Origin of the sequence: Paenalicyclobacillus cellulosilyticus (genome assembly GCF_014647315.1) — a bacterium.
Lineage (GTDB): Bacteria > Bacillota > Bacilli > Alicyclobacillales > Alicyclobacillaceae > Alicyclobacillus_J > Alicyclobacillus_J cellulosilyticus.
Genome location: NZ_BMOY01000014.1, coordinates 1 through 57,671, shown reverse-complemented (window position 1 = coordinate 57,671; position 57,671 = coordinate 1). Strand labels below are relative to the sequence as shown.

53 protein-coding genes and 3 CRISPR repeat arrays (1 of these 56 running past the window's edge) are annotated in these 57,671 nt (G+C 65.6%); of the genes, 14 read left to right on the top strand and 39 right to left on the bottom strand.

What is annotated here, in order from left to right; genetic code table 11:
- Positions 1-24 carry the beginning of a twin-arginine translocase TatA/TatE family subunit gene (locus tag IEX97_RS13955; protein ID WP_188881750.1) on the bottom strand. 303 nt of this gene lie to the left of the window's left edge, so 24 of the gene's 327 nt are visible here — the first part of the coding sequence; it begins with the start codon at positions 22-24; the stop codon falls past the left edge of the window.
- A 209-nt stretch (positions 25-233) separates the two neighbouring features.
- Positions 234-902 carry a 5-formyltetrahydrofolate cyclo-ligase gene (locus IEX97_RS06070; RefSeq protein ID WP_188881749.1) on the bottom strand — a complete coding sequence of 223 codons (669 nt, stop codon included), beginning with the start codon at positions 900-902 and terminating at the stop codon, positions 234-236.
- A 151-nt stretch (positions 903-1,053) separates the two neighbouring features.
- Between IEX97_RS06070 and IEX97_RS06065 the strand changes: the two genes are divergently transcribed.
- Complete coding sequence (locus tag IEX97_RS06065; protein WP_188881747.1) at positions 1,054-3,057, top strand: ABC-F family ATP-binding cassette domain-containing protein; 2,004 nt, start codon at positions 1,054-1,056, stop codon at positions 3,055-3,057.
- A gap of 79 nt (positions 3,058-3,136) precedes the next feature.
- Here the strand turns inward: IEX97_RS06065 and IEX97_RS06060 are convergent, their stop codons facing one another.
- Genes IEX97_RS06060 through IEX97_RS06050 form a run of 3 tightly spaced genes read right to left on the bottom strand, consistent with a single transcriptional unit; the run spans position 3,137 to position 6,203 of the window.
- Entirely contained in the window at positions 3,137-4,342 is a 1,206-nt protein-coding gene (locus tag IEX97_RS06060; protein WP_188881746.1) for a sugar ABC transporter permease, read from the bottom strand.
- Positions 4,339-5,115, bottom strand: coding sequence for an ATP-binding cassette domain-containing protein (locus IEX97_RS06055; RefSeq protein ID WP_229776496.1), 777 nt, complete (start codon positions 5,113-5,115; stop codon positions 4,339-4,341). The genes IEX97_RS06060 and IEX97_RS06055 overlap by 4 nt, the downstream gene beginning before the upstream one ends.
- Positions 5,116-5,126: 11 nt before the next feature.
- The gene (locus IEX97_RS06050; RefSeq protein ID WP_229776494.1) at positions 5,127-6,203 is read right to left on the bottom strand and encodes a sugar ABC transporter substrate-binding protein; all 1,077 of its coding nucleotides are present in this window, start codon (positions 6,201-6,203) and stop codon (positions 5,127-5,129) included.
- A gap of 309 nt (positions 6,204-6,512) precedes the next feature.
- Here IEX97_RS06050 and IEX97_RS06045 point away from each other — a divergent pair, with 309 nt between their 5' ends.
- Complete coding sequence (locus tag IEX97_RS06045; RefSeq protein WP_188881745.1) at positions 6,513-7,226, top strand: M15 family metallopeptidase; 714 nt, start codon at positions 6,513-6,515, stop codon at positions 7,224-7,226.
- Entirely contained in the window at positions 7,223-8,401 is a 1,179-nt protein-coding gene (locus IEX97_RS06040; protein WP_188881743.1) for a hypothetical protein, read from the top strand. The genes IEX97_RS06045 and IEX97_RS06040 overlap by 4 nt, the downstream gene beginning before the upstream one ends.
- Positions 8,402-8,523: 122 nt before the next feature.
- Here IEX97_RS06040 and tsaD read toward each other — a convergent pair whose 3' ends face one another.
- The 5 genes from tsaD to thiL form a co-directional block, all read right to left on the bottom strand.
- Positions 8,524-9,555, bottom strand: a complete 1,032-nt coding sequence (tsaD, locus tag IEX97_RS06035; protein WP_188881742.1) for a tRNA (adenosine(37)-N6)-threonylcarbamoyltransferase complex transferase subunit TsaD — start codon at positions 9,553-9,555, stop codon at positions 8,524-8,526.
- Positions 9,536-10,129, bottom strand: a complete 594-nt coding sequence (rimI, locus tag IEX97_RS06030) for a ribosomal protein S18-alanine N-acetyltransferase (protein ID WP_229776492.1) — start codon at positions 10,127-10,129, stop codon at positions 9,536-9,538. The genes tsaD and rimI overlap by 20 nt, the downstream gene beginning before the upstream one ends.
- Complete coding sequence (tsaB, locus tag IEX97_RS06025) at positions 10,126-11,103, bottom strand: tRNA (adenosine(37)-N6)-threonylcarbamoyltransferase complex dimerization subunit type 1 TsaB (RefSeq protein WP_188881741.1); 978 nt, start codon at positions 11,101-11,103, stop codon at positions 10,126-10,128. The genes rimI and tsaB overlap by 4 nt, the downstream gene beginning before the upstream one ends.
- Positions 11,088-11,579 carry a tRNA (adenosine(37)-N6)-threonylcarbamoyltransferase complex ATPase subunit type 1 TsaE gene (gene tsaE, locus IEX97_RS06020; RefSeq protein WP_188881763.1) on the bottom strand — a complete coding sequence of 164 codons (492 nt, stop codon included), beginning with the start codon at positions 11,577-11,579 and terminating at the stop codon, positions 11,088-11,090. The genes tsaB and tsaE overlap by 16 nt, the downstream gene beginning before the upstream one ends.
- An 85-nt stretch (positions 11,580-11,664) precedes the next feature.
- Positions 11,665-12,732 carry a thiamine-phosphate kinase gene (gene thiL, locus IEX97_RS06015; protein ID WP_229776490.1) on the bottom strand — a complete coding sequence of 356 codons (1,068 nt, stop codon included), beginning with the start codon at positions 12,730-12,732 and terminating at the stop codon, positions 11,665-11,667.
- Positions 12,733-12,823: 91 nt separating this feature from the next.
- Here thiL and IEX97_RS06010 point away from each other — a divergent pair, with 91 nt between their 5' ends.
- Entirely contained in the window at positions 12,824-13,426 is a 603-nt protein-coding gene (locus tag IEX97_RS06010; RefSeq protein WP_188881740.1) for a DedA family protein, read from the top strand.
- Between the two features lie 108 nt (positions 13,427-13,534).
- Here IEX97_RS06010 and phoU read toward each other — a convergent pair whose 3' ends face one another.
- The 7 genes from phoU to IEX97_RS05975 all read right to left on the bottom strand — a co-directional run bounded on the left by phoU (position 13,535) and on the right by IEX97_RS05975 (position 19,028).
- Positions 13,535-14,188 (bottom strand): phosphate signaling complex protein PhoU, encoded by a 654-nt coding sequence (gene phoU / locus IEX97_RS06005; protein WP_229776488.1) that lies wholly within the window; start codon positions 14,186-14,188, stop codon positions 13,535-13,537.
- A 118-nt stretch (positions 14,189-14,306) separates the two neighbouring features.
- Positions 14,307-15,062: a phosphate ABC transporter ATP-binding protein PstB gene (pstB, locus tag IEX97_RS06000; RefSeq protein ID WP_444541805.1), complete on the bottom strand. Its 756-nt coding sequence runs from the start codon at positions 15,060-15,062 to the stop codon at positions 14,307-14,309.
- A gap of 16 nt (positions 15,063-15,078) precedes the next feature.
- The gene (gene pstA / locus IEX97_RS05995; protein WP_229776486.1) at positions 15,079-15,942 is read right to left on the bottom strand and encodes a phosphate ABC transporter permease PstA; all 864 of its coding nucleotides are present in this window, start codon (positions 15,940-15,942) and stop codon (positions 15,079-15,081) included.
- Positions 15,942-16,856, bottom strand: a complete 915-nt coding sequence (pstC, locus tag IEX97_RS05990) for a phosphate ABC transporter permease subunit PstC (protein WP_229776484.1) — start codon at positions 16,854-16,856, stop codon at positions 15,942-15,944. Before pstC ends, pstA begins: the two co-directional genes overlap by 1 nt.
- Before the next feature lie 201 nt (positions 16,857-17,057).
- Positions 17,058-18,125, bottom strand: coding sequence for a phosphate ABC transporter substrate-binding protein PstS (gene pstS / locus IEX97_RS05985; RefSeq protein ID WP_188881738.1), 1,068 nt, complete (start codon positions 18,123-18,125; stop codon positions 17,058-17,060).
- A 390-nt stretch (positions 18,126-18,515) separates the two neighbouring features.
- Positions 18,516-18,734 carry a DUF2922 domain-containing protein gene (locus IEX97_RS05980; protein WP_188881737.1) on the bottom strand — a complete coding sequence of 73 codons (219 nt, stop codon included), beginning with the start codon at positions 18,732-18,734 and terminating at the stop codon, positions 18,516-18,518.
- Positions 18,735-18,782: 48 nt separating this feature from the next.
- Positions 18,783-19,028, bottom strand: a complete 246-nt coding sequence (locus IEX97_RS05975; protein WP_188881736.1) for a DUF1659 domain-containing protein — start codon at positions 19,026-19,028, stop codon at positions 18,783-18,785.
- Between IEX97_RS05975 and IEX97_RS05970 the strand changes: the two genes are divergently transcribed.
- Positions 19,027-19,167, top strand: coding sequence for a hypothetical protein (locus IEX97_RS05970; protein WP_188881734.1), 141 nt, complete (start codon positions 19,027-19,029; stop codon positions 19,165-19,167). The two genes, IEX97_RS05975 and IEX97_RS05970, sit on opposite strands and share 2 nt — an antisense overlap.
- On the opposite strand, the gene IEX97_RS05965 is transcribed toward IEX97_RS05970, so the two are convergent.
- Both IEX97_RS05965 and IEX97_RS05960 read right to left on the bottom strand, forming a co-directional pair.
- Positions 19,158-19,901 carry a gamma-glutamyl-gamma-aminobutyrate hydrolase family protein gene (locus tag IEX97_RS05965; protein ID WP_188881733.1) on the bottom strand — a complete coding sequence of 248 codons (744 nt, stop codon included), beginning with the start codon at positions 19,899-19,901 and terminating at the stop codon, positions 19,158-19,160. The two genes, IEX97_RS05970 and IEX97_RS05965, sit on opposite strands and share 10 nt — an antisense overlap.
- A gap of 93 nt (positions 19,902-19,994) precedes the next feature.
- Entirely contained in the window at positions 19,995-21,266 is a 1,272-nt protein-coding gene (locus IEX97_RS05960; protein WP_188881732.1) for an adenosylhomocysteinase, read from the bottom strand.
- A gap of 316 nt (positions 21,267-21,582) precedes the next feature.
- Here IEX97_RS05960 and IEX97_RS05955 point away from each other — a divergent pair, with 316 nt between their 5' ends.
- The 3 genes from IEX97_RS05955 (at position 21,583) to IEX97_RS05945 (ending at position 24,920) form a co-directional block, all read left to right on the top strand.
- Positions 21,583-22,473, top strand: coding sequence for a carbohydrate ABC transporter permease (locus tag IEX97_RS05955; RefSeq protein WP_188881731.1), 891 nt, complete (start codon positions 21,583-21,585; stop codon positions 22,471-22,473).
- Positions 22,474-22,612: 139 nt separating this feature from the next.
- Positions 22,613-23,497, top strand: a complete 885-nt coding sequence (locus IEX97_RS05950) for a carbohydrate ABC transporter permease (protein WP_188881729.1) — start codon at positions 22,613-22,615, stop codon at positions 23,495-23,497.
- Positions 23,498-23,561: 64 nt separating this feature from the next.
- Positions 23,562-24,920, top strand: a complete 1,359-nt coding sequence (locus IEX97_RS05945) for an ABC transporter substrate-binding protein (RefSeq protein WP_188881728.1) — start codon at positions 23,562-23,564, stop codon at positions 24,918-24,920.
- A gap of 88 nt (positions 24,921-25,008) precedes the next feature.
- On the opposite strand, the gene IEX97_RS05940 is transcribed toward IEX97_RS05945, so the two are convergent.
- From IEX97_RS05940 to acpS, 6 genes are all read right to left on the bottom strand, one after another.
- On the bottom strand, positions 25,009-25,359 hold the full coding sequence (locus IEX97_RS05940; RefSeq protein ID WP_188881727.1) for a type II toxin-antitoxin system PemK/MazF family toxin: 351 nt from the start codon (positions 25,357-25,359) through the stop codon (positions 25,009-25,011).
- A 4-nt stretch (positions 25,360-25,363) separates the two neighbouring features.
- Positions 25,364-25,636, bottom strand: a complete 273-nt coding sequence (locus tag IEX97_RS05935) for a CopG family ribbon-helix-helix protein (protein WP_373289414.1) — start codon at positions 25,634-25,636, stop codon at positions 25,364-25,366.
- Between the two features lie 120 nt (positions 25,637-25,756).
- Complete coding sequence (alr, locus tag IEX97_RS05930) at positions 25,757-27,037, bottom strand: alanine racemase (RefSeq protein WP_188881726.1); 1,281 nt, start codon at positions 27,035-27,037, stop codon at positions 25,757-25,759.
- Between the two features lie 143 nt (positions 27,038-27,180).
- Positions 27,181-28,182: a LolA family protein gene (locus IEX97_RS05925; protein ID WP_188881725.1), complete on the bottom strand. Its 1,002-nt coding sequence runs from the start codon at positions 28,180-28,182 to the stop codon at positions 27,181-27,183.
- A 39-nt stretch (positions 28,183-28,221) separates the two neighbouring features.
- Positions 28,222-29,688 (bottom strand): NAD(P)H-hydrate dehydratase, encoded by a 1,467-nt coding sequence (locus tag IEX97_RS05920; protein ID WP_188881724.1) that lies wholly within the window; start codon positions 29,686-29,688, stop codon positions 28,222-28,224.
- A 52-nt stretch (positions 29,689-29,740) separates the two neighbouring features.
- Positions 29,741-30,172 carry a holo-ACP synthase gene (acpS, locus tag IEX97_RS05915; protein WP_229776483.1) on the bottom strand — a complete coding sequence of 144 codons (432 nt, stop codon included), beginning with the start codon at positions 30,170-30,172 and terminating at the stop codon, positions 29,741-29,743.
- A gap of 71 nt (positions 30,173-30,243) precedes the next feature.
- Here acpS and IEX97_RS05910 point away from each other — a divergent pair, with 71 nt between their 5' ends.
- Entirely contained in the window at positions 30,244-31,044 is an 801-nt protein-coding gene (locus tag IEX97_RS05910) for a hypothetical protein (RefSeq protein WP_188881722.1), read from the top strand.
- Here the strand turns inward: IEX97_RS05910 and IEX97_RS05905 are convergent.
- A complete protein-coding gene (locus IEX97_RS05905; protein WP_188881720.1) occupies positions 31,023-31,859 on the bottom strand; it encodes a DUF190 domain-containing protein in 837 nt (278 codons plus the stop codon). The genes IEX97_RS05910 and IEX97_RS05905 overlap by 22 nt on opposite strands.
- A 234-nt stretch (positions 31,860-32,093) precedes the next feature.
- Here IEX97_RS05905 and IEX97_RS05900 point away from each other — a divergent pair, with 234 nt between their 5' ends.
- Positions 32,094-32,291 carry a hypothetical protein gene (locus IEX97_RS05900; protein WP_188881719.1) on the top strand — a complete coding sequence of 66 codons (198 nt, stop codon included), beginning with the start codon at positions 32,094-32,096 and terminating at the stop codon, positions 32,289-32,291.
- Positions 32,292-32,471: 180 nt separating this feature from the next.
- On the opposite strand, the gene IEX97_RS05895 is transcribed toward IEX97_RS05900, so the two are convergent.
- A complete protein-coding gene (locus IEX97_RS05895) occupies positions 32,472-32,678 on the bottom strand; it encodes a hypothetical protein (RefSeq protein WP_188881718.1) in 207 nt (68 codons plus the stop codon).
- Positions 32,679-32,776: 98 nt separating this feature from the next.
- On the opposite strand from IEX97_RS05895, the gene IEX97_RS05890 reads away from it, so the two are divergent.
- Entirely contained in the window at positions 32,777-34,633 is a 1,857-nt protein-coding gene (locus tag IEX97_RS05890) for a S9 family peptidase (protein WP_229776481.1), read from the top strand.
- 95 nt (positions 34,634-34,728) lie between these two features.
- A complete protein-coding gene (locus tag IEX97_RS05885; RefSeq protein WP_188881717.1) occupies positions 34,729-35,064 on the top strand; it encodes a phage holin family protein in 336 nt (111 codons plus the stop codon).
- A gap of 341 nt (positions 35,065-35,405) precedes the next feature.
- Positions 35,406-37,571: a CRISPR direct-repeat array (repeat unit 37 nt; unit sequence GTTGATCCGCGGACGAAGTCCGCGGCCCCATTGAAGC).
- A 2-nt stretch (positions 37,572-37,573) separates the two neighbouring features.
- On the opposite strand, the gene IEX97_RS05880 is transcribed toward IEX97_RS05885, so the two are convergent.
- The 11 genes from IEX97_RS05880 to cas4 form a co-directional block, all read right to left on the bottom strand.
- Positions 37,574-38,719: a cation:proton antiporter gene (locus IEX97_RS05880; protein ID WP_188881716.1), complete on the bottom strand. Its 1,146-nt coding sequence runs from the start codon at positions 38,717-38,719 to the stop codon at positions 37,574-37,576.
- Positions 38,720-38,952: 233 nt separating this feature from the next.
- Positions 38,953-40,665 carry a type I-G CRISPR-associated protein Csb2 gene (gene csb2, locus IEX97_RS05875; protein WP_188881715.1) on the bottom strand — a complete coding sequence of 571 codons (1,713 nt, stop codon included), beginning with the start codon at positions 40,663-40,665 and terminating at the stop codon, positions 38,953-38,955.
- Between the two features lie 67 nt (positions 40,666-40,732).
- Positions 40,733-41,686, bottom strand: a complete 954-nt coding sequence (gene cas7g, locus IEX97_RS05870) for a type I-G CRISPR-associated RAMP protein Csb1/Cas7g (RefSeq protein WP_188881713.1) — start codon at positions 41,684-41,686, stop codon at positions 40,733-40,735.
- Between the two features lie 31 nt (positions 41,687-41,717).
- Positions 41,718-44,039, bottom strand: coding sequence for a type I-G CRISPR-associated protein Cas8g1/Csx17 (gene cas8g1, locus IEX97_RS05865; protein WP_188881712.1), 2,322 nt, complete (start codon positions 44,037-44,039; stop codon positions 41,718-41,720).
- Positions 44,029-46,608, bottom strand: coding sequence for a type I-G CRISPR-associated helicase/endonuclease Cas3g (gene cas3g, locus IEX97_RS05860; protein ID WP_188881710.1), 2,580 nt, complete (start codon positions 46,606-46,608; stop codon positions 44,029-44,031). The genes cas8g1 and cas3g overlap by 11 nt, the downstream gene beginning before the upstream one ends.
- A 579-nt stretch (positions 46,609-47,187) precedes the next feature.
- Complete coding sequence (locus IEX97_RS05855; protein ID WP_188881708.1) at positions 47,188-48,189, bottom strand: helix-turn-helix transcriptional regulator; 1,002 nt, start codon at positions 48,187-48,189, stop codon at positions 47,188-47,190.
- A gap of 120 nt (positions 48,190-48,309) precedes the next feature.
- Complete coding sequence (locus tag IEX97_RS13995) at positions 48,310-48,531, bottom strand: type II toxin-antitoxin system HicA family toxin (protein ID WP_188881707.1); 222 nt, start codon at positions 48,529-48,531, stop codon at positions 48,310-48,312.
- Positions 48,532-48,753, bottom strand: a complete 222-nt coding sequence (locus tag IEX97_RS05845) for a type II toxin-antitoxin system HicB family antitoxin (RefSeq protein WP_188881706.1) — start codon at positions 48,751-48,753, stop codon at positions 48,532-48,534. It lies immediately after the preceding gene.
- 61 nt (positions 48,754-48,814) lie between these two features.
- Positions 48,815-49,105, bottom strand: a complete 291-nt coding sequence (gene cas2 / locus IEX97_RS05840) for a CRISPR-associated endonuclease Cas2 (RefSeq protein WP_188881704.1) — start codon at positions 49,103-49,105, stop codon at positions 48,815-48,817.
- A gap of 5 nt (positions 49,106-49,110) precedes the next feature.
- Positions 49,111-50,148, bottom strand: coding sequence for a type I-C CRISPR-associated endonuclease Cas1c (cas1c, locus tag IEX97_RS05835; RefSeq protein ID WP_188881701.1), 1,038 nt, complete (start codon positions 50,146-50,148; stop codon positions 49,111-49,113).
- A complete protein-coding gene (cas4, locus tag IEX97_RS05830) occupies positions 50,139-50,858 on the bottom strand; it encodes a CRISPR-associated protein Cas4 (protein ID WP_188881699.1) in 720 nt (239 codons plus the stop codon). The genes cas1c and cas4 overlap by 10 nt, the downstream gene beginning before the upstream one ends.
- Positions 50,859-51,384: 526 nt before the next feature.
- Positions 51,385-52,373: direct repeats of the CRISPR family, unit length 37 nt; unit sequence GTTGCTCCGCGGACGTGATCCGCGGCCCCATTGAAGC.
- A 315-nt stretch (positions 52,374-52,688) separates the two neighbouring features.
- Between cas4 and map the strand changes: the two genes are divergently transcribed.
- Positions 52,689-53,435: a type I methionyl aminopeptidase gene (gene map, locus IEX97_RS05825; RefSeq protein ID WP_188881698.1), complete on the top strand. Its 747-nt coding sequence runs from the start codon at positions 52,689-52,691 to the stop codon at positions 53,433-53,435.
- 82 nt (positions 53,436-53,517) lie between these two features.
- Here the strand turns inward: map and IEX97_RS05820 are convergent, their stop codons facing one another.
- Complete coding sequence (locus tag IEX97_RS05820) at positions 53,518-54,657, bottom strand: YeiH family protein (RefSeq protein ID WP_229776479.1); 1,140 nt, start codon at positions 54,655-54,657, stop codon at positions 53,518-53,520.
- A gap of 211 nt (positions 54,658-54,868) precedes the next feature.
- Here IEX97_RS05820 and IEX97_RS05815 point away from each other — a divergent pair, with 211 nt between their 5' ends.
- Positions 54,869-55,801, top strand: a complete 933-nt coding sequence (locus IEX97_RS05815) for a LysR family transcriptional regulator (protein ID WP_188881697.1) — start codon at positions 54,869-54,871, stop codon at positions 55,799-55,801.
- 13 nt (positions 55,802-55,814) lie between these two features.
- Positions 55,815-57,567: a CRISPR direct-repeat array (repeat unit 36 nt; unit sequence GTGCCACTTCTTCGATCCCTTGTTCATCGTTCCGAC).
- Between the last annotated feature and the right edge of the window lie 104 nt (positions 57,568-57,671).

Below are 57,671 nucleotides of genomic sequence, written 5' to 3'. Positions count from 1 at the left end.
GATCCCGACGTTGGCGAAATTCACGGTGCATCCCCCGTCCCACACTTCATCTCGGCCGGCCCGCACCCGCCGTCACCATGCCTCATCCCGCACCGGCGCGGGCAAGGGCCGAGCCAACCCTCGCCAGCCAGCCACCTGTCCAATCAACCAGCCACCTGTCCAACAAATCCGAACATCACGACGAGCCACGTCACCATCATACACGGGCGCCCTCCCCTCGGCAAGCGCTGGGGCTATCCGTCGGCCTGCCCCCACCACCCGGCCGCGCACACCGTCACGCCGTCCTCGGTGGCCAGGGCGTGCACGCGCACATCGTGCGCATCCGCGGGCACCGCGTCGAACACTTGGAAGCCGTACGCGGCAGCCACGCGCAGTGTAAGCAACCGAGGTTCGCGAAAGAACCGGTCGTAGTAGCCGCCGCCGTAACCAAGCCGCGATCCGTCCCGCCCGAACGCCACGCCCGGCACCACGGCGATGGCCAAACGCTCCGGCGGCACGAGGTCAGCGTCCGCTGCGCGCGGCTCCGGAATGCCAAAGGCGCCCGCGCTCCAATCGGTCGCCGGGGTGACGCGGTAGAACGCCATCCACCCATCCTGCCGCACCCGCGGGAACGCCGGGACACCGCCCAGCGCCCGCACCGCTTCCGCCAGCGGCCGCACGTCCACCTCGCCGCGCACCGGCTGATACAGCGCCACCACCGGATCGGTGCCCGGCGGGCGCACCGCCAGCCACCCGGCCAGCCGCGCCGCCAAATGACCGCAGACACGCCGGGACAAGGCTTGCACTTGCACCGGATGAAGCGCTTGCCGGCGTCGCAAGCAAGCGGCCCGCACAGCCTGTTTGTCCCATGCGGGCAGGTCGCCCTGACGCCGGGCTTCCTGCTGCTCGCGCTCTGTCACCACAGCTCACCCCGCCTTCGGTTCCATTGTATCCGAACGCATTGTTCCTGCACCCGGCGTTTGAGTACACTGGGAACGAATCAAGGCGGGATGCGTTCGCCATCAAGGTCATCCCGCGCGCCAGATTCAGGCCAGGACGGTGAGGCACCAAACCATGATCCTGCTGCAAGCGAGCCACATCCAAAAGTCGTACCATGGCCACCCGGTCCTCACCGGCGCCAACCTCACCCTGCAACAGGGCGAGCGCGCCGGCTTGGTGGGGGCGAACGGCGCAGGCAAATCCACGTTGCTGCGCATCCTCACCGGTCAAGAAGCGGCCGATGCGGGCGAAGTGAGCGTCGCCAAAGGGGTCCGGATCGGCTACGTGGCACAGTGGATGGATGCGGCGGACGACGAAACGGTCTTCGGGTTTGCCGCGGCCGCCGTGGCAGACCTGTTCGCCCAAGAAGCGGCACTGCGGGCGCTGGAGGCGGAGATGGCCAACCCGGACGTATACGCGGACGAACGCCGCTTTGCCGATCTCGCCGCCCGCTACGACCGGCTGCGTCAGGCGTTTGAAGCGGCGGGTGGTTATGCGGCCGAGGCGCGCGTGCGGCGGGTGCTCGCCGGACTTGCCTTTCCGGCCGGGATGCACGGCCAACCGGTGCGGGCGCTCAGCGGTGGCCAGAAGACGCGGCTGGCCTTGGCGCGGCTGTTGGTGGCTGAACCGGATGTACTCATACTCGACGAGCCGACCAACTACCTGGACACCGAGACGCTTACCTGGCTGGAAGGTTACCTGCAGTCCTATCCCGGCGCCGTGTTGGTCGTTGCGCACGACCGGTACTTTCTGGATAAGGTCGCCACCGTCATCTACGAGTTGGAGCACGGCCGCACGACGCGCTTCCCAGGCAACTACAGCGCCTACGTGGAACAGAAGGCCGCCCTGCTGGAGGAAGCCGCGCGGCGTTACGAAGCCCAACAGGCCGAGATTGCCCGCATCGAGGCATTCATCCAGCGCAACATCGCGCGGGCGTCCACCAGCCGGAGTGCCCAGAGCCGGCGCAAACTGCTCGCGCGCATGATCCGGCTCGATCCGCCCACGCCGCAGACGCCGCGCCTGGCGCTTCGTTTCACCCCGGCGCGGGAGTCCGGCAAGGACGTGCTCACCGTCCGCGGCCTGGTCACCGGGTACCCCGGACAACCGCTCGCCGGCCCGATGGACCTCCATGTCGCGCGCGGACAGCGGATCGCCATCGTGGGGCCGAACGGTGTTGGCAAAACGACGTTGCTCAAGACGCTCGCCGGTTTGTTGCCGCCGCTGGCCGGCGAAGTTGTATGGGGTGCCCACGTCGATCTCGGCTACTACGACCAAGAACTGGCCGGCTTGGACGAGACCAAGACGGTGTTGGCGCAGGTGTGGGATGAACAGCCGCAGCTTGACCGCACCACCGTGCGCACGGCGCTCGGGCGGTTTCTGTTCCGGGGGGAAGACGTGGAGAAACCGGTCGCGGCGCTCAGCGGCGGTGAACGCAGCCGGCTGGCGCTGTGCCGTCTGATGCTGCGCCAGCCGAATGTGCTGCTGCTCGACGAGCCGACCAACCACCTCGACCTGATGAGCAAAGAGGTGCTGGAAGACGCCCTCGCCGACTACGAAGGCACGGTGATCTTCGTCTCCCACGACCGCTACTTCATCGACACCTTGGCCACGCACGTGCTGGCCCTCGACCCTGGCGGCTGGGAGTGGTTCATCGGCAATTACAGCGAGTTTGCGGCCAAGCGGCAGGAGGCAGCCCGCTGGGCGGACGCGGGCGCAGGCGACGGGGCGGCGGATGGGGCGCGCACCGGGCAGCCGGCCCCAGGGGGCGCGGATGGCAGCCGGACCACGAACCGCCCTGCCGGCGGTGCCGGGCCCCAAACCCGGACACGGCCCGTCCGCAGCGCCGAACTCCGCAAGCTGCGCGAACGGGTCGCCGCCATCGAGGCACGCATCGCCGAGATTGAACGCGCCCAAGCGGAGATGCAAGCGGCGATGGTCGAAGCAAGCCTTGCCCAAGATTTCACCCGCACCCAAGCGCTGGACGCCTCGTTGCGCCGCCTGACCGAGGAGCACGACGAGCTGCTCGCCGCGTGGGAAGAAGCGATGCTGGCCCTCGAGGCGTGCGAACAGAAGGGATAGGCCGACAGACAGCAGGGCAGGCCGAGGCCGCCAGGCAGGTTCGCCCAGGCAAGTACACTTGCCCAACTGCCAGGCAGGTTCACTTGCCCAACTGCTGCCGCCGCCGGCGCGTGAACGTGTCGAACGTGACCGCGAGCAGCAGGATGGCACCCTCCACCAGGTACTTCGTGCTCGACGGCGCGTTGAGCAGGTCCATCCCGTTCTCGATGCTGCCCATCACCAGCGCGCCCGCCAGGGCGTTCCACACGCTGCCGCGGCCGCCGAACAGACTCGTCCCGCCGATGACGGCCGCCGCAATGGATCCCATGAGCAAGTCGCTCCCCCCGGCGGCGGTCGACGCCGCGCCAAGGCGCGAAGCCCCCATGATGCCGCCCACCGCGGCCAGGGTGCTGCTGAGCGTAAACGCGGCCACCTTCACACCCCGCACGTTGATCCCCGCGCGCCGCGCCGCCTCCGCGTTGCCGCCGACCGCGTAGATGTGGCGGCCAAACCGCGTGTGCTGCGTGATGAAGGCGAACCCGCCGACGAAGATGAGCAGGATGAAGCCGGAGACGGGAATCCCTTGATAGCTGTTCAGCACCAGGACGATGACCACCATCGCGACGGCCACGGCCGCCAAGCGGCCGAGGGCCGACCGCATAGGCGGTACGGAGAGGCCCAGCCGCTGCCGCAGCGCCCGCGTCCGCCAAGCGTTCCAGAAGTACACGCCCACCACCACGGCCGCCAACACCCACCCCGCCCATCGGGGCAGGTAGTTTGCCGTCAGCGCGATGATGGTGTTGTTCATGATGGGCACCGTACCGGCGAGGCCAATCATGGCGAACAGGAGCCCAAGATACCCGAGCGACCCGGCCAGGGTGACGATGAACGCCGGCACGCCGAGCAGCGTCACCCATATCCCTTGGAACATGCCGATGACGACCCCGCTGGCGACGGCGGCCGCGATACAGAAGACGGCCGGCACGTTCTGTCCGGCGAGCAGTGCCAGCACCGCGCCGCCGATGGCGCTGACCGCCGCGATGGACAGGTCAATCTCGCCGAGCAGCAGGATGAGCGTCTCGCCGACGGCGAGCAGCCCGTACTGCACCATTTGCAACACGAGGTTCGACAGGTTGCGGCTGGTGAGAAAGCTCGTGTTGAGCACCTCAAAGATAACCCAGATGAGGACCAGCGACAGGACGACGGGCAAGAGGGCGAAGTCGCCGCCGATGAGCCGGTTGATCCAGCCTGCGAGTCCCCGCCCCGGCACGCCGCCGGCCGATGAGGTTTGCACACGCGCGCTCATGCCTGGACCGATGCCTCCTCCGCGCCGGTGATGGCGGCGATGACCTGTTCCGGCGTCACCGCCCGCCGCTCGAACATCGCCACCGTCCGGCCGAGCCGAAGGACGACGATGCGGTCGGCGATGCGGAAGACGTCGTGCATGTTGTGCGAGATGACCATGACCGCTTTGCCGCTCTGCGCCAGGCGGACGATGAGATCGAGCACCGCGCGCTGCTGCGCCACGCCGAGCGCCGCGGTGGGCTCGTCGAGCATCACCAGCTTCGAGCCCCACAGCACCGACCGTGCCACCGCCACCGCCTGCCGTTGGCCGCCGGAGAGGCTGGCGACGAGCGTGGACAAGGGCGGCAGGCGGATGCCGAGCTCTTGCAACACCGGAATGGCGCGCCGCTCCATCTCGTGGCGGTCCAGTTTGCGGACAACCCCCGGCACCACCGGCTTGACCAGCTCACGCCCCAGGAAGAGGTTGGACACGATGTCCAGGTTGTCGCACAGCGCCAGGTCTTGGTACACCGTCTGGATGCCGAGGCGTTCCGCCGCAGCCGGGTTGGCGAGGTGAACCCGCTCGCCCTCGAACCAGATCTCGCCGGAATCCGGTTGCTCCACCCCGGCAATCATCTTGATGGTCGTCGATTTCCCGGCGCCGTTGTCGCCCACCAAGGCGACAATCTCGCCTTGGTGGACGTGAAACGACACGCCGTCCAACGCCTGCACCGCGCCGAACCGCTTGCGCAGGTCGCGCACTTCCAACACCGGATGCCGGTTGTTCGCGCTCAAAGGTCGTTCCCTCACTTGCCCGGGTTCTTGATCTTCGCCCACGTGGTGAACCCGTCCTTGATGACCGTCTGGTCGATGTTCGACTTGGTGACCACCACCGGCTTGAGCAGCACCGACGGGACGTTCATCTTTCCGTTGTTGACCTTGCCGTTGACCAGACCTGCCGGCGGTTTCTGCCCGGTCGCGAGCGCCACCGCCAACTCGGCCGCCGCCTGCGCCTCCAGCTTGATGGCTTTATACACCGTCATCGACTGCGTGCCTTGGAAGTAGATGCGGTTGAGCCCGGCGTCCGTCGCATCCTGGCCGGTGATGGGGATACCCTTGATGTGCTGGGCGGCCAACGCCTGTGCCGCCGCGCCCGCCAGGTTGTCGTTGGCGGCCAGCACCGCGTCCACCTTGTTGTGCAGTTTCGTCAACGCCTGCTCCATCTCGGTCAGGCCGTTGGCAGGATCCCAGTTCGGAGTGTACTGCTCATATCCTTTTATGAGCTTGCCGGACTTGAAGAGCGGATCGAGCACCTCGTGGGCCCCCTGCGCGAACAGCTTGGCGTTGTTGTCGGTGGGCGCGCCGTCGAGCATGACCACCGTGCCGCCCGGCTTCGTGTGCTGGGCGATGTATTGGCCCTGCAGGCGCCCGACCTGGACGTTGTCGAACGAGACGTAGTACGGCAGGTTGCAGTTGAGGATCAGCCGGTCGTACGAGATGACCGGGACGCCCGCCTTCGCCGCCTCCTGCACGATGCGCGCCGCGCCCACGCCGTCCACCGGCGTGACCACCAACACCTTGGCCCCGTTGGTCAGGGCGCTCTCCGCCTGCTGCTGTTCCGTCGTCTGCGATCCGAACGCGTTCGAATACAACACCTGGGCGTTGGGGTCGAGCTGCTTGACCGCCGCGATGAAGTCCGGCCGGTCCTGCGCCTCCCAGCGCGGAGAACTGGCCGTCTCCGGCATCAACAGGGCAATCTTGACCGCCTTGGTGGAAAGCGGTTTCTTCGCGGCCGCACTGACGGTCGCCGTGGCCGTGGTCGCCGTCACCGCCGACAACGCGAGCGTGCACGCCGACAACCACCGCAAGGACTTTTTGAACACCGAACATCCCTCCTATTTGTTTGACCGTTACGCCGAATGACGGGTACCTTCCCTGCAGGCCGACCCGCATGCTGCCGGATCTGCAAACCGGGAGGTGTTCCGCCACCGGCGCAGCATCACTCCGAACCCCCCGTGCGCTGTTCTGGATGAAACTTTGTGATGAATCGGATCTGAACAGGGTTCCGGAATACAGGTATTCTATCATATTTCGCGCGAGTTTTGTCAAACACACGGGTCATTGTACTCCATACGGCCAAAAACCGGGGATTGCGGTAGAATGAAGGGCAACTGAGGAAGGGGGGGTGCCACGTGACCGACAGGCAAGATTGTCCTGCGCCCATCCCGCCGCTGCGGTCCGTGGATGGATTCCGCGACGTCCCCATCGCGGAATGCGGCGAGCCGCTGCGGCCCATCCCTGCGGCGGAAAAGCTGCGCACGCATCCTGTGTACTGGGCGCGCGGCATCCCTGGTGCCGAAGCCACCCTCTGGGCGCGGGAAGGCGTGATTGCGCGGCTTCTGCATGCCGCGGCAGCCCTGCCCGACGGCATCGCCTTGGTGGTCTTCGACGCCTGGCGTCCGCTCGCGGTCCAGCAGTACCTGTTCGACGAGTTCGCCGCGCGTCTCGCCCAAAGGACCGGCTTGACCGGAGAAGCGCTGGCGCGCGCGGTCGCCCGGTACGTCTCGGTTCCCTCGCGTGACCCGCGCCACCCGTCCGCCCACGCGACCGGCGGCGCCGTCGACGTCGGCCTCTGCACGACGGACGGACGGCTGCTCCATCTTGGTACCGCGTTCGACGCCTTCGTACCGGAAGCAGCCACCCGGTGGCTGGAGGAACACGCGCAAAGCGAGGCCGAGCGACAGCAGCGGGACCTGCGCCGCATCCTCTTTCACGCCATGACAAAGGCCGGGTTCACGAACTACCCGGACGAATGGTGGCATTACGACTATGGCAACCAGTTTTACGGGCGGGTGCGCGGCGTGCCCGCCATGTACGGATACATCGAACGGGAGGCATCGGTGTGAAGCGACAAACCCCCTCACCCCGTCCGGCTCAGGCGCCGCTCGCCGAATTGGCGGAACAAAACCAGCGTTACCGCCTGATCTTGTTCGCAGTCTTGCTCATCGCCGTCACCGCCGCCATCTACGCATTCATCAACTGGGCCCAGGGCCGGTTGCACCCCGGCACCCTGTTCGTCAACGTCCTGCAGGACATCGCGTCCACCACGTTCAGCCTCGCGGTCGTCGGGTTGATCTTCGAGTGGTGGAACCGGCGGCGCAGCGAGGAACAACTCCGGTCCGCCATCGTCGACGCCATAATGTTCAGCGACGAGGTGCTCCGGCGCCTCACCCATGAGGCCAAATTCAACTACATCCAACGTATGCTGCGGGCCATGCTGGGACCGCGCCGGGGCGATGCCCTCTACGCTGCCTACATTCGCCCGTTTGCGGTCCGGCCTCATGCGGAAACCCTGTTCCGGACCTCCTTCAAGTACGACATCACGTTTTTGCCCTCCCCGGCGGCAGGTGCGCCTTCCCGGCCGTACCACCGGGTGATTGAGACCATCGAATACGAGAAGGCGATGCGGCTCCCTGACCCGGCGCTCGCCCGCGCCGGGCTGTACCTGGTCGCCGCCCTCCGCGAGGACGACCTGGCGCCGTATTTCGCCGATCCGCGCTGTGTGTACCGCAGCGTGATGGGCCTGGCGGACGCGGATGCGGCCGCGCTGGCGGACGCGCGCGATCCGGTGGCTTGGGCGGCAGCATTCCACCAGGTGCTGGAGGTCCGCATCAACGGCCAACCGGCAAAACTGCGGACGGTGTATGAAGACGGGGTGTTCAAGACGTACCTCTCCGGCTACGACCTGCACGAGGCCGGACCGGGCGACACGGAGGACACGGACGATCACGCCGACGCGGGCGGGGTCCGGCTGCACCTGCGGGCGGTGTTGGAGACGGTGCACGCCACGTCGCGCAACTTCTACACGGTGTACCTGTCGGAGCCGAGCCGCGCGCCCGAGGTGACATTCCGCTACCACGAGGGGATGCGCGACGTCGTCTGCCTGCGCTTCCTCAGCGGCGTGGAGGATGGCGACGTGGCGGTATGGCACCACGCCGCCGGCCAATCCTTGACGCTCAAGGTGCGCAAGGGACAGTGGGTGTTTCCGACGAGCGGCGTGGTGTTCGTGTGGAAACATTGAGGTTTGTCCACAGCGTTATCCACAATATCCACAGGGTTATCCACAACCCGGAAGCTGCTGCACATGCGGCAGACCGGGCTTTTGCCCGGTTCTTGCCCCGGTTATCCACAACGTCCACAGGTTCAGCCGCTTCGTTGTCCACAGGCCTGCTGCCAAGCGGCGAGCGACAGGTTGGCCTCCGCATTGAGCGACAACGGGTGGCGCACGCCGAGCTCCAGCAGCAGCCCGCCGGCGACCGCAATCATCGCCGCGTTGTCGGTGCACAGCGCAAGCGGCGGAAAGTGCACGGCGAAGCCGTCCGCCGCCGCCCGCGCCGTGAGCGCCCGGCGCAACCCCTGGTTGGCGGCGACGCCGCCCGCCACCACCACCGTGCGCAGGCCGGTGCGGATGACCGCGCGCGCCGTCTTCTCCACGAGCACGTCGACCACCGCCTGCTGGAACGAGGCACACACGTCCGCCGGGTTCACCTCCTCCCCGCGCTGCCGTTGCTTGGCGATCTCGTTGTGCACCGCCGACTTCAACCCGCTGTAACTGAAATCAAACCCTTCGTCCTCCATGAGCGCGCGCGGAAACGCGTACGCCGCCGGATCTCCGGACTGGGCCAACCGGTCCACCTCCGGGCCGCCCGGGTACGGCAGCCCGAGCATGCGCGCCACCTTGTCGTACGCCTCGCCGGCTGCGTCGTCTTTCGTCCCGCCGAGCTTCGTCAAACAAAACGGCGGGTCCACGCGCAACAGTTCCGTGTGCCCGCCCGAGACCACCAAGGCTAAACACGGCGGCGTGATGGCTGTGTCGATGAACGCGGCCGCGACATGGCCGGCGATGTGGTGCACGCCCACCAGCGGCAGCCCGGTCACCAGCGCCAGCCCTTTCGCCGCCGACACGCCGACAAGCAGCGCCCCGAGCAGCCCCGGGCCGCATGTGACCGCGATGCCGTCGAGATCGCCCCATGCGGCGCCGGCATCCGCCAGCGCCCCGGCGACGACCCGCGTCACCGTCTCCACGTGACGGCGCGACGCCACCTCCGGCACGACGCCGCCGAAGCGGGCGTGCACCTGCATCTGCGATGCAATCCGCTGGCTCACCACGCGCCGGCCGTCGACGATGGCCGCCGCCGTTTCGTCGCAGCTCGTTTCAATCCCCAAGATGCGCATTGCTTCGCTCCCTTCCGCCGCGGACGTCGGCGCGGGCGTCGCAGAGGGTGTCGGCGCGGGCTTCGGCGCGGGTTTCTGCCCAGACCCACGTTTCCACGTCCCATCCGGCCGGCGGCAGGTCCGCCCACATGATGAGGGCGTCCTCCAGGTTGTCGGTGTAGTAGCCTTTGCGAATGCCGACGCCGACGAAACCGTACTTCTTGTACAGGTTCTGCGCCTTGGTGTTCGAGACGCGCACCTCGAGCGTCATCCGCCGCGCGCGGTGGGCGATGCACATGGTGATGAGCGCGCGCATCAGCTTGTCGCCCAGGTGGCGGCCTTGAAAATCGGGATCGACGGCGATGTTCGTGACATGCCCTTCATCGACGATGAGCCACACCCCGGCGTAACCGATGATGCGGCCTTCGTACTCCATCACGATGTAGCGGGCGAAGTGGTTGTCGACCAGTTCGGACAAAAACGCCTGCCGCGACCACGGGGCGGAGAATGCCCTGCGCTCGACGGCGAGCACGCCGTCCAGGTCGGCGACGGTCATCCGGCGCAACCGCACCGCATCCGGGTTCCATGCGGTCACTCGGACATCCCGCCTTTCTGCGCCAATTTTGCCTCGGCTTCCACAGGCAACGTGTATTCCGGCACCACGTCGTGCACCGCGTCCCCGGTGACCGGAGCCGCCGCGCCCGCCGCAATCAGCCGCAGCATGGCCGGCCCCATCCCATGGCCGACGGCGTCGACCGGGATGACGGCGGCACGCGGGGCAACCACCCACGGCGGATCCTGGGGGGAAGCCCATTCGCCCACACCGGGCCCTGCGCCCACACCGGGCCCTGCGCCCACACCGGGCCCTGCGCCCACGCCGGGCCCTGCGCTCACACCGGCCCCTGCGCCCGCACCTGGCCCTGTGCCCGCCATACCGTTTTGGGACAGCGGCAGCAGGCCGTGCGCAGGTTGAAAATCGTGCACCACCACCAACCGCGGCGCCGGCACGGCCGGCAGCGCGGCGGCCAAGGTGGCGCGTTGCGGCACCGTCCGCAACGGCGCCGGATCCAGCGGCGCCACCTGCTCCCGCAACGCCTGGTGCGCCGCCGCCAGCCACGCTTGCACCGGCCGCACGCCTGGCGTTGCCACGGTTTCCCACCGCACGCCCTGCTTGCGGAAGAGCGCGCCAAACGCCCGTTGGCGCCTGGCGTAGAGCAGCGGGAGCACCATCACCTCCCCGTCGCTCTCGCCAGGGACGGCCGCCTCGGCGAGGGCGAGGAGGGTGGAGACTGGATAGAGCGGACGCCCCAGCGCCCACGCCATGGCCTTGGCGGTCGCCACCCCCAGCCGCACCCCGGTGTACGATCCCGGCCCAATGCCGACGCCCACCGCCGTCACGTCGGCCGCAGCCACCCCGGCGGTGGCGAGCACCTCAGCCAACAGCGGCTGCAACACCCGCGAGTGGGCGCGCGGCACCGCCGAGCTGGCCGCCGCCCACGCCTTGCCTGCGCCGTCTCCGACGGCGACCGCAAGCACGTGCGTCGCGGTGTCCATCACGAGAACAGCCATCGCTTCACCCACGCTTCCAGGCGGCTGTGGCTGCGCGGTCCGGTCGCCCGCAGCCGGAACTCCCGCTCGTCCACCCGCGGCAGCGGCGCGCGCCGAATGTCGAGACACAGGGCGTCCGCCACCAAGCCGGCAGCCTGCTCCGGCCACTCGATGACCACCACCGCCTCGCCATCCAAGTAATCGTCCAGGCAGCCGGCGAGGTGGCCACCGTCCGCCGCTCCCGCACCCGTTTCGCGCAGCCGGTACAGATCGGCATGCACGAGCGGGATGCGGCCCGCGTGCTCGTGGATCAGGGTGAAGGTGGGGCTCGTCAACTCTTCCGCCACACCGAGGCCGCGGCCGACACCCTTGGCGAAGGTGGTCTTGCCGGCGCCGAGATCGCCCGTGAGCAACACCACGTCTCCCGGTTCCAACACCGCCCCCAGTGCCTCGCCCAGCCGCATCGTCTCCTCCGGGCTGCGGGTGGTGATGGTCATCTCTTCCACGCCTATCCTCTCCTCCCGCCCCGCCGCCGTCCAGGCAGCGGCGTGCCGTGCTGTCTGCCGCCGCATCCGGTCCGCGTCAGGTGGCGAAATGGTTGAACCCGCGCGGCTCGATGACCTCGAGCCGCCCGTCCACGTCCGCAATCACGCCGTCGCCCGCCTCCACACGCCCAATCTGGGCGATGGGGATGCGCAGGCTCGACAGCCGCATCAGCGCCCGCGCGAACGCGAACGGAGGCGCGGTGCCGACAAGCTGGTAGTCCTCGCCGCCGTACCATGCGTACATCAAGGGATCGACACCGCGCAACCGCGCCAGGTTCCGCACCGCGGGCGCAACAGGGATGCGCGCGGCGTCGATGCGCAAACGCACGCCGGACGCGGACGCGATCTCGTTCAGCTCGCTTGCCAGACCATCGCTGACGTCGTCCAGGCTGGTGGCCCCGCACGCGCGCAACACCATCCCGGCGGTCACCTGCGGCCGCGGCCGCCGGTGCGCCGCGATCAAGAACTGCCGCTCGTCCTCGGGCACCTGCCCGCCGTGCTGCAGCAGATCGAGCCCGGCCGCCGGAGCGCCCAGGTCGCCGGTGACGAACACCACGTCGCCGGGGCGCGCACCGTTCCGGCGGACGGCGGTACCGGCCGGCACCGTTCCCGCGACGGTGCTGGTGAGCACGAGCGGGCCGTCGGTACGCACGATGTCGCCGCCCACGACCGGACAGGCGTATTCGGCCGCACACGCACCGAGTCCGTCGTACAACCGCTCCAGGTCAGACAGCGCCATGCCCGGCGGGACAGCGAGGCTCACCACCGCCCAGCGCGGGGTGCCGCCCATGGCCGCCACGTCGCTGACCGAGACGGCGAGCGTTTTGTACCCGACGTCGGTCCAATCGGAGAACGCCGGGGAGAAGTGGACACCCTCCACCAAGGCGTCGGTCGTCAACACCAACTCCGCACCGGCTTCCGGGGTGACGACCGCCGCGTCGTCCCCCACACCCACGCGCACCCCGTCCCCCGCCTGCGGCAGGCGCGCCGTGAGGTGGCGAATCAAGCCGAATTCATCCAAACCGCCGATGCCGCGCACGCCGTTCACTCCAGCCTTGTTCCGCCCCGGCGCCGCCCAACGGGCCGCGGCGAGGCTTGGTCGCATCGTTCTCGACCCTTATCATAACACCACCGCGCGGGACATGCGCGCCGCGGACAGCACGTATACATGGAAGCGTGAGGGGAGGAGGAGCCGGATGGCGGATTGGCTCGGGTGGATGGCCGAAGCCCTCATCAGCTTGGGGCTGGGAGGCGTGTTCGTGGCGTTGGTCATCGAAGGGTTGGGGCTGCCTTTCCCTGGAGATGCGGTGATGGTGTTTTACGGGTTCGAGGCGGCGCGCGGCCAGCTTTCCCTGCCCGGCGTCCTGGCGGCTTGCCTGGCGGGATACTTGACGGGCACCTGCCTGGCGTACGGCGTGAGCCGCCGCTTCGGCCGGCCGCTCGGCGAGCGCCTGCAGCGCTTCATCCTGCTCGACGCCCGCAGCATGACGCGTGCGGAGCGGCTCCTCGACCGCTACGGTGCCGCCCTGCTCGTCCCCGGCCGCTTCTTGCCCGGCGTGCGCAGCGCGAGCAGCTACGTCGCCGGTCTTTGCGGCATGTCCCTGCGCCCGTTTCTCGCCTACACCGCCCTCGGCGCTTGGCTGTGGTGCGGCGCCTGGGTGTTCGCCGGGTACTGGCTCGGCGATCACGCCGCCGCCGTGCTCAAGTTCAGCCAGACGTGGCTCGCGTATCTGACCGGCATCGCCCTTGTCGCGGCCACCGCCCTCTGGCTCCTCCTGCGGCGGCGGATGGCGCGCTGAGGCGCGGCACGCCCACGGCGCACGGCCTGCGACGCTGTGCGCCACGATGACCGCCCGCGCCACGATGACCGCCTGTACCCCGTTCGACCGCCTGCGCCGCCGTCGCCGTCAATTGAGGTCAATCCGCTCGCCGGAGTGGATGTAGACCACACCTTCCCCGACGTTGGTGGCGTGATCGCCCATCCGCTCCAGGTAGCGGCCGATGAAGGCGAACGCCATGGCCTGGGCGATGCGGCCTTGGTCGTCCGGGCGGCGGCTGAACAATTCTTCGAGGATGCCGCGGTACAGGCGGTCCGCCTCGTCGTCGAGCACCGCGAGGTTCCGCGCCGCCGCCAAGTCTTCGTTCACATACGCGACGAGCGCCTGCCGGATCATTTCTTCCACCACGGCCGCCATGCGCAGGATGTCCGGCATGACCGGATCGGCCGGCGAAGGCTGCTGCCGGATCACCGCGCGGGCGATGTCCACCGCCAGGTCGGCCATCCGTTCCAGTTCCCCGGCGATGCGCAGCGCCGCCGTGACCTTCCGCAAGTCTTTCGCCACCGGCTGCTGCGTCGCAATGAGGCGAATGCACCGCTCCTCCAACTCGTGTTCCATGCGGTTGATGCCCGCATCCCCGTCCACCACCTGCCGGGCTTGCGCGGCGTCACCCTGTTGCAAGGACGCCAGCGCCTGCTGCAGGGCGGACCGTACTTGCTCTCCCATCGCCTGCAACTGTTGCTTGATGTCGGCGAGTTGGGCGTCCAACACGTTGCGCTGCACGATCGCGACCTCTCCTCTCTGCCTCTGTCCGCACCTTGACCAGCTGCGTCCGCACCCTGACCAGCTGCTTGAGAAACCCGGTGCCTGCTTGCAGGAACCGGTGCCGCCTTACGCCGGATCAGCCGAACCGGCCGGAGACGTAGTCCTCGGTGCGCTTGTCGTCCGGTTTCGTGAAGACCTTCGACGTCGGCCCGACTTCAATCAAATGACCGTCCAAGAAAAACGCTGTTTGATCCGCAATGCGCGCCGCCTGCTGCATGTTGTGCGTCACAATCACGATGGTGTACGTCTGTTTGAGGTTTTGCACCAGTTCCTCGATGCGCATGGTGGAAATCGGATCGAGCGCCGACGTCGGTTCATCCATCAGCAGGACCCGCGGTTCCACCGCGAGCGCGCGGGCGATGCACAACCGCTGCTGCTGGCCGCCGGAGAGGGACATGGCCGGCTGGTGCAGCCGGTCTTTCACTTCATCCCACAGCGCGGCCATGGCCAGGCTCTCCTCCACCCGCGCCCGCAGCCGGCGCCGGTCCTTGACGCCCGCAAACTTCAGGCCGAGCGCCACATTGTCGAAGATGGACATGGTGGGAAACGGGTTGGGCCGCTGAAACACCATGCCGATGGTGCGGCGGACATCGATCGGGTCCATGCGGTAGACGTCCTCGCCGCCGACCCAGACATGGCCCGCCACGCGTGCCCCCGGATTCGTCTCGTGCAACCGGTTCAGGCAGCGGATGAACGTCGACTTGCCGCAACCGGACGGCCCGATGATGGCCGTCACCGACCTCGGCTCAATGGCGAGATCGATGCCGTGCAGGACCTCGTCGTTCCCGTACCATGCATGCAACGCTTCGACCTTGATCTCGATGCTCAACACGGATCACCTCATGCCGTCAGCGCCGGGTCCGGCTGACCCAACGCGCGAACAGATTGATGATGAGGGCAATGGCCACCAACGTCAGCGCACCGGTCCATGCGGACTGGTGCCAGTCGTCGTACGGGCTGAGCGCGTACGTGAACACCTGCAGCGGCAATGCGGCCGTCGGCTGGGTGACGTTGTTCGACCAAAACTGGTTCCCAAACGCCGTGAACATCAGCGGCGCCGTCTCGCCGAGCGCCCGGGAGACGGCCAGCAGGAGCCCGGTGATGACCCCGGCCCGGGCTGTGGGCAGCAAGATCCTGAGCCACACCTGGGTCCGCGTCCCGCCGAGGGCATGACCCGCTTCGCGCAGCGTGACGGGCACAAGCCGGAAGACCTGTTCCGACGAACGGGCGATGGTCGGCAGCATCAGGATGGCGAGCGCGACGCTGCCCGAAAACCCGGAAAACCCCCCGGACGGAGCCACGACCATCGCGTACACCAAGAGGCCAATCACGATGGTGGGCGTACCGGACAACACATCGCACACGAAACGCACCATGTTTTGCCAGCGCGCATGGTGGGTCTCCGCCAAAAACAGGCCAATCGTCACCCCGACCGGCGCGCTCATCGCCGTGGCCATCAGGACCATGACGATGCTGCCGACGATGGCGTTCGCCATGCCGCCGGGAATGCCGGTCGGCGCAGGCAGACTGGTGAAGAAGCGGAGACTGACCCCCGGGGCGCCGCGAAACACCACGTACGCAAGAATGAGCAAGAGCGGCAGGACCGCCAACAGCGCCAGTCCGAAGATGACGCCTGCGAACAAGCGGTTCTTCCACTTGCGCCAGCGCAAATGCCCTGGGTGCACGGTTTGCATCATGTCCCTTGGTTGCATCACACGTTCCCCTCTGTCTTCGCAATCCCGCGGATAAACAGCCTGGCGACGACATAGAACGCGACGGTGAGCAGGAACAACAGGAGCCCGACCTCGTACAAGGCGGACAGATAGACATGGGTCGTGGCCTCGGTGAACTCATTGGCGATCACGCTCGCCATGGTGTACCCGGGCGCAAACAGCGAAGCGGAGATCTCCGGCCGGTTGCCGATGACCATCGTGACGGCGATGGTCTCCCCCACCGCCCGGCCGAGTCCGAGCATCAACGCGCTGATGATGCCGGACCGGGCATACGGGAGCGCGACATGGGTGATCATCTCCTGGGTCGTCGCGCCGAGCGCCAACGCCCCTTCGTGAATGTCCCGCGGCACGGCGAGCAAGACGTCGCGGCTGAGCGCCGTCACCGTCGGCAGGATCATGACGGACAGGATGAGGCCGGCGGCGAGATACCCCACGCCGTACGGAACGCCTTGAAACAAGGGGAGAAACCCAAGCCACCTCCCGAGCCACGGCTCCAGGGTGTGCTGCAGCCACGGCGCGAGCACGAACAACCCCCACAGCCCGTACACCACGCTCGGAATGGCGGCGAGCAGCTCGATGGCGCCGCCCAGCCAGGACCGGAACCAACCCCGGACAAAGTAAACCAAAAACACCGCGGTGCACACCCCCACCAGACCGCCGAAGACGAGGGCGAACAGCGAGGTCACCGCGGTCCCGTAGAGAAACGGCAACGCCCCAAAGACGCTGTGGACCGGATCCCAGACGCTGGTCACCACGAACCGCCAGCCGAAACGCAGCACGGAAGCGCGGGACTCGGTCCCGAGCATGATGAAAAACGCCATGAACAGCGCCAGGGCGAGCAGGGCAGCAAACCACAACCACCCGTCCAACACCCGGTCAGAGCGACGTTTCACATCCCCAACTCCCTTGGCCGCGAGGCACCGCGGTTGCCGGCAACGCGGCAACCGGCGCCCCTGAACGAATGAGCGCCCCGGCGGCTGGCCGCCGGGGCATGCGTGTTCGCGCGCCTCAATCACGCATGTTGCGATGCAACGCATCCATCGGTTCGCTCCGCACGCGGCTGCGCCGAACGTGCGCGCAATCTCAAACCGCACTCAGTGCATGGTGTCCAGCTTGGCGAGCGCCGAGTCGCGGATGTTCTGCGGCAGCGGCACGTAGTTCACCGCGCTTGCCTCGTTCTGCCCGTCCGTCTCCATCCACTGGAACAGCTTGACCAGCGCCTGCTCCTTCGCCGCATCCGGATAATGACGGTACAGCAACACCCAAGAGAAGCCGCTGATGGGGTAGCTGTCCTTGCCCGGAGCGTTCACGATGGAGAAGTTGGTCGCCGAGACGTTCGGCTTGGTCGCGGCGGCCGCGGCGATGGACTTCGGCGTCGGCGCCACGAACACACCCGCCTTGTTTTGGATCAAGCCGTAGGTCATCTTCGTCTGCATCGCGTACGCCAGCTCGACGTAGCCGATGGCCCCCTGCGTGTTGCGCACACTCGTCGCCACCGCCTCATTGCCCTTGGCGCCGATGCCGACCGGCCAGTTCACCGACTTGCCCTTGCCGACCTTCTTCGCCCACTCGCTGCTCACCGAGCTCAGGTAGTCGGTGAAAATGTAGCTGGTGCCGGAGCCGTCCGAGCGATGGACCACGACAATCGGCAGGTTCGGCAGCTTGACGCCCTTGTTCACGGAGGTGATCTCCGGATCGTTCCACTTCTTCACCTTGCCGAGGTAAATGTCGGCGAGCGCCTTGGGCGTGAACTTCAGCTGCTGCTTGACGCTCGGCAGGTTGTACGCCATCGCGACGCCGCCGAGCGTGATGGGAATCTGGATGACCGGCCCGCCGTGCGCCTGCGCCTTCTTGACCTCATCGCTGTTCATCGGGACGTCGGTGGCACCGAAGTCGACCGTACCGGCCGAGAACTGCTCGATGCCGGCGCCGCTGCCGATGGACTGGTAGTTCACCTGCACGCCGGTCTTCTGCTGGTATACATAGAATGCCCGGCTGAAGAACGGATAATCGAACGTGGACCCTGCGCCGGTCAGCGTCTTGACCGTGTCCGCCTTGCGTGCGTGCGCCAACGTCTTCGCCCCGACGACGCCGCCCGTGGCCGCGACGAGCGCGGCGAGCGTCAACCCGGAGACTGCCATCCGCGTGGATTTGCGCAACATGTGTCAACCCTCTCCTTTGCTTCTCCTTCATCATGCATGCTTCCTGCACTGCGCCCTGACCCGGTGGCCCGGCAGGTGCCGGACGACCGTTTCCCTTTGCACCGCGATTATACTTGGCACGGGTTAAGGTTCTTTTCTCGGTTTGTAAAGGGAACGTAAACTTCCCGCAAAACCCTTGTGACCAAACGCAAACCGCATCCTGTGCATATGTACCGGTGCCGGTGAGTTGTCACCAGTTGCTCCCCGTATCTCCGGGCGAGCGACTCGCGCCGCAGGCGTGGCTGGAGCGAGCCCGGAGATACGGGAGTAACCGCAAAAGGGCGATCCGCCCTGGATGGTGGACATCCAGGCTGCGGACCGCCCGGGCCTGCATTTCATCCGGCGCGGCGCTCAACCGACGGACGACGTGTCGGTCTGGACCAGGTTCGCACCGATGCTCTTGACCAGTTGCCCCTGCGGGAATGCGAAGATGTTCCGCTGCACCATCAGGTCCATCGCTTGTTTGACCGCCTGCGGATCGACCGGGATCTTCGGGTTCTGGATGGTGATGTGCACCTTCTTGTTGAGGTCGGTCAAAAACTGAAGTTGCAACGTCGCCTTGCTCGCCATACCCACACCCCCTTCCCGCTGCCTGCCATGCTCGTTCGCGCCTTCCGATCACGCCTTCGCCGTCGACGATGCGCCCGACGGCGCCAACCCAGCCTGGTCGACGCGGGCGATGGCGTACACCGGCTCGCTCGCCAGGTTGGCCAACGCCTGCCCGACCGCCAACACGTCGTCATCCGCTGCAGCCGGCGAGACGTGCGGGTAGTTCCGGTTGCGCAGCCGGGGCAACCCGGACGCCGTCGTGCCGTTTTGAAACTGCAGCTGCAGGTGCCGCGCGATGGGAGTCACCTGTGCCATGGGCTTGCTCCTCCTTCCGTGCGCTTGCTTCGTGATGCGCACGCCGGAAGAGATGCCGCGGCCAGGCCGGGAAGGGGACAAGAAAAAACGCCGGCTGGGTGTTTCGCCCGCCGGCCGCCAAGCCGCGACCTACCTTTGATTCTGTGCCGCCTCCACCAGGCCACGGAAGAGGCCTAAAAACACCGGTTCGTTCCAAATCAAGTTTTCCGGATGCCACTGCACCCCGAGCAGGAACGGGTAGTCCCGCAACTCCACGGCTTCCACCAACCCCTCCTCATCCCACGCCACAGGGATGAGATTCCGGCCGAGGGTTTTGATGGCTTGATGATGGAACGAATTGGTGCGAATCTGCGACCGCTGGCCGAGCAGCTCGAACAGCCGGGAGTGCTCCGCGATGGTGACGGTATGCGTCACATGGCTGCGGCGTGACCTCTGGCTGTGCTGGATGCGCCCGCGCCATTCGCGGGGCAGGTCCTGGTACAGCGTGCCGCCGAACGCCACGTTGATGACCTGGATGCCGCGGCAGATGCCGAGGACTGGCTTGCGCTGCATCGTCATCGCCTCGATGAGCGCCAGCTCCAGCATGTCGCGCTCGGGCGACACCTCACCCAAGCCCATCCGCGGTTCTTCACCGTAATGCGCCGGATCGACATCCTCTCCGCCGCTGAGCAGCAAACCGTCCAGGCGTTCCGCCAGCGCGGATACCATGGCCAGGTCCTGGATGAACGGGAGGACGACCGGGATGCCGCCAGCCGACTCAACCCCCGAACAGTAATCGTCCGCCAGCGCGAGATAAAGCGGCGCGGGACCCGGCAGGTTCGTGTCGCGCGTCAACCGGGCCGCGGTGATGCCAATGAGCGGTTTGCTCGCCATTCCACCTCCCCCTTCCTCGGGTGCGGTCTTTGCCGCGCCCTCAGGACCATGTCCCGCGCCGTGGTGCGCGGCGGGCCCACCGTGGCGCGTTGGTCACTCGCCGCGCCAACTCGCCAAATACCTGCGCTGGCTCGGGCTCAGCGCGTCGATCTCCACACCCCACGCCTGCAACCGCAGGCGCGCAACCTCTAGGTCCAGTTCGGCCGGCAAAGGGTGTACACCGGGCGGATAGGCGTGCTGCGCCACCTCGCGCAGCGCCAAGGCCTGCAGGGCGAACGACATGTCCATGACCTCCACCGGATGCCCGTCCGCGGCGGCCAGGTTCACCAACCGTCCCTCCGCCAACAGGTACACGCGCCTGCCGTCGGGGAACTGGTACTCCTCCACGTTGCGCCGCACTTGACGCACGCGGGCCGCCAGGCGCCCGAGGTCGTGCTTGTTGATCTCCACGTCGAAGTGACCCGCATTGGCGAGCAATGCCCCGTCTTTCATCACCGCAAACGCTTCCTCCGTGATGCAGTCGCGGTTGCCGGTGACGGTGATGAACACATCCCCCACCTTGGCCGCCTCCCGGATGGGCATGACCGCGTATCCGTCCATCACCGCCTCGAGTGCGCGGATGGGATCGACCTCGCAGACCACGACGCGCGCCCCCAAGCCTTGCGCCCGCTTGGCGACACCCTTGCCGCACCAACCATAGCCGACGACCACGACCGTCTTGCCGGCGACGACCAGGTTGGTCGTCCGCATGATCCCGTCCCAGACCGACTGGCCCGTGCCGTACCGGTTGTCGAACAGGTGTTTGCACCGCGCGTCGTTGACCGCCATCATCGGGAAGCGGAGCACGCCCTCCGCGGCCATCGCCCGCAGGCGCAGGACGCCGGTGGTCGTCTCTTCGCAGCCGCCGGTGACCCGGGCCGCCACGTCCGGGTAGCTCTGGTGGAGGAGCGCGACGAGATCTCCCCCGTCATCAATCACCAGGTCCGGCCCGAACCGGGCGAGCGCCGCCAGGTGTGCACGGTATTCCGCGTCGGTCGCGCCATGCCAAGCGAACGCGGTGACGCCGCGATCGACCAAGGCGGCCACCACGTCGTCCTGCGTGGAGAGCGGGTTGCTTGCCGCCACCGCCACCTCCGCTCCCCCCGCCTGCAGGGTGAGCGCCAGGTAGGCCGTCTTCGCCTCCAAGTGCAGACAGATGGCGATCCGCTTGCCGGCAAACGGACGCGTCCGCGCGAACGCTTCCCGCAGGTGGTTGAGCAGCGGCATGTGGGCCGCCACCCAGTCGATCTTCAACTGTCCGTCCGGCGCCAACCCGATGTCGCGAATCTGGGAGTCCGCCAGCGGATGGGACGTTCGATCCGACATCCAAAGACCTCCGTTTCTTTTGTCACCGTGCCTGCGCGGCCTCTCCCATGCCATCCTGCCGGATGGCGGCGGGCCCGCCCGCGATACCCGAACGGCTCTTATAATACCTGAACCACGGCGTGAGAAAAGGCCCGCGCGCAAGATTCATGCGCGGCGCAGGTTGGAATGGATTGCATGTGTGAACGTACCGCAGCCACCGCACATTAACGGCAGCGGTTCCTCGCCCGGTCAGGCGGGCTGCCGGGTGTCCGGCCGGCACCGCCGCCCCGGTGGATGCACGGCCGTGCCGCCGCAGGGCGGAAAGGAGGGCCTCGCCATGGTCACAGCCAAACCGCGGCCCAAGCTCCGGTATGAGACGAAGTACCTGTACATCTTCATCCTGCCTTGGATCATCGGGTTCATCGCGTTCACCGCCGGTCCCATCGTGATGTCCGGGGTGTACAGCTTCACGCGCTACAACCTGGTGCTGCCGCCGGCGTTCGTCGGCCTGCAGAACTACGCGCAACTCCTGCGCGATCCGCTGTTTTGGCAGTCGCTCAAGGTCACCGGCATCTATACGTTCGTCAGCGTGCCGCTCGGATTGGTGTTGTCCCTGCTCGTGGCCGTCCTGGTCAACATGCGGATCCCGGGGCAGCGGGCATTCCGGACGGCCGTCTACTTCCCGACGCTCGTCTCCGGCGTGGTGATGTCGTTGTTGTGGCTCTGGCTGCTCAATCCGCAGTTCGGCATCATCAACTACCTGCTGTGGGAGCTGTTCGGCATCAAGGGTCCACAGTGGTTGTACAGCCCGCAGTGGGCGCTGCCGTCCCTCATCCTGATGACCATTTGGGGCATCGGCACCAACATGGTCCTTTACCTCGCCGCACTGCAAGGGGTGCCGCGCTCCCTCTACGAAGCGGCGGAACTGGACGGCGCCGGGCGCATCCGCCGGTTTTTCACCATCACGGTGCCGATGATCTCGCCGACCACGTTGTTTTTGCTCATCACCGGCATCATCGGGACCTCCCAGGTGTTCACGCAGGCCGCGGTGATGACCCAAGGCGGTCCGGAGTACGCGACGTACTTTTACGTGTACTACCTGTACCAGGAGGCGTTCGGGTCGTTCAACATCGGCTACGCTTCGGCGATGTCGTGGGTCTTGCTGCTCGTCGTCTTCCTGTTGACCTACATCCTGATGCGCACGTCGGAACGGTGGGTGAACTACTGACCCATTCCGGCCGGCCGGCGTACGCCCGGCGCACGGCGGTGGACATGCAGAGGTTGGCGTACGATGACCGTCATGCAGAGACCGCGCCATGCAGAGACCGCCATGCGGAGAACGCCATGCACAGGGAGGTGAGCTGATCATGGCGGCAACCGAACGCGAGGTGCAGCGCCGAAAAGTCTCGTTCCATCAGCGCAAATCGGCCGTGGAACGGACGCTCAAAGGCGTTTCGTTCGTGCTGTTGGTGGTCATCTCCGCCATCATGCTGCTGCCGGTGTTCATCATGCTGTCGACCGCCCTCAAGGACCAGCAGACGGTGTTTCTGTTCCCGCCGCAGTGGATCCCGCGGCCGATGCACTGGGACAACTTCATCGCCGCCCTGCAGTCCGGGCCGTTTGGCGCGTATTTTGAAAACACCGCCTTCTACGCCGTGGTGGGCACCTTGTTCGAGGTCGCCTCGTCGTCCGTCGTCGCCTTCGGATTCTCGCGCTACAACGGGCTGGGCCGCGACACCCTGTTCTACATCCTCCTGCTGACGATGATGATCCCGTATCCGGCCGTCATGATCCCGCAGTTCGTGCTGTTCAAAACGCTCGGATGGACGAACACCTATCTGCCGCTCATCGTCCCGTCCCTGTTCGGGAGCGCCTACATCATTTTTATGCTGCGCCAGTTCTTCAACGGCCTGCCCGGCGAGCTGTTCGAAGCCGCCCGGATCGACGGCTGCAGCGAATGGCGCACATTCGTCCAAATCGCCCTCCCGTTGTCGAAACCGGCACTGGCCGCCGCCGCCATCTTCGGTTTTATGTACCGGTGGAACGACTACCTGGCGCCGCTCATCTACCTGAACGACCAGGACAAGTACACCTTGTCGGTGGGGTTGGCCGGTATGACCAGCCAGTTCTCCATCGTCCCGTGGCACTTGATCATGGCGGCGAGCCTGGTGGCCGTCCTGCCGCCCGTATTGATTTTCTTCTTTGCGCAACGCTACTTCATCGAGGGCATCGCCATCACCGGGCTGAAGTGACGGCTTATGCCCGCAGCCCGGCCCATGTCCACGGCCCATGTCCAAGCGACAAGGAGGTATTGCCATGAAACCACGTGTGCTCGCCCTCACCGCCGTACCCGTATTGCTCGCCGGCTCCGTCGCCGGTTGCGCGCCAGGCAACCGCGGCAACGCAGAGGCCGCCCAACCGGCCAACCTGACCGTCCTCTCGATTCAGGAGCCGGGACACGGCAAGGACTACTTTTTGAAACAGGTGCTCATTCCCGCGTTCAACAAGAAGTACCCCAACATCCACGTCAACGTGATCGCGGTGCCATGGGCGCAATTTGACTCGAAGCTGTCGACCTTGGTCGCGGCCGGACAAGCCCCGGACGTGTTCAGCCACTGGGGTGCGAGCGGCTTCGCCGACTACTACCACCGCGGACTCATCGGCGATTTGACGCCGTACATTCAGAAGTATCACTGGCGCAATCCGAACATCCCGGACAAGCTGATGCGGGTCTACCAAGTGAACGGACGGCAGTACGGCGTGCCCATCGCGTTCTTCCCAAGCTTCACCTTCTACAACCGGACCTTGTTCCGGCAGGCCGGTGTGCCCGTACCGGATTATTCGTGGAACGACCCGCGCTGGACCTGGGACGCCATGGTGCGCGACGCCAAACGCCTCACGAAGGATTACGGGAAACCGGACGCGGTCTACGGGGTCAACTGGAACATGGGGAACGCCGACAGCTACGGCTGGGACTGGGGCGTGGACCTGTACAACCAAGGCGCGTACCAGACCGGCATGCCGACCGACAACAACTTCGCCAACCCGAAGTACATCGCCGCCGTCAAGGCACACCAAGACCTGATCTACCGCGACCGGGTGGCACCGACCCCCGCCATCTCGCGCGCGGTGGCCGGTACGGGCGATCCGTTCCTCACCAGCAAGATTGCGATGGAACCCGTCGGGGCCTGGATGCTGGGACAAGCGGCGCAGGCCAAGATGAACTTCGGCATCGCCCCCATCCCGAAGGGGCCGGCCGGCACGGCGACACCCGTCTTGTACACCGACCCGCTGATGATGGCGAAGACATCGAAGTACAAGGACGCCGCGTGGAAGTTCATCGCCTTCTTCGCCAGCACGGAAGGCCAGAAGATGTGGACGAACACCACCGGCTACCCGCCCGCCGACCAGGCGGCCGCCAAAGACTGGTTCGACAACTTCAAACAGGCCGGGATTGATCCGAACTACCTGGCCACCTTGAACCGCCAGGCGATCGCCAACGGCAAGGAATCGCCGAACCACCTCATCGTCGGCTATGCCCAGATCTACGACTTCCTGCAGAACAACCTGCAGCCCGTCTTCAACTCCGACAAAGACCCGGCGAAGGTGCTGCCGCCGCTGCGGGCATCGTTCAACCGGCTGCTCAAGCAGGTGCAGCAAGCGGCGGCGCAATGAACAGCAACCGGCGGCACAACCAACCGCAAGCCCCGCGCCCGACGTGCCCCGCGGCGGAGAAGTCCCGCATCTCCGCCGCGGCACGGCATCAGAAGTCGACCAGGCCGAGGCTGATTTGGATGGCTTCGTTGACCATCTTCATCATCGGCTCGTCCAGGTGCGTGATCTTGTCGGTCAGGCGCTGTTTGTCGATGGTGCGGATCTGCTCCAGGAGAATGACGGAGTCGCGTTCCAGCCCGTACCGGTCCGCGGGCACCTCGACGTGGGTCGGCAGCTTCGCTTTCTGGATCTGCGCCGTGATGGCCGCGACAATCACGGTGGGGCTGAAGCGGTTGCCGATATCGTTCTGGATCACCAGGACAGGCCGGAACCCGCCTTGCTCCGAACCGACGACGGGCGACAAGTCGGCAAAGAAGATGTCCCCTCGTTTGACATTCAACCCTTTATCCCCCGCTTACCAAACGCTCAACCGTACCTCCAGCCTCTTGTTCCAGTGGAAATGCCTCGGTGGCAATCCGCAGGTTGATCCGGGCCATCTCGAGATACCCTTGTTGCAGGGAGGCTCGGATCTCACACTTGCGCTGCTCTTCGAGGTAGGCCCGCATCGCCTCGCGGATGATGTCGCTCCGGTTTCGCTGCTCGCGCTTCGCGATCCCGTCCACCTGCGCCAGCAGCTGGTCCGGCACGTAGACCACAATGCGTTTCGTGTCCGACACGCGTGGCACCTCCACCGATACGTACACTCGACCATCCAGGATTATACCTATCCGAAAATTGGCATGTCAAAACGGGCCCGAACGTGTCGCCGCGCGCGGTACCCGCCGTCCTGGCCGGCGTCAGGCCCCGACATAGATGCGCGGGACGCGCGGCGAGAGGGCACACATCAATTCATACGCGATGGTGCCGGCGAGTCCTGCCAGTTCATCGAGGAAAATGCCGCCAGGACGCGCGTCACGTCCGGCATGGCGGGCGCAACCGCCGGAAGGTGCGTCCGCCCTTGCTGCGGCGAGGTCCTGCCGGCAAGCGTCCAGCCACCGCGTCCAGACCTCACCCAACCACGCCAGGCGGCTTTCCGCAGGCAGCGCCGCCCAATCGTCCGCGTGCAGGCCCGGCGGCGCCGGCGCGCCATAGAGGGTCACCGCATCTCCCCTCGCCACACCCGGCAGATGCGTCACGTCGAGCATAGACTGATCCATGCACACGTTGCCGATGACCCGCGCCCGTTCTCCGTGCACCAGCGCGTCCGCCCGGTTGGATAACGCGCGCGGATACCCGTCGGCGTAGCCCGCGGCCACCGTCGCCACCCGCGTCGGGCGCCGCGCGGTAAAGGTCGCGCCGTATCCCACCGTCTCCCCCGCCGCGATGACCGCCGTGCGCGTCACGAAACTGCACAGGTGCAAGGCGGGCACCAGCCGCACCGGCAACCGCCACGTGCCGCCCGGGTGATAGCCGTACGCGGCGATCCCGATGCGCACCATGCCCCCTTGCCAATCCGGCCGGCGCAGGGTGGCGGCGCTGTTGGCGGCGTGCCAAAGCGGCGGGCGCAGCCCCGCGTCCGCCAACGCCTGACAGACGGATCGAAAACGGTCCATCTGCGCCGCCGCGTGCGCCAGGTCGTCCGCGTCGGCGCATGCCAAATGGGTGAAGACCCCGTCCCACGACACGTCCGGGCGCGCGGCCAAGGCGCGGGCGGCCGCCACGGCTTCCTCCGCCGTCCGCACCCCGAGCCGCGCCATGCCGGAATCCACCTTCAGGTGCACGGATAACCGCGCCGGCAGCGGCGGGACCTTGTCCCAATCCCAGTCGCCGCCTACCGTCAGCGCCACCCGGTGGCGCGCCGCGACGGGCGCCGCGGTCTGCGGCGTGGCACCGAGCACCAAGATGGGCGCGGCAATCCCGGCTTGGCGCAACGCCAACGCCTCCTCCAGGCAGGCGACACCCAGATCGGTGGCCCCGGCCGCGAGCGCCGCCCGGGCCACCGCCTCCGCCCCGTGCCCGTAGCCATTCGCCTTCACCGTCACGAGCAGACGCACACCCGGGCGCAATTGCGACCGCACCGCGGCCACGTTCTGCCGGATGGCTGCGAGGTCGACGATTGCATAGGTGCCTCGGTACAATGCGCTCTCTCCTCACCCTGGGGTGCAACCCTGGGGTGCATCCCCGTGTCACAACCACCAGTGTAGCAGGAAGCCGGGGCAGCAGAAAGCGGCCGCATCACCCGCCCGCGGCGCGCGGGCATGGGTACGGCCGCCTGCATGGACTACTTGCCAATCTGGGCGAACGTGGACAGCGCGACCTCCTTCATCTGGCCGAGGGTGAGGTCGCTGCTGGCGAGATCGTACTCGATGCCGTTGTTGATCCAAATGAGCTCGTGCGCGTGGGACGCCGGCGTGCCGGTGTACACCGCCGGCACACCGTACAGGTCCACCAGCTGCGCCGACGGGAAACCGAAGACGCCCGGCGCCGGACGCGACTCCTGCAAGGTGAAACCGTGGGCGCCGCTGTAGCGCAACAGGTATTGGTCCGCCTCCTCAGGATACGCGATGGTCTGGCGGGCGCCGAACGTCTCGTCCGGCTCCACGTAACCGAACTGCATGTCGGCCGCCATCGTCTGCTGCGCCGGCTTCTGCGCCGCAATCTGGTGCGGATTGAACGCATCCGGCGCGAACTGCACCCCGGTCTCGAACTTCTGGAACTGGATGGTCACCACCGCTTTGCCGTCCTTGTCGTAGAGGACGACCTGTTTGGGATGGAGCGTCTTGGCGTCGAGCACCACGTGTTCCCGCACCACCACGTCGTTGGCCGGCGAGATGGGCAGGTCGAACGTGTACAACCCTTGGTTCTTCCCCACCTTCACGTTGGCATCCTGGATGATCTGGGCGAGAATTTGATCGTAAAGGTAGATATGGCCCTGGTTTTGGGCCCAGTTGCCGTTGAAGCGAAACACCTTTTGCAGCGCCGGGCTGACGATGAACATGCCGCTTGGGTTGCGGACGATGACCTGATTGATGTTCTTGTTCGCATCGCCCAGTGCAATCCGGTAGGTGTCCGGCCCCTCATACCACGTTTCGATGTAATACGTCTGCGCGCTGTTGTCCATTTGGACGGTCATCAGGGCTTCGCTCTTGTAATTCTGCCGCTCCAGGCTCGCCGCTTCCGCCCGGAGCTTGTGCACCACGTCCTGCTTGCCTGGCACGCCGCAGCCTGCGGCCACCGCCAGAATCAACCCGGCCGCCACAGCCAAACCGGTGATCTTCCGCATGGTCCACCTCGCCTTTCCCCGACGCAAGCGACGGTCACGCTACTCCCCGGGTGGCTGCTGGCACACCGCCGCGATGGCCTGCGGCAGGTGCTGTACGACATCGGATGCCATGGTGGCAGCCATGGTGAGCCGGCGCCCGGCCAGCTCACCCGCGAGCCCGTGCAGGTACACCCCGGCCGCCGCGGCGTCGAACGGATCGAGCCCTTGCGCGAGCAACCCGCCGATCACGCCGGCCAGCACGTCGCCGCTGCCCGCGGTCGCGAGCGACGCGTCGCCGGTGGGATTGACGCGGATGCGGCCGTCCGGCGCGGCGACGATGGTGCGGTACCCTTTGAGCACCACCACGGCTTGCGCCGCGCGGGCGAGAGTCTGCGCCGCCGCCAGCCGGCGCGCTTGCACGTCCGCCATCGGCCAGCCGAGGAGCCGGGCGCACTCTTTCGGGTGCGGCGTCAGCACGCGCGGACCGGCGCCCGCACCGGCCGCGGGCTGCCAAAGAGGCAAGGCGTCGGCGTCAATCACGGCCGGTTGCGGCGCGCGGTTCACGACCACCGCCCAGTCTGCCGTGCGCCGCCCCCAGCCGGGCCCGAGGACGAGCGCCTGGCAGTCGGCGAGCACATCGGCCAAGGTGTGCGGGTGGTCGGCGCAAAGCGGGCGCTGGATGAACTCGTACGGCGCAACGAGCCGCTCGCCCGGCACCCCGAGCACCACGTACCCCGCGCCGCTGCGCGCCGCGCCCGTGCCGGCAAGGAGCGCAGCTCCCGCCATCTCGCCCACCGCGATGCCCACCTTGCCGAACGTCCCCTTGTGGCTGGCCGGAGTCCGCGGCGGCAGCACGCGGGCGACCCACGCCGGCGTGGTGAGGCGTGCGTATTCCGGCGCGTCCGGCACGGAGATCCCGATATCGGCTACGCGGACCTCGCCCGCGTATTCGCAACCTGGCCAGACGGCGGTGCCCAGCTTCTGCGCCGCCATGCACACCGTGACCTGCGCCCGGACGGCCGTCCCGCGCACCTCGCCGGTGCTCGCGTCAATCCCGCTCGGGACATCGATGGCGACGGTCCACGGCGAGCAGGCGTTGACCGCCTCGACCAACGCCGCCAGGTCCCCGGCGAGCGGCCGGGATGCACCCGTGCCGAGCAGGCCGTCCACGTACACGTCCGCGTCCGGCAGCCGCACACCCGGTTGCCAGACTTCATAGGCAATCCCGGACGCCATGGCTATCCTCGCCGCTTGGGCCGCATCGCCGCGCAGGTCCGCCGGGTCGGCCAGGGTCAGCACCCGCACCTGGGGTACGCCCAGGTGGGCGAGCCAGCGCGCCGCCACCCAACCGTCGCCGCCGTTGTTGCCTTTGCCGCACAACACCACCACGCGCCGCGGCCGGCGCGCCCACACCACCTCAGCCACCGCCTTGCCCGCAAGTTCCATCAATACCAGCCCGGGGATGCGCTGCACCTCCATCGCCCGTCGGTCCAGTGCCTGCATCTGTTCGCTCGTGACCAGCACCACGCGCGGTACCCTCCCCGAGGATTGCTATACGTATATTCTGCTCGTCCGGCGATTATGTACGGGCCCGGCCGGATGTCTCCGCACCGTCCCGGCGTTCCCGGATGGCGGTGGCGACCGCCACCGTCCGCCCGTGCGCGATGGAGACATGCCACGCCTCGCCGGCGAACGCCTGCGCCATCCCCGCGTCGAGCCAGACAGCGGTCAGCCCGGACGGCGTCAAGCGCACCTCCACCGCCGCCATGCGCAGACGGCCAAGGCCCATCCCCGCCGCCTTGGCCAGCGCTTCCTTCGCGGCGAAGCGGCCGGCGAGATATTCGATGCGCCGCGGTTCCACCATCCTCGCCGCCGCGGCCAGCTCGCCGGGGGCGAGCACGCGCAACAACAGCCTCTCTCCGTAGCGTTCGTACGCTTGCCGGATGCGGTGAATCTCCACCACATCCGTCCCCATGCCGAGGATCACGCCCGTCTCCCCTTCCGCAGACATTCGGTGTTGCCGTCCTTCCGTTCGGCCCGGTAGAATGGGAATGACCCCTTGGCCGGAGAAAGGAGTCTGCCATGACAGAATCTTCGCTCCCGGATGGTGCCACCGCCCGCTTCTGGCGCACGATGGCCGCGCTGACCGCCACGGCCTGTGCATGGAGCGGCTTGTCCTGGTTGTATTTGTATCTGAACCACACCGAACTGGCAAGGCCGGGCACCCTGTTGGCCACCCTCGATCTGCCGGTGGGGATGCCGTCGCTCTGGTCGGTGGTACGCCCGGATGCGGCGCAGACCCCGTGGTTCGTCCCGTTCCTGGTGCTGATCCTCCAAGCGGTGCTGTCCGCCGGATACCTGGGCGCCATGGTGCGCGCCAACCTCTGCTGGCCGGTGAACCCGCGGACGTTCCTGGCCGATGGCCTGCGCGGATTCGTCCGTCTGCTCGTCTGGATGGTGTTGTGGGACTTGGCGGCCCTGTTTACGGCCAACACCACCGTCTTGTGGGCCGCCGCCGGCCGCGTGTTCACCGTGCTCTATCTGGTGGCCAAGTTCGCCCTCTTGTTCGGCGACGTGGCGCTGGTCGCCGAAGGACATCTCTCCTTTGGCGGCGCCTTGCGCAAAGCCTTGGCGGCATGGGCCGTCGCCCTGCCCGGGCTGTGGCCGTACGGACTTGCCATCCTGCTCGTCACCAGCGCCGCCACCACCGCGGCCGGCATGCTCCATCCGCTCACCGTCCTCGGCGTCAGCCTGCTGTACTGCGCCGCGATGACTTGGCTGCGCCACCTCGTCATCACCCGCTACCTGTACGCGGCACGCTGGACCGAGGACACGCGCGAGGCAGCGCAGACCGGCGAAAGTTACCGCGGCGTGCACAGGTAGACCGGCGTGATCGCCAACATGCCGTCGCCCTGAAGTACGTCCTGCAACGCCGGCAACGCCCGCGCCACCTTGTCGGCCCGGTCCAGCGCCGTCACCATCACCGGCACCGCCGCCGGCTGAAACAGGCGCGGGCGGTTGAGCTTGCGGCGCGCACCAAAGCCGCAGACCCCGCGGAACGTGGCAATCCACAGGATCTGGTACTGGCGCAGGACATCGGCCGCCGCCTGATAGACCGGCCGGCCTGCCCGCTGCGCGTTTTCCACCGTGTAGACCCGCACTTCCAGCCCTGACAACACCGGCAGCCCGCACGCACGGGCCATCTGATCCAGCTCGTCGCCTGCCGGCGCAGCGGCGGTGAGCGGCGGCACGTCCGACCCGTGCGATTCCGTTGCCCCCGCACCTGCCGCAGCCTGCGGCCCCCCTGCCGGCCGGGGCGTATGCTCCCGCGCCGGATCCTGACCGTTGTGCATCCTGTCCCGTGCCTCCCCCCGGACCACCGGTTGCCATACCAGCACACCTCGCCCCCTTAGCAGGCGTGCGACCTCCGGGAGCCATGCCTGCACCCTCTCCCAGCGGTCCATGATCTCCATCCAGATGGGCAGCTCGTTCGACGCCACTTCGTTCTCGACCGTGCGAAAGGCGCGTGTCGCCCGCCCGCCTTCCACGCCCGTCCAGACCGTGGCGCCGGCGACGCCAGATCGCAACGCCTCGTCCACCAATACTCGGTACAACAGGCGCCCGCCGCCTGCCGTTTCGGCCCCGTTCCAGATGCCGACGGAGAGGTTGCACCATTCAGATTCCGCCGCGCGTGCCATCCCGTCCGTTCCCTCCCGTTGGGCGAACGCCCACCTGAGCCTGTCGGATGCATGCTATGCGGCGTGCTTGCCGCAGGTGCAAGCCGCGTGTCAAGAGGTGTCCGCGCGCGCGGAAATATGGCACAATAGGGCTGAACGCAGCCGCACCCCGGCGGGCGCGGACGTGAACGCCGTTCATCCGGGTGTCCCGCCGGGCAAACCGTCGGGTCAAACCCCATAGTGAGGTGCCCCTCTTTGCATCACGTGCTCAATGCATTGTTTGTCGTCGGAATCGCCGTCTGCTTTGCGTTCTTGTACACCATCCGGCCGGGTGCGGAAGGCCGGCGGCCGACGAAACGCCAATTGGCCGGGCTGTTGGTCATCGGGGCGGTCATCGGGGTCGTCTTCCTCGCCACCAGCTCGCTGTATGCTCCGCCGCCCGTCGCCGCATAACAGCGAGCCGCGAGGAACCAGGCGAACGAGCCGTACATGGCCGGAGGCGGCCGGAAGCGGGCAGCATCGCGGTTGGCGCCGTGCCGCCGCGACCGCAAGGGGGACAAACGCGCGCGTGCGGGCGCCACGGTGCATGCAGGCGCTCTGATGCGGCAACAGGCACGGCGCACCGTGGCGGGGTTAAGGCGTGTCGACTTCGGCTTCCTGCGGATCGCGCAGCCAGAAGCGGGTGTACTGCTCGATGATGGCGTCGACCTTGTCCATCAGGCTCGGGTCGTCCGGTATCACAATCTCGCCGCACGTCGGGCAGGTCCACGGCCGGTCGAACTCGGCGCTCGAATACGCCCGTTCGTTGCAGTGCGGGCAGACGGCGGAAGGCATGTCCATCCTCCCCTTCTACCAAACCGTCGAGCAGATTTGACTTCATCATACTGAAAGGTTCGACTTTCGACAACGCACGTTCGCCACCACAGGGAGTGAGTCGCGTGCAACCAGCGGGACGCATCGGGATAGAGCGGTACATGGAGATTCGCTTTGCGCAAGCGCCCGCTTACAGCCACGACGGCCGGACGCTCTACTTTCTATCCAACATCACCGGCACACCGCAGGTCTGGGCGCAGGATGAAGGCACGCCGTGGCCGCGGCAGGTGACGTTTTTTGGCGATCGCGTCCTGCGCGTGGCGCCAAGCCCTGCGGCGCCGCGGTTGTGCATCGCGGCGGACGAGGGCGGCAGCGAGAACGCGCAGCTGTTTTTGGCGGACGCGTACGGACTCGGCCTGCGGCGCCTCACCGACGACCCGCGCACCATGCACGTCTTCGGCGGCTGGTCGCCGGACGGGCGGCGGATGGTGTACAGCAGCAACCGGCGCGACGGCCGCCACTTCGACGTGTACGTGTACGACCTGGAAACCGACACGCATCAGGCGGTGTGGGTGAGCGACGACACGAATTTTGCCGGACCATTCAGCCCGGACGGGAAAGCGGTCCTCATTTCCCGGATGTACAGCAACCTGAATCACGACCTGTTCCTGCTCGACCTGGCGACGGGCGAGATCAGCCTGCTCACCCCGCATACCGGGGATGCGCAATTCAGGGAACCCTGCTTTCATCCCAATGGCCGCTGGTTGTACGTCGTGTCGGACTGGCAGAGCGAGTATGGCCGCGTCGCCCGCCTGGACTTGGCGTCCCGCGCGTGGACCTGGTTGACGGCGGACGATTGGGACGCGGAGTGCCTCGCCGTCTCCCGCGACGGCGCCTGGCTGGCATATGCCCGCAACGAGGACGGCACGTCGCGGTGGTATGTGCACCGGTTGACGGATGACGGCATGACGGCGGAGGGTGGCTCGTGGACCGCGGCGGATTTGCCGCCCGGTGTCGTCCTCGATGCAGCGTGGCATCCCATGGCGCCCCGGATGGCCCTCACCCTCTCCAGCCCGTTGCACGCGACCGAGGTGTGGGAAATGGCGCTGACGGGCGCCGCGGCAAGCGGCGGCGAAGAAGAGGGCGCCCAGCATGCTTGGTCCGCCCGCCGCATCACGTATGCGTCCATCTCCGGTGTGCCGGCCGAGACGTTCGTGGCACCGGAGTTGGTGCACTACCCGTCGTTCGACGGCCTGCAGATCCCGGCGTTCTACTACCGGCCCAAGCACCCCGGACCGTATCCGGTGGTCGTTTTCGTCCACGGCGGGCCCGAGTCGCAGAGCCGAAATGCGTTCAACAGCGTCATCCAGTACTTCGTCCAGCGCGGGTTTGCGGTGTTCGTGCCCAACGTGCGCGGCAGCACCGGCTACGGCCGCACCTACGTCCACCTGGACGACGTCCGCAAGCGCATGGACTCGGTCGCCGATCTCGCCGCGAGCGTCGACTGGCTCTGCGCGCACGGCGACGCGCGGCGCGACGCCATTGCGGTGATGGGCGGATCGTACGGGGGGTTCATGGTGCTGGCCGCCGTCACCCACTACCCAGACCTGTGGGCGGCCGGGGTGGACATCGTCGGCATCGCCAACCTGCGCACGTTCATCCAAAACACCAGCCCGTACCGGCGCCACCTGCGCGAGGCAGAGTACGGAACCATCGAGGAGGACGGCGAGTTTTTCGACACCATCTCGCCCATCCACCACGTCGACAAGATCCGCGCGCCGATGCTCATCATCCATGGCGCGAACGATCCGCGCGTGCCTGTGAGCGAAGCCGAACAAATGGTGGAAGCCCTGCGGGCGCGGAACCATCCGGTGGAGTACATCCGGTTCGAGGACGAGGGGCACGGTGTAGTGAAGCTGGCGAACCGGGTGCGGGCGTACGGCGCCATCGCGGCGTTTCTCGAGCGGTGGCTCGTCAAGTGAAGTTCGAAACGGAAGATCAAAAAGGGAGCTGGAACATCACGAAAGGAGTTAGAGGTGTTAGAGGAGTTAGAGGAGATGGAGAAGGAGGTGAAACGATGCATTGGATCGTCCGGTTGTTGCTGAACGCGGTGGCGCTTTTGATTGTCGCGGCCATTCTGCCGGGGATTGAGGTACACGGGGTGTTGAGCGCCATCGTGGCGGCGCTCATCCTCGGCGTGGTCAACACGTTTGTCGGCAGCTTGCTGCGGATTGTGTCGCTGCCCATCACCGTGCTGACGTTCGGCCTGTTCACGTTCGTGATCAACGCCTTGTGCTTTTGGCTCGCGGCGGCGTTGACGCCCGGGTTTGTCGTGCACGGTTTCTTGGCTGCACTGGTCGGCGCACTGTTGACCAGCGTGATTGGCGGGGTGTTGCACCGATTGGCACGATGAAGAGCAGGAATTTTGAGGAGCAGGAGTTTTGAGGCGCGGGAGTTTTGAGGCGCGAGGGTTGACGCAGACGATGGCTCTTGTGCAAGCACCGGGGCATCGGAGGCAGCGGGTTTGCGGATCTGCGCACACTGGCGGTGTCCAGCAAGTTTCCTGCGCGAACCCCCAGTGACGGCGAAACCCCGGGGGTTTCGCGGAAACCCGGGAACGCGTGAGATGTCTGGATTTTTCGCCATGGAGCGGGTACAATGAGGACGTCTGCAGCAGTTGAAGGGCATGTGTTCTTGGGGGGTTCGCGGAAATCGGCTGAGATTCCGCGTCGTGACTGGGCTGGATCGGGAGGCGTTGATCCGCGGACGAAGTCCGCGGCCCCATTGAAGCTCTACTTGCCGCCAGGTAGCTCCGTGATTCCGGCGGGAGTTGATCCGCGGACGAAGTCCGCGGCCCCATTGAAGCACGGTGCTCAACTGCGGAGAGATGTCCCCAAGCGGCGTTGATCCGCGGACGAAGTCCGCGGCCCCATTGAAGCTGTCTGAGAAACTCGGCATCCCTACTGCCAAGCTTCGTTGATCCGCGGACGAAGTCCGCGGCCCCATTGAAGCTCCTTGCTTATTCTTCTTCGACAAGAGTTCGATGGCGTTGATCCGCGGACGAAGTCCGCGGCCCCATTGAAGCACTTCAAACCGTCGCGTTATGGTCGGTTTGACGAACGTTGATCCGCGGACGAAGTCCGCGGCCCCATTGAAGCGTCCAAGAGGTAAGCAAGGATCCTCGCTACTCAGGCGTTGATCCGCGGACGAAGTCCGCGGCCCCATTGAAGCTTCTCGTAGAACCTTGTGATTTTGGCGAGGAGCTTACGTTGATCCGCGGACGAAGTCCGCGGCCCCATTGAAGCCCCGGCCACTGACTGACGCTTTGGACCCCCTCTTCTGCGTTGATCCGCGGACGAAGTCCGCGGCCCCATTGAAGCGTTCACCACCTCTCTGCTTGTCCCATCTCAGGCGGCGTTGATCCGCGGACGAAGTCCGCGGCCCCATTGAAGCGAAGGCCGGGCGGGCGGCCGGCAGGCCGTCCCTTCCGTTGATCCGCGGACGAAGTCCGCGGCCCCATTGAAGCTAAGAAGCGATTTACTCTCGCTTGAAAAATCTCTGGGTTGATCCGCGGACGAAGTCCGCGGCCCCATTGAAGCGAGGTGCTCAATAAGCTGGCGATGGATGGGCCGTCGTTGATCCGCGGACGAAGTCCGCGGCCCCATTGAAGCCTGTAGTAGATCGACAGAACCATCACGTCCGTCTCGTTGATCCGCGGACGAAGTCCGCGGCCCCATTGAAGCACGCGATTGCGCGCGGCTTCAAACGTCGCAAAAACATCGTTGATCCGCGGACGAAGTCCGCGGCCCCATTGAAGCCCGTTTGGAACGCAAGGAAAAGTCTTCCTCCTTCGTGAAGTTGATCCGCGGACGAAGTCCGCGGCCCCATTGAAGCTTTCTTATGACGGTCGTCAAGTGTCTGTTAATGGGTTGATCCGCGGACGAAGTCCGCGGCCCCATTGAAGCGTCGTCTGGCAGCCGGACCCGGAGGTAGTGACACCCGGTTGATCCGCGGACGAAGTCCGCGGCCCCATTGAAGCTTTCTTATGACGGTCGTCAAGTGTCTGTTAATGGGTTGATCCGCGGACGAAGTCCGCGGCCCCATTGAAGCGTCGTCTGGCAGCCGGACCCGGAGGTAGTGACACCCGGTTGATCCGCGGACGAAGTCCGCGGCCCCATTGAAGCTTTCTTATGACGGTCGTCAAGTGTCTGTTAATGGGTTGATCCGCGGACGAAGTCCGCGGCCCCATTGAAGCAACGGTTGAGGACTTGGCATTGCAGTTCGCGGAAGCTGTTGATCCGCGGACGAAGTCCGCGGCCCCATTGAAGCGTAGAACCACTCCTCACAGAAGGGATCTGATAAAAGTTGATCCGCGGACGAAGTCCGCGGCCCCATTGAAGCACCATGGGCCTGTTGGTAGTGGAAAAAGCTACTGTGCGTTGATCCGCGGACGATGTCCGCGGCCCCATTGAAGCGTCTTGATGTCGTTGTACGCATTCTGTTGATTGGCATGTTGATCCGCGGACGATGTCCGCGGCCCCATTGAAGCATGTTGCAAGACGCCGATCCCAACACTGTTATACACGGTTGATCCGCGGACGATGTCCGCGGCCCCATTGAAGCTCACCAGGATCGGGCGCCCGGGATAGTGCCGCTCCTTCCGTTGATCCGCGGACGATGTCCGCGGCCCCATTGAAGCTTTCTTTCCATCCTCCTTACGGGACTTCTCGGCTTCGTGTTGATCCGCGGACGAAGTCCGCGGCCCCATTGAAGCTCGATCCGACAATCGGTCCACTGCCTGTCCCCCATGGTTGATCCGCGGACGATGTCCGCGGCCCCATTGAAGCAGCCCGTGCTTGGTCGGCGCGTCGGCGCTCAGCACCGTTGATCCGCGGACGATGTCCGCGGCCCCATTGAAGTGGTCATCCCCGCGGCTCGATGGCAGCATCCACACGGCTCCGCGGTTGAAACCATGTCTGAGCCACCATGGTAGGCACCAACGCGCTCAAGATCACCACCGTCACCAGCACGGTGTACTGCGCCTGCGTGATGATATGGTGGCTCAGCCCATATAAGGATGAAATCGTGCCGAAGGTGAGTCCTGTGGCCATCAGCAGCGTGGTGTAGTTGGCTTCGCGGGCCGCATAACCCAACATGGAAGCGAGTGGGCGGACGCCCATGATTTTGGTGACCATTTTGACGCCGAAGAAGATGAGGATGAGCCATGCGTTGTGCCACACGTCCGGCAGCGACACATACAGACCCGCTTTGAGAAAGTAAAACGGCGTCAAGAGCGCAAAGGCCAAGCTGCGCAACCGCCGGGCCACCTCAGGATACCGCAACAACGTACCGGCCAAGACCAACCCCGCCAGATAGGCAGGTAATACCGCCTCGCTCCCCGCCGCGGTCGCCAGCGCGCCAAGACCAAAGAGGATGAGGAAAACGCCTTTCATCTCCACCTCCTGCGTCTTGCCGCCCAACCGCCGAAAGCCCCAGCCACAGACACGCGGCAGCAGCGGCAATACCACCACCGTGACCGCGATGAATCCCAGCATCCACGGTGAGAAGCCGGCGAACAGGATCCCCAGAGCCAGGACGGTTCCGAGATCAGTGACGAAACATGCCGCCAGGATGGCTTTGCCGATGTCCGTGCGGTTGAGACCGGTCTCGACCATCACGGCGTACACCACCGCGACCGACGTGGTGGAGAGGGCAATGCCCGCCAGCTTGGCGGACGCCAACGACCATCCGGCCACGAAGTACGCATAAGCCAAGGCTCCGAGAAACGGCAATAAAAACGACGCCACGCCGATCACGACGCTGGCTCGCCAATGTTTGCGGAACGCGTGCGGATCGATTTCCGAACCGGCCAAAAACGTGAGCAACAACGAACCGAAACTGGCCAGAAAGTTGATCCAAACATTCGGCTGGAGATGCCAGATGTTTCCCGCCGCCATGCCGATCAAGATCTCCATCAGCGCCACCGACACCCCGAGACGCAGGGAGAGCAGACTGGCCAACAAAGCCAACCCCATCCAAACCCATGCCGTCAACCAGACATTGTCCATACCGAACCCTCCTGGCCGAAGAATGGTGTCCGGCGGTGCAGGGGGTGTCAAAAATGAAAACGCCAATGACCTCCTGCCCTTGCCGGTGTGCAAAGACAGGAGTCATTGGCGGCTTGGCCGCGGTTCGAGCGGACAGACCACTCTCAGTGGACTCCACCACTGAATGCGGTGATGCTTCTGGTTCTAGTATAGCACAAACATCCCGAACGATGACGCCCGCAGCCTGGCTGGTTCTACGCGTCGCCCGCTTCCTGTTCCCGTGACGCCGGCCATGCAAGGTTGGAAACATCCAGCTCCGGGATATACAGCCCCATGCCAAAATGACAGTTGGCTCCGAATGCGAGCGGGCCTTGCACAGGTTCCGGAAACTCGATCTCGAAAAACGTCCCCCGAACTCCGGGAATGTGCTGGCGCTTCGCATAACGCACGCGCCGGAACCGCTGCGGGAACAAACGCGCACCGCGGACCTCGCGCACCGGCAATTCCTTGATGCGCGACGGCGCCGGAAAACCGCGTAACTGTAGTTCCTTCAACATTTGTTCCATGGCATCGAACCGGCCGTTGCGCTTTCGATGCCACGGGTGCAAATAGGGCGTCGCGGAGACCCAGCGGCGAGCCGGACCGAGCAGGTTCGAGGCAGCCAACCCCGCGGACCATGTCGACCACGGCCGATCCCCACCTGCTGCTCCGGCATTCGGAACGTGAAAGAACCCTTCCAAATACACGCGCCAACGCCGCGCGGGCCCCGGCCACCAATCGGGTGTGCCGAGCTCTTGCAACGACTGAATGGCACGAATGACCGTCTCCGGGAAGGAGACGCGGGCATAGAGAAGAACGTGATCGAGCCGGCCGTCCATATCCGCATCCTCCGGCAGGATGAACAAGTGCTCATGGCCGCGGACACTGACCGAACCGTCCGCTTCCCGGCCGGAGACGAGCAGCGGCGCGTTCTCTCCGCAGTGTTTCAGCAACGCCAGATGGACGACCTCCGCCACATCGAGCGCGTCGACCAGCCTCGGCATCACGCGGCTGGTCAGCGCCAAACGCGCGGCATTGATCCCGCGCAAGGCGGTGTGGCGGATGCGCGCCGCCTCCGCCTCCCGCCAAGCGTCCACCGCCAGGGCCGGCGCGTACGATGAACCGCCCGCGGCCGGCGCGCCGGGAGACGAACCGCTCGCCGGTTCCGGCCATTGTGCAGACTCCGGCAACGGTTTGCGCACGTAATGAACCCATCGCGCACCGAGCGGGAGGTTGCGTTTCTCCTCCTGCAACTGATTCGTATCGACAAGCAATGCTTCATAGATGTCGCGTGGCGCGCCATGCCCTGCGCCTTGTTTCCTGCCGCCGCGTTTGCCCGCCGGAGGGGGCGGAGGCTGGAAGTGCGCAGGCGGTTCGGGTGCGAGCAAGGGCACGTACTCCATCTCCGTTTCTGGCGGCGAGGCGCCCGAGAACAGAGCCAGATCCGTGCCCAGCGGCCCGCAGTTGATCTCGCAACAAGCCTGCGTCACCACCTCCGCCGCCACCCAGCTCTCCGCCCGGCCAAGATAACTCATGCTGGCCACCGCATCCTGCAACAACCATCGCGCTGCGTCCGGCAACTCCACCTGGGGCCAGTACACGCCCAGCACGGCGTCACGGCCGAAGCGGAGAAACCCGTCAAAGACGAGCGTCGGTTTATCCCCGGTCGGCATATAGTGGCGGGTATGCGCATGCACCGCCGGCGGCAGGGCGTACACTGGCAGCGAAGATGCCAACTGGTGCACCGTCTCCCGCAACAACGCTTCCGAATGACGGTCGGCGAGCCCGTACCGGTGCCATGCGGCAATCAAGGCCCGCAGCAAGCGCCACGGCGAGGGAGGCCATTCGACCTCCGCCTCGTTCACGTGCCGACCCCAAGGGGTCGCGTGGTACGCCCCCGCCGGGAACCGGAATTCAATGCCAATCACACCGCCCGCCTCCCTTTCCGGCATGGCCGGCTGCTTCGCGGTACTCCCACTTCCTCCATACGTTCACTCACCCACGCTTCTTGCGGAACTGCACCCGCAACGGTTCACCCAGCAGACCTTCCGCCTTCAGCTTTTGAATCATGTCCGGCAGCGCGGCGGATAACTCCGTCAACTCAGGCAGCACCCACCCTGCCGGTTGTGTCACACAAATGCCGGTGTACTTGAAGTCGCAGGCGGTGCGCAGGCGCAAACCGGTTTCCAGGAAGCGGCGGATCTTGAACAGCGCGAACGCGATGAGGAATTCCTCCGCCAACGGTCCGAGACCGTACGCGCGGATCTGAGCCAGATCCAGGTTGAAGTACGCCGTGACGCGCCGCGCCACGTATTCCTCGCGGTGGAACGGCACGTTGCCGAACCCTTCCGCTCTCGATCCGCTGGGATCCACGCGGTCAAGCTTCACGCCGCCGCTCTGGGCCACGCGGGCATCCTCCGCCTCGATGAACGCCGACAAGGCGCGCGGCAGGCGCAGACGTCCGCCCGCCAACTGCTTCTTGGCCAGAAAGACACCGTGGAGGACGGCATTGGTGTCGCAACGGAACAACAACGCGGCCAGTTTGCGGAGATTGACCGGCCCTTCGCCGAGATCCACCAACTCTTTCTGCAACATTTCCACGACCGATTGATCCGCACCCTCCAGAATGTAGGGCGAGTTCAGGCGATGCGCCTCGAGCACCGAGTTGGTGAGCGGCTGGCCTGCTTCGTCGTACACCTTGACCAAAGGCAGGCCGCGCAACGGCTCGACCCAGTCGTCCGCCGCCTCATCCCAGCAAACCGCTTCCAAGCGGTTGGCCATGCTCTGGGCGGATTCCACCAACAGCATACGGTACCTGCCATTCGGCTCATCGTACTCCGCCGGACCGAGGTCCGGGAAACCTGTGGGCTGAAACCGTGTCCCTTGCAAAGGTTCCAAATCGGCTTCCATCAACAAACGCGGGACCTGTTGCAATGCGCTGAAATCCATGTGCGAGATCCTCCTTCTCCCATGTCTGCAATCACGTCGCCGGCAACGGTGCCTGCATCTCCTCGCCGGCCTCGTCCGGCGGAGGCGCGACGGTCAGTGATTCGCGTTGGGTATCATCCGGGCGCTCGGCCACGCGGCGCACCAAGTCGGTCAAGTCGCTTTGCGACAGCGGAAAGACGGCGGCCGCCAGCACCCGCCGCGGGTCCAACCCCCGGTTGGAGACCCCGCGCATGCCGAGCGGAAACCCGCTGGCGTATAAGCGCCGCTCCGCCAGGCGCACCGCGCGATCCAGCCGTCCGGCGTCGCCGCTGGCCAGCGTCTGCACCAAGCCGGTGGGCACGGGGACACGCACCCCCTCTTCCGCGGGCAGGGTTTCTGCATGGCCCGCACGCTTCATGGCGCCTGCCAAACGGTCGTCCGGCGTCAACACCAGCTTCGTCACCGCATACGCCCACGGCACCCACGGCCGGGCCGGTGCTTCCCCTGCATGTCCTTCCCCGGGTGATGCTTCTCCGTGCCGCCCGGCAGCGCGCGGGATGGCGCGCAACCGGTAGGCGCGCAGCGTCCGCGGATACCTGCCCGAGGCTGCAAGCGGCAACAAACCCCAGATCAGTGCTTCCAGCCGCTCATCGTTCACCGTTCCGTCGAGAAAGCGCAGGACGTACGGCAGCGGGACGGACACCTGGCTGTGCAAAGGCTTGCCATCCGGGCAGGTGGAGGCCCATGCCGCGTGCTCCGCATCGAGCAAGCGGCGTTCAAGGAGACGGACCAGGTTGCGCACCAGGTCCCCATGTTGCCAAATGACGCGCGGTGACGGCGGCTCTTCCCATGAACCCGGTCGCAGCGCCGCCACCGGCGAAAAGTACGCCCGCACATGCGGCCCCTTCTCCCACACCAAACCCGCGATGCCGGCGGCCAACGTGAATTCAGGCGAACCATCGTCCGCCCGCCGCCACCAGTCCATGCTGGTGAGCACCAACGGCGGCAATTGCTGGCGCAAGCCGGGCCGCTCCGCCAACAGGCGCTCCAGACGGCCGAGTTCGCGCAGCAGCGCTTGCACGCGTGCGGCACCCCCGTGCTGACAGAGCTGGAACATCGCTTCCTCAATCCGCCGGTACGCGCTCGCCACCGCCTGTCCGGCATCCGCCGCGATGTGGTTGAATCTCGCCAGCCAACCCTGACGGTCGAGATCGTCCAACAGGTCGGCTTCTTGCCGGCGGCGTACCCAAAAACGGGTGAGCGGCACCGCCAAGTACGCCAGGCCCGACCGCTTGAGGAAGGCGTAACGCTGGAAGCTGGCGATGCCTCGATCCACCCCGAGCTTGGCGCAGGCGCGGGCGAAGTCGAGCCCGTTCTGCGCCGGCCGACCGTTCACCTGCGCCCGGCCTTCCCGAAACACCGCCGTCAATTCCGGATAGCGGGCCGGAAAGTGCCAAATCGGCAACCACATCTCCGCCCGCGCCGACGCTTCGTCCTCGAGCGCGATGCCGCCGAAGCCGGCCGCCGAAGGCTTTACCGTGAACGGATAGCTGAGCAGGGCGTCGTGGCCCCGCTCCAGGCGCTTGGTGGCCGAAGCGGAGAACATGAGCGCGCCCTCCAGCATGAGGATGTACTCCCACGGATTCACCCGCGCACCCCCGGAAAACCCGGCGGCGGCGTTCGGTCCGCCCGCCGAGCCGGGCGCAAACTGGCCGATGGACACATCCATCAGCCCGTGGATGGCTTCCCCGAACAGGGCCCCGGCCAACCAACGCCCGGCGTTGGGGTCCGGGCGGCCGCTCACCGGGTCCATCACGTCCGCCAAGCGCTGCATGAAATTGTTGGTGAATTCCAGGTTGCCGTCATTGCCGCCCGTGCCCAGCAAGGGTGGGAAACTTGCCCCGTCCGGCGTGAGTACGAGCACCGCGTCCAACCACGCCACGGCGTCGTCCGGCAGCCAGTTGCGGCACGCCGCGATGAGCGCGTCTTTGCTGTCATCCTTCGGTTTCGCCGCGAGGCCGAGGCGGGCCATCACGCCGTCGACCGCGCGGATTGTGGCGCGGTAGCGGGCAAGCCGGTCCGCTTGGGAATGCCGCAGCTTGGCCACCGCGTCGGCCGCCGTCTCCCGGTGGGCGTAAAACCCGCTGCCGCCGTTCCAGGGCGCCACGATGGGCGTGGGCTGATAATCGTGGAGCAGGAAGTGCAGGAGCCCGTCGCGATCGAGACGCGACCGGAGATGGAACACCTCGTCCTGCCACCAGCCTTGGGCTTCGGCGTCCGCCTGCTCGGCGACCAGGCGAAGCACGCCGAGCGCTTTGAGATAACCCGCGAGCGGAACCGGCATGCAGCCGGCCAGGACAATCTCATGAGGCATCGCCGTACACCTCCTTTTGCGACGCGCGCCAGTCGGCGACGCGCAGCATCGCCTCCAGCCACGCCAGCCGGAACGGGCCGTAGTCCGGGTGGGCGAGCAGCCGCTGCACGCCCATCACCCAGCTCTCCGTCTCCGCGGCGTCTTTTGGATCGGTCCCGGCGCGCATCACGCCGAGGCGCAGGGTGGCCGGCGGCAACCGGCGGCCGTCCGGCAGCGGCACCGCCGGCAACGCATCCCCGTCCCACACCCCGCGCGCGAACAGGCGGTCGTCTTCCGGCACCTGCTCGTCCGGCACCGATTGAATGTGCACGCGCACCTTGCCGTGGTGAGCGGCGATCAGGTAGGCGACGAGGCGCACCGCCAGGTCGTTGCGCTTCTCCGGCGCCACGTCCGCCAGGTACGCCAGCGCGGAGGCGAGCTCATGGCGGAAGTGCTTGGCGCTCCGTGTCCTCCCCGCGATCTCGGCCGTCACCTCGGGCCAGGCTCCTCCTGGTTGAGGGCTTTTGGCCCACAACGTCTCCGCGTCGCGCGGCAAATCCTGCGGCCAAACGGCGGCGATGCGCGCTTGATACAACCGGTGAGCCTTGCCGCGGTCGTGATGCCACGCGGCTTCGCTGAGAAGAGCGGCCAGATCCGGCACTTCCGGAAATGCCGCCGCCAGCCGCGCCGCTTCGTCCGCGACCTCCCGCAGATGCAGGCCGAGCGGCACCGGCTGTGCCAACCCGGGCGCCTTCGCGGCTTGAGACACCGGTTCTCCCTGCGCATCCCCGGCGGGCGCCATCCCGTTGCCTTGCTCAGCCCCCGACTGCGCCTGCAGCGGTGCGTTGTCGTCGTCGCGATCGTGCGTCTCGAACGTGCGTCCGGGCGTCCCGGGATCGGCAATCACGGGGACTGGAACCCGGCTGACCGGGTGGAACCCGAGGTCCGGGGTGTACCCGCCTTCGCGAGCATCGAGGAGGAGCAACTGGCCGGGGATGAGCTCATGCTCCCTCACCCTGCGCCAGTTGCCGCGCAAGGCGTCCCAGGTCCAGGCGGGCCAGGGGGCATCCTCATCGCGCCCGCGGCTCCTAAGCTGCAGATACTCGCGCAGCGCGGACAGCGACACGCGGCAGACCTCGGCGGGCGACGGGCGCAACAAGTCATGGGGCGGGTGCATCCGTCCCCCCTCGCCTTCCCACGGCCATTCGCGCCAGAACACCGTTACGTCCGCATCATCCGCATCGCGCACGTACGGCGAGACGTCGATGTCGTAGCCCGTCAAGTCCGGCGTCGTGTCGAACAGCGCGAGCAGGTCGCGGCGGCGCAGGACGTGGCGGTACTGCACAGGATGGTCCGCGGCAGGCAGGGCGCGGATGCGCACGTCCGCCAGCCCTTGCAGGCGGGCCCTGGCGGCGTCCAGTTCCTCCGGCAGATACGGCGCGGCGGCCTTCGCGGCCTTGGCCCCCGTCTCGATGTCCACCCAGTGGACGCTGGGCTCTTTGGCCTTGCCGTCCCGGTTGCAGCGGCCGAAGCGCTGGACGAGCGACGTCCACGGCGCAAGCTCAGTGACCAGCGTCTCGGCCGACAAGTCCACGCCCGCTTCCACCGCCTGCGTGGCCACGAGGATGGTGTCCGTCCCGGCCAGCCCCGGCAGCGCTTGGTTCAACCGCACACGCTCGGCGAGGCGGAACCGGCTGTGGATGAGCAAGACGCGATCCGCCGCCTGCGCCTTGTCCAGCGCCTGGTAGACGAGCTGCGCCCGCGCGACGCGGTTGACGATGACGAGCGTCAGCGTCCCGGGCCGGTGGACGCGGCGGACGTACTGGGCGAGCTCCTCGGCGTACGCGGCCGGCTTGTCCGCCGCCTTCTCCGTCAAGCGCAACCCGCTGGCGAGGAGCGGCTTGGGTGCGTCGAGGCGTGTCTGCAGCTGGACGCGATCGGCCTCGTCCAGCTCCAGCACCCGCGCGTCCTCCAGGTACGGTGCGTAATCCACCGTCGCCAGCCATTCCGGCTGCACGGTGGCCGAGAGCCAGATGGTCCGCACCGGGCGCCAGGTGCCGAGTTGCTGGCGGAACGCCTGCAACTGGGCGGTGGTGGCGAGCGCGTCGCCGAACAACTGCGGCTCGTCGATGGCCCAGAGACAGTCGTCGTGGAGCAGCGCGAAGTGCATCGGCCAGCGGTAGCGGCTCATGCCGTAGCCGCGGTTGAGCGCGCGCGAGAGCAGTTGGTCCTGCGTGCCGACGAGGATCTGCCGCCGCTCCGGAAGCACGTCCCAGTCGCGGGCGAGATCACCCCCCATCAGCACGTGGACCGGAATGGTTGCGGCGAGGCCGAGGGCGTGCAGCCACTGTTCGGCAGCGGCGCGGGTCTGTTCGACCAGCGTGCGCTGAGGCAGGCAGTAGATGAGCCGGCGCGGCGTCTGCCGGCGGACGTCTTCCGGCGCAAAGCACGCGCGCCACAGCCAGGCGAGCACCACCGCCGCCGTCTTGCCGGCGCCCGTCGGCACGCGGACGATGGCGGGCCAGTCAGGTTCAAGCGCCAAGCGGCGCTGGTAGCCGTACGGCGCGCAGCCGGTGGCTTGCTGGAACATGGCGTCGAATTCCGTAAGGGATCACCGTCCTTTCGAACAGGGCGAGGGTTCAAGTTCAAGTGTAACGAGAGGGGTGACATGTGGTGTCAGTGTTGTGTGTAACTATTAATTACCAAACGAATAATGGTTGAAAATGATACAGAGATGAATTAAACTTAGTGGTGAAAAGGAGAATGACAGGGGTGAAGAGAGGCACCCCTGTGTAGATCATTGTCTCAAACGCTCAATTGGAAATATGAAGAAATATGAATATGTAGATTGGCCAGGAGTAGAACAATTACAACTACAAATTCTGATTTGGTAAAGTTGATTTTCATTGGCGTTGCCCTCCTTTCAATTGCCGATTTTAGCGCACCAGGGGTAGGGTTGTCAATACTGTCCCCTCCCCCTACCTCCCCCACGAGGGATTAAGAATAAGAGATGAGATTTGCGTATACTATGTGTTGGAAACCGAAGAGCCATGTACAGGCCCCTTTGAAGATTATTCTTAATACGTGTTGGGGTAGCAGGTTCAGACTTATTCCACGGCAAACGCCGTGGCCCCGTTATTTTCCTGTTCATGGCTCTTTTTTTGATTTTTTATTTGAGTGAATGACCTCCATAAACCCTCCCCATCTCCCGCACCTGCGCGGCGATGGCCTCGCGCAGCGCGGGCGGCTGCAACACTTCCACACCAGCGCCGAATTGGAGAATCCAGCGCGTGAATTCCGGGTTGATGCGCGCACGCACCGCAAGGTGCCAACGGCCGTCCGGGCCGGACCACGTGCCGAGTACCGGTTTGCCGGCGAGTTCTTCCTCCACGTACCGCCGCAACTCGGGTGCAACCGCGAGTTCCGCCTCCACCTCGGGGCCGGAGGTGTCGATGTTCCACGCGGTCGCCAGGGCGCGGGCAAGATCGAAGTCGTCTTCCTTGACATAGTGATGGGATGTCATCTGGATGGCGAGGATGCGGCTGACCTTGAAGATGCGGTACGCCTCGCGCAGGTGGCAGAAGCCGAACAGGTAGAGGCTGTGTTGGCGCGGGACAAGGTAGTAGGGGTCGCAGAGGCGTTCCCGGCGCTCGTCGTCGTGAAAGCTGTGGTACTCCATGCGGACGGTGCGCGCTTCGGTCATCGCCTGCAAGAGCACGGCGAGCACTTCCGCTTCGTGCGGTGCGCGGCCTTCCGGGTGCTCCGGCAGGATGAGGCCTGCCAGGCGGTTCCAGCCGGCGGCATCCAGGTTGAGGCCGGCTTTCCCGGCGAGCTTCTGCAGCGCCGACTCGTACGGATGAAGCAGCGCCTGTCGGACGGTCGGTATCGCGTCGAGCCAGACGTGGACCAACAGCAGGGCCAATTGCTCTTCCGGGGTGAGACGCACCGGGAGCCAGCGGGTGTTCAACATGATGAAATAGCCGCCGCCCGGTTCGGATTCCACGCGGAAACCTGCGCGTTCGATCACGCTGAGATCGCGGTGGATGGTGCGTACGGACACGCCGAAGTGCTCCGCCAAGCGCTTGGCGGTCCAGACCCGCGGCTGCTGCACAATGGACAAGAGCACTTGCAGCACGCGCTCGTTCCCGGCCAGTTCATGCGCGACGCGCATCCCGTCATCCTCCATTTCCAGATATGGAGGATTTCGAGAAAAGATCTGGATCTTCCTGCTTCATCTACGTATGAATCTGCAGGAGGCCACATATGTGAAATACAGATTTTTTCAAAAAATCTAAAGTAGCCTCATAAACTCTTCAGCCGTAAGCCCGGCTTGGTGAATGATGGAATGCAAAGTTCCCCGCTTTACGGGGTTATGTTTGGGGACCACCACCGGACGCTTTGTGACTGTATGCTCCAGGATCATGTGCGACCCACTTTGACGTTTCATTTCAAATCCCGCGCGTTGAAGCGCATGGACGATGTCCTTGGCAGCTAAAACGGGAAGCCTGGGCACCTAATCCACCTCAACCGTTGCCACAATCGACTGAGGATCGAGCGGCGGGACTTCACCCTTATCATTCAGATACTGCAAGTAGAGAGCAATTGCGTCCTTCGCATTCGCCAAGGCTTCTTCGACGGTATCCCCCTCCGTGACGCACCCAGGAAGGCTTGGTACCGTGACCACATACCCGCCGTCCTGCAGGTCGGGCGTCAAGACGACGGCAAAACGCCGCATCACAGGCTCCCCCTTCTTCGTCCGTTTTTCCATTCCGGGTCGCTGGTTTCATTTTATCATTTCACACAATCCACGGGGCGTCGAAGTCGATCCCGACCTCCCGCCCGAGGCTGACGAGCGTTTTGCGGCTGAAATCCTGCACGCGGTAGATGCGCACGCTGTCCTCGTCCGGCCGGATGGTGTCGCGCAATTGGGCCACAAGCTGGATGTACTGGGTGTCGTCCAGTTTGCACTCAAACACCGACTTCTGCACCCGCTGCCCGTGGTTGACGCAGATCTGCGCGATGCGCCGCAGGCGTTTCTGGCCGGGCTTGGTGTCGGTGCAGATGTCGTAGGTCACCACGTAGTACATCAGCCTCACCCCCGGTACAAAAACGGCATGTACGGGACGGCATCGCCCCGGATGGCGCGCGCCATGAGGCGGGCTTGCAGCGGCAGGACCAGGCCGAGGGCCAGGCGGGTGCGCAGCGTCGGGTGCTCCACCTCCGTCTGCTTGCGCCGCTGGTACTCGGCGAGGATGGTGCGCCGGGCGGCGTCGGTGAGTGACACGGCGCCGCCGGGAAGTGTCTCGAAATCGTCCGGCGTCAGCTGCCGCCGGTTGAACAGCGTGAGCGCCACGCGATCCGCCAGCACCGGACGCATCTCTTCCATTAAATCGAGCGCGAGCGCCGGCCGGCCCGGGCGGAGGGTGTGCAGGAAGCCGATCTGCGGATCGAGCCCGACGCTCTCTGCGGCGGCGGCGGCATCGTGCGTGAGCACGGCATAGAGAAACGAGAGCACCCCGTTGACTGGATCGCGCGGGGGACGGCGGGAACGGTGTGCAAAGGCAAAATCCTGCTGCACCTGCGGGGCGAGCATGTGTTGGAAAACGGCGAAGTAACGGCGGGCGTTGACCCCCTCCAGGCCGCGCAGGGTGTCGAGATTGTCCATGTGGCAGATGCGGCGCAGGTCGCGGGCCATCTCCTCGGCCACCTCGCGCAGGGCGTTCGCGGCACTGGGTGTGCTGGCGTCGCGCGCGGCGCGCAGGAGCACCTGGCGCTGATTGTAGAGCTTGCCCGCGACCAACGCCCGCGCGATGGACAGCTGGCGCGCGGGATCGTGGAACGCCTGAAACTGGGCGGTGCGCAAAAGGACGTTGCCGGACTTCGGTCCCTCCAGACGGTATACGAACCGCCCGGCCCCGTCCATTTTCACGACGCTGCGGCCGTCCCTCGCGCAGCGTTCGAGCAGCGGACTGGTGAACGAGACGCGGCCGAACGCGACGATGGCGTGCACCAGGTGGAGCGGCACACGGGTCTGGACCTGCTTGTCCAGGGTGACAAGGACGTTGTCGTGATCGAGCCGGACGACGGCGCCGTCCGTCTGCACGTATAAGGTATGGGCGGTCAGGGGCATGGGGATTCCTCCTTGGTTTTGTGCGCCGAAGCCGCCGAAACGGACGCGGCCTGTGTTCGCGCGTCCGCGCGCCGAAGTGCAGGGGCAGCGGTTTCCGCGGCGAGATCGTCTTCCAGCAGGCGATACCAGTCGAATGGACGCCTGCGGCCGGTCAAGACGGGCAGGCACGCGTCCTGCAGCGAGCAGTGGTTGCAGCGGGCGTCGCGGACGGCTGGCGGCAGCGTCTGCGATTGCAGCATCGCGCGCACCTCGCGGAGGATACGCTGGGTTTGCTCCCGCAGCGCCGTGGTCAGTGCCACGCGCGTGCGGCGGCGGGAGCTGACGTGATAGATGGCGCCCTCCGGGATGTCGACGCCGAACATCTCCTCCAGGCACAGCACCTGCGCGCAGAGTTGGACCTGGTGGCAGAGGCGGCGCGATGTGGTACCGCGCTTGAATTCGACGGGATATGGGCGGCCGTCGCGCAGTTCGACCACGTCGCACCTGCCGATGAGCCCGTACCGGTCCGACCACACCGTCAGCCCGGTGAGGATTTGGTGGCCGCGGGCCGAAAGGACGTGCTCCGCATCGACGCGCGCATGGGCCATGCGGCCGCCGAGGGTAAACCGGTTCTCGTCAAACGTCTGCTCCACGTGAATAAGCGCGCACTGGCGCGGACAGTAGGCGTAGTGCTCCAGCGCGGAAATCGGGATGAGCGCATCATCGTCCATGGGTTGGTCGCTCCTTTGCCACAGCCGGTTTCGTGATCTAGCATGTCCGGATGGTAGGGTTGATATTCATCGTGGATATTTCGATGGGGCATAGAGGAGCGGCGGGGTTGAGAGCCTGAGCATGAGATACCCGTGGGGGCGGACAACGACACGGTGGGCCACATGGTTATCCAGCGGGATCGGAATGAATCGGAATGGGGAGGAAGCGATGGCTGGGTCGGTTGACCGCTTGGCCAGGTGGTTGAAGTCTGTCAGCATGGGGCCGAAGGAAGGAGAACGAGCCGGGATAATCCCAGGTTGGGCCCTGAAGCAGTATCCGACAGCCGTCGCGCGAACTGCGCGAACCCGGAGTGATGGCCGAACCCCGGGGGTTTCGCGCAATCCAGGTAACCCGCGAGATATCTGGATTTTTTGCCAAGAAGGGGGTACAATGAAGGCGTCTGAAGCGGCAGCGGTGCATCTCATGCGGAGGAGTTCGCGGAATTTGGCCGGGATTCCGCGTCAGGACAGGGCTGGATAGAGAGGCGTTGCTCCGCGGACGTGATCCGCGGCCCCATTGAAGCCGCCGTGGGGCGCTGTGATAACCATGCTGTTCGGAGTTGCTCCGCGGACGTGATCCGCGGCCCCATTGAAGCCCGACCGCGTTTGCCATCGACAACGCCGTCGGCGTGCGTTGCTCCGCGGACGTGATCCGCGGCCCCATTGAAGCTCCCATACTTCTTGCCGATGTCGAGATAGGACTGCGTTGCTCCGCGGACGTGATCCGCGGCCCCATTGAAGCACATCATGCGCGGTCCAGCCCGTGTGCTCCGCGATCGTTGCTCCGCGGACGTGATCCGCGGCCCCATTGAAGCTTCTTGGCGCGAGCTGCAATCCGCTCCGCCTTGTCGTTGCTCCGCGGACGTGATCCGCGGCCCCATTGAAGCCTTGCAGCGTCAGAATGAGACGATTGAGCCACGATGTGTTGCTCCGCGGACGTGATCCGCGGCCCCATTGAAGCCTGAAAGCCTCTCTCACGACTCCCGAAAATTCGCAGAGTTGCTCCGCGGACGTGATCCGCGGCCCCATTGAAGCTGGAGCAAACCGCATGGGATGAGGAACATCCTGTGCGTTGCTCCGCGGACGTGATCCGCGGCCCCATTGAAGCCTTACACACCGGCGTGCAGCGGCTGCACAGAGAACGTTGCTCCGCGGACGTGATCCGCGGCCCCATTGAAGCCAGTATCCGCCGCACGTCCTGCGCCGTCTCCGGCGGCTGTTGCTCCGCGGACGTGATCCGCGGCCCCATTGAAGCCCGAGGCCACCGCGCTCACCTGGAACCCGAGCCGCGTTGCTCCGCGGACGTGATCCGCGGCCCCATTGAAGCATATCGGCCAGATAGTGGTAAAGGTGTTTGGATTAGTGCGTTGCTCCGCGGACGTGATCCGCGGCCCCATTGAAGCACTGACTTTCAACGCGACCGGCGCAACCGCCTCAAAGTTGCTCCGCGGACGTGGTCCGCGGCCCCATTGAAGGATGCGTGTGTGTCTCATGTTCTGCATCGTACGTCGCGAGCAGGATGCCAAACACTCGTTGTGCTGCCAACGCTTCTTCCTCCTGAACGATCCGACCGGCACCCCTGGACCCGCCGTGGCCGGTGCCGTGCTTGAAGCCATAACCATTCCATGCGGAGGACGCACAGCATGGTACGGACAGGAGGCCCGAACCGTCGCCAAAACCCTGCTTCCCCGTCACTCACCCCGTCACCATGCGCGGCTTCCTACCCTCCCCTGTCCCTTCTGTGGTACCCTGAGGAGAGCGACACACGGCGACAGCAGGGGAGGAAGCAGCGTGATCACCATCAAGAGCCGTTACGAAATCAGCCTCATGCGCGAAGCCGGAAAGGTGGTCGCCGCGTGCCATGAAGCGCTCGCCAAGCTCATCCGTCCCGGCATCACCACGCTCGACATCGATCGCTTTGTCGAGTCGTTCATTCTGCGCCACAAGATGGAACCGGCGCAAAAGGGATACAAAGGATACCCGTTTGCCAGCTGCACATCGGTCAACGACGTGGTCTGCCACGGGTTTCCAAGCGACTACCGCCTCAAGGAAGGCGACATCATCACGGTGGACATGGTGGCGGTGTACAAGGGGTTGCATGCGGATTCGGCGTGGAGCTACGCGGTGGGGCAGGTTTCGGACGAGGCGCGCCGCCTGCTCGAGGTGACGCACACGGCGCTGTTCAAAGGCATCGAGCAGGCGGTCATCGGCAACCACATCTCCGACATCGGCCACGCCATCCAAACGTATGTGGAGTCGCAGGGGTTCTCCGTCGTGCGCGACTTCATCGGCCACGGCATCGGCCGCAAGATGCATGAAAGCCCGGAGGTGCTCCACTACGGGCCGCCGCACCGCGGCCCGCGCATCCGCAAGGGCATGACGTTCACGATAGAGCCCATGGTGAACGCCGGTGGGTACGAGGTGAAGATCGATCCCGACGGGTGGACGGCGCGCACAGCCGACGGCAGCCTCAGCACGCAATACGAGCATACCATCGCGATCACGGAGAACGGCCCGGAGATTCTCACGGTGCTGTGACATCTCCAAGGCCCCTCTCGCTGAATGGGCAAGCAACCGCCCCGGAAACGCAGCCCCTTGGGGGCGGATGCTCGTTTTGCGTCTAAATCCACCGCACGCTGACAAGCGACGCCAACGACACCGCCAAGCTCGCTGCCAGCATGGCCAAGAGCGGCCGCAGCGCCTTTTGGCCGATGGCCCGCAGGTGCACGTTCATGCCCAACCCGACCATGGCGGCGGTGAGCAGGTCGCTGCTCGCTTGCTCCACCGCCTGCACTGCGGGTGCCCCAAGCCATCCGAGCGACCCAAGGACACTCATGGCGACGAATCCGACGAGGAACCAAGGAAACGACACCCGCGCCGAACTGAGGGCGGCCCCACGTGCCCCCTTGGGGTCAGACCTGCTCGTTTCCTCCGTTTCGGGCACAGGCCCATCTTTCGCTTCGGGTGCGGCGCTGCGCTTCGCTTCCTGCCGCCGGCGCCACCACAGCCACGCGAACGACAACGGCACCAACAGCAACACCCGCCCCAGTTTGGCCAAAAGCGCAACGGCCATCGCCTGCGATCCCGCCGGCGCCGCGGCGGCGGCGACGTGGGCAATCTCATGCAGGCTCAACCCGGACCACGCGCCGTAGGCGACGGCACTCAGATCCAGCCACGGCCGCACGAGGGTGTACGCCATCGAAAAGACGGTGCCGATGAGCGCCACCATCCCGACCGCAATGGCGGTGTCTTCCGCCGCCGCCCCGAGGATGGGCGAAATGGCGGCCACGGCGGCGGCGCCGCAGACGCCGGTGCCCACGCCGAGCAACCATGTCAGCGATCGGTCCGCCCCCAACCACCGGCCGACCAAGGCGCTGATGGAAAGCGCGATCGCGATGGTGACCGCGCCCTTTGCGACGAGCGGCAGACCTTGGTGCAACACGGTGGGCAAGTTCAGCCGCAAGCCGTACAGCACGATGGCCAGGCGCAGTCCGCGCTGGCTGACGAGCTGGATCCCCGGGCGCAACCGTTCTGGGTAACCCACCACCTGGCGCGCGGCGATGGCGAGCAGGATGGCGCACACCATGCCCCCCATCCGCGCGAATCCAGGCAGGTGCGCCAAAGCGATGCCTGCCGCCGCAAAGGCGAACGTCCACGCCATCCCGCCAGCCATCCCGAGCGCCGCCGCACCCGGCACGCGCACCGGCGCGTGGGTAGGTTTTTCCGTCGCGTGCCATGATGGTCGCGTATGCCCTTCCATCCACCCGGCCTCCCCTTCCGATCGTTTCGACTGTAGGATACGCCGGGGCATTTTATAAGTGAAATGAATCATTTTTATTGGCATAATAAGAATCACAAATGACACGACGGGTTGCGTACGGCGAAACCTCGCCTTGGCGCTGGCCAAGTGACGGCGAATACGACGCTCAGGCGGCGAGTTGTTGACGCCGCCCACGTGGAGGGGATGGCGCATGGACACGCGTTTGCTCGTCTTCGTGACGGTGGCGGATAAAGGAGGATTCTCGCGGACGGCGGAGGAGCTGCACCTCACCCAGCCGGCCGTCAGCCAGCACATCCAGGGTCTGGAGGCCGAGCTCGGCGCGAAGCTCATCGACAGGACCAACAAGTACGTCCGGCTGACGAAGGCGGGCGAGATCGTGTATCACCACGCAAAGCAGATCCTGAAACATTACGGCCAGATGACGCGGCTCCTGGAAGACCTAACGCAGACCGTGAAAGGGCCGCTGTGCATCGGAGCGAGCTTCACCATCGGCGAGTACGTGCTGCCGCACGTCATCTCCGGGTTCCGCCGCGCGTACCCCGAGGTGGCGCCGACGATTCTCATCGAGAACACGCAACACGTCGCGGAGCAGATCGCAGAGCACCAGCTGGACGTCGGGGTCGTGGAAGGCGGGGTCGATCCGAAGCTCCGCCTGGAGGTGCGGCCGTTCCTTGCCGACACGCTGGTGGTCATCGTCGGCCGCCAGCACCGCTGGGCGAACCGTACGGAGGTGGAGCCGGAAGAGTTGGCGGACGAGACCTGGATTGTCCGCGAGCGCGGGTCCGGGACGCGGGACGTGGCGGATCGGCTGTTTCAGCAGGCCGGGTTTGTGCCACGCACGCTGATGGAGTTCGGCAGCACGCAGGTGATCAAGGAGTCGGTCGAGGCGGGGCTCGGCGTCGCCGTGGTCTCCGAATGGGCCATCCGCAAGGAGCGGGCCCTCGACACCCTGCGCGCCTTGCGCGTGCGGGGCGTGCCGCTGCAGCGCGAGTTCTCATGGCTCATGCACCCGTCGCAGTTCCGCACGCGCGCCATGGACGCGTTTGTCGCGTATCTGGCGCGCTGGGCGGCGGAAGGGCACGCCGCCCGGCTGTTGGGGCGGGATGGAGTGGCCCGGGGGTGAGGGGGTATGTCTGGTGCCACTTCTTCGATCCCTTGTTCATCGTTCCGACTGTCGCTCATGTGGAAATTCCTCCTCTGGAAATATCGTGCCACTTCTTCGATCCCTTGTTCATCGTTCCGACTGTCCAGCCAGTTCAAACTGCCGTTTGAGTACAATGAGTGCCACTTCTTCGATCCCTTGTTCATCGTTCCGACGCGTGAGCCGCGCAAGTCGCACGCAGTCATCATTGTGCCACTTCTTCGATCCCTTGTTCATCGTTCCGACTTCGTGGCACGGCCCTGTCGTTTGGGCTCCAACGAAGGTGCCACTTCTTCGATCCCTTGTTCATCGTTCCGACGTTCCTTTGGAGTGGTGATTATGCTGAGCCGAGAAGTGCCACTTCTTCGATCCCTTGTTCATCGTTCCGACTTCCCGTCTTTGCATCCACAAGTTCACCAGCTACGGTGCCACTTCTTCGATCCCTTGTTCATCGTTCCGACTCATTGGCGTCGCGTGTCCAGAACACATGGTTCAAGTGCCACTTCTTCGATCCCTTGTTCATCGTTCCGACCTTCTGGAAGCGCGGAGATGTGACGGTTCAATTGGCCGTGCCACTTCTTCGATCCCTTGTTCATCGTTCCGACTCGATAGTGGGCGCCTGTTCTTCAATCGAACTAGAGTGCCACTTCTTCGATCCCTTGTTCATCGTTCCGACAAGCTGTTTGAAAGAGATCCAGACGAACTTTTTTGGTGCCACTTCTTCGATCCCTTGTTCATCGTTCCGACCGTCGCGGTTGGCGCGAAAGGTGGATATATATCCCGTGCCACTTCTTCGATCCCTTGTTCATCGTTCCGACTTGACAGCCTTGACAACAGTAACAAAAAGTCAGAGTGCCACTTCTTCGATCCCTTGTTCATCGTTCCGACAGATCGTTGTCCGCGCCATGCCAATGCGTTCGAGAGTGCCACTTCTTCGATCCCTTGTTCATCGTTCCGACCATGGTCGCCGTCCAACACATGCCGCACGCCATGCGCGTGCCACTTCTTCGATCCCTTGTTCATCGTTCCGACTCAGCCATATGCGCTCACCTCTATCTGTTTCCCAAGGTGCCACTTCTTCGATCCCTTGTTCATCGTTCCGACCTACATCGAATCTAGATTTTTGTATCTGTTCGGGAACGTGCCACTTCTTCGATCCCTTGTTCATCGTTCCGACTTGAGTCTACCCACAGACACGACTACGTGCAGTGCGTGCCACTTCTTCGATCCCTTGTTCATCGTTCCGACGAGAAACTAGAGGGTGCGACTGGTGTGAAATGGGAGTGCCACTTCTTCGATCCCTTGTTCATCGTTCCGACGCTTGAGCAATTGATTCACACGGTTTGGGTCTTGTTGTGCCACTTCTTCGATCCCTTGTTCATCGTTCCGACTCGTCAACCAATGCCGATGTCAACCCCACACTTCCGTGCCACTTCTTCGATCCCTTGTTCATCGTTCCGACCAAAGTACCGTTCGGACGGGTGACGTACCTCAAAGTGCCACTTCTTCGATCCCTTGTTCATCGTTCCGACGCAATAATAGGATTGTATCCATGCGACGTGAATGGGTGCCACTTCTTCGATCCCTTGTTCATCGTTCCGACCACCGTCCTCTTTCTTCGTCCTCCTCCTTGAACTCCGTGCCACTTCTTCGATCCCTTGTTCATCGTTCCGACTAACCGCACGATTTGGAACTGCACCAGACGACCATGAGTGCCACTTCTTCGATCCCTTGTTCATCGTTCCGACGCATTTCCATCCACTGAGATTGCCAAGGAACTTCGTAAGCGTCAAATCCCGCCCACCTTGCATTCCCTCCACGGCTCCCCCAAACTCATGCATGACGAACAACC

Coding starts and splice junctions, on each gene's coding strand:
- IEX97_RS05965 (WP_188881733.1), bottom strand. CDS start 19,901: ATGGCGAGCAAACCGCTCATTGGCATCACCGCGGCCCGGTTGACGCGC.
- IEX97_RS05925 (WP_188881725.1), bottom strand. CDS start 28,182: ATGCGGAAGATCACCGGTTTGGCTGTGGCGGCCGGGTTGATTCTGGCG.
- IEX97_RS05950 (WP_188881729.1), top strand. CDS start 22,613: ATGGCGGCAACCGAACGCGAGGTGCAGCGCCGAAAAGTCTCGTTCCAT.
- pstA (WP_229776486.1), bottom strand. CDS start 15,942: ATGCAACCAAGGGACATGATGCAAACCGTGCACCCAGGGCATTTGCGC.
- IEX97_RS05960 (WP_188881732.1), bottom strand. CDS start 21,266: ATGTCGGATCGAACGTCCCATCCGCTGGCGGACTCCCAGATTCGCGAC.
- cas3g (WP_188881710.1), bottom strand. CDS start 46,608: ATGTTCCAGCAAGCCACCGGCTGCGCGCCGTACGGCTACCAGCGCCGC.
- IEX97_RS05955 (WP_188881731.1), top strand. CDS start 21,583: ATGGTCACAGCCAAACCGCGGCCCAAGCTCCGGTATGAGACGAAGTAC.
- IEX97_RS05910 (WP_188881722.1), top strand. CDS start 30,244: ATGACAGAATCTTCGCTCCCGGATGGTGCCACCGCCCGCTTCTGGCGC.
- cas7g (WP_188881713.1), bottom strand. CDS start 41,686: ATGGATTTCAGCGCATTGCAACAGGTCCCGCGTTTGTTGATGGAAGCC.
- IEX97_RS05895 (WP_188881718.1), bottom strand. CDS start 32,678: ATGGACATGCCTTCCGCCGTCTGCCCGCACTGCAACGAACGGGCGTAT.
- IEX97_RS05855 (WP_188881708.1), bottom strand. CDS start 48,189: ATGCGCGTCGCGCATGAACTGGCCGGGAACGAGCGCGTGCTGCAAGTG.
- IEX97_RS05820 (WP_229776479.1), bottom strand. CDS start 54,657: ATGGAAGGGCATACGCGACCATCATGGCACGCGACGGAAAAACCTACC.
- cas8g1 (WP_188881712.1), bottom strand. CDS start 44,039: ATGCCTCATGAGATTGTCCTGGCCGGCTGCATGCCGGTTCCGCTCGCG.
- IEX97_RS05970 (WP_188881734.1), top strand. CDS start 19,027: ATGGGCTTGCTCCTCCTTCCGTGCGCTTGCTTCGTGATGCGCACGCCG.
- thiL (WP_229776490.1), bottom strand. CDS start 12,732: ATGCGACCAAGCCTCGCCGCGGCCCGTTGGGCGGCGCCGGGGCGGAAC.
- IEX97_RS05845 (WP_188881706.1), bottom strand. CDS start 48,753: ATGCGGCGTTTTGCCGTCGTCTTGACGCCCGACCTGCAGGACGGCGGG.
- IEX97_RS06010 (WP_188881740.1), top strand. CDS start 12,824: ATGGCGGATTGGCTCGGGTGGATGGCCGAAGCCCTCATCAGCTTGGGG.
- tsaE (WP_188881763.1), bottom strand. CDS start 11,579: ATGACCATCACCACCCGCAGCCCGGAGGAGACGATGCGGCTGGGCGAG.
- tsaB (WP_188881741.1), bottom strand. CDS start 11,103: ATGGCTGTTCTCGTGATGGACACCGCGACGCACGTGCTTGCGGTCGCC.
- acpS (WP_229776483.1), bottom strand. CDS start 30,172: ATGTCTGCGGAAGGGGAGACGGGCGTGATCCTCGGCATGGGGACGGAT.
- cas1c (WP_188881701.1), bottom strand. CDS start 50,148: ATGCCCCTGACCGCCCATACCTTATACGTGCAGACGGACGGCGCCGTC.
- IEX97_RS06060 (WP_188881746.1), bottom strand. CDS start 4,342: ATGAGCGCGCGTGTGCAAACCTCATCGGCCGGCGGCGTGCCGGGGCGG.
- tsaD (WP_188881742.1), bottom strand. CDS start 9,555: ATGCGCATCTTGGGGATTGAAACGAGCTGCGACGAAACGGCGGCGGCC.
- IEX97_RS06065 (WP_188881747.1), top strand. CDS start 1,054: ATGATCCTGCTGCAAGCGAGCCACATCCAAAAGTCGTACCATGGCCAC.
- cas4 (WP_188881699.1), bottom strand. CDS start 50,858: ATGGACGATGATGCGCTCATCCCGATTTCCGCGCTGGAGCACTACGCC.
- IEX97_RS05945 (WP_188881728.1), top strand. CDS start 23,562: ATGAAACCACGTGTGCTCGCCCTCACCGCCGTACCCGTATTGCTCGCC.
- cas2 (WP_188881704.1), bottom strand. CDS start 49,105: ATGTACTACGTGGTGACCTACGACATCTGCACCGACACCAAGCCCGGC.
- IEX97_RS05975 (WP_188881736.1), bottom strand. CDS start 19,028: ATGGCACAGGTGACTCCCATCGCGCGGCACCTGCAGCTGCAGTTTCAA.
- IEX97_RS05980 (WP_188881737.1), bottom strand. CDS start 18,734: ATGGCGAGCAAGGCGACGTTGCAACTTCAGTTTTTGACCGACCTCAAC.
- IEX97_RS05885 (WP_188881717.1), top strand. CDS start 34,729: ATGCATTGGATCGTCCGGTTGTTGCTGAACGCGGTGGCGCTTTTGATT.
- IEX97_RS05815 (WP_188881697.1), top strand. CDS start 54,869: ATGGACACGCGTTTGCTCGTCTTCGTGACGGTGGCGGATAAAGGAGGA.
- pstS (WP_188881738.1), bottom strand. CDS start 18,125: ATGTTGCGCAAATCCACGCGGATGGCAGTCTCCGGGTTGACGCTCGCC.
- IEX97_RS05905 (WP_188881720.1), bottom strand. CDS start 31,859: ATGGCACGCGCGGCGGAATCTGAATGGTGCAACCTCTCCGTCGGCATC.
- IEX97_RS05880 (WP_188881716.1), bottom strand. CDS start 38,719: ATGGACAATGTCTGGTTGACGGCATGGGTTTGGATGGGGTTGGCTTTG.